The organism is Hydrogenophaga laconesensis, assembly GCF_031457235.1.
In the GTDB taxonomy this organism is placed as follows: Bacteria; Pseudomonadota; Gammaproteobacteria; order Burkholderiales; family Burkholderiaceae_C; genus Hydrogenophaga; species Hydrogenophaga laconesensis.
Genome location: NZ_JAVDWE010000002.1, coordinates 54,949 through 110,527 on the forward strand (window position 1 = coordinate 54,949; position 55,579 = coordinate 110,527).

At 64.3% G+C, this 55,579-nt stretch carries 53 protein-coding genes and 1 pseudogene (1 of these 54 cut by a window edge); 28 read left to right on the plus strand and 26 right to left on the minus strand.

Translation table 11 applies throughout. The features are described from left to right. The 6 genes from J2X09_RS04640 to J2X09_RS04665 all read right to left on the minus strand — a co-directional run. Positions 1 to 733: the 5' portion of a 3-hydroxybutyrate dehydrogenase gene (locus J2X09_RS04640; protein WP_204732915.1), read on the minus strand. The gene continues 65 nt to the left of window position 1, outside the view; only the first 733 of its 798 coding nucleotides appear in the window; its start codon is at positions 731 to 733; its stop codon lies beyond the left edge, outside the window. Further along, positions 730 to 2,928, minus strand: a complete 2,199-nt coding sequence (locus J2X09_RS04645; RefSeq protein WP_204732914.1) for an acetate--CoA ligase family protein — start codon at positions 2,926 to 2,928, stop codon at positions 730 to 732. The genes J2X09_RS04640 and J2X09_RS04645 overlap by 4 nt, the downstream gene beginning before the upstream one ends. A 10-nt stretch (positions 2,929 to 2,938) precedes the next feature. Next, on the minus strand, positions 2,939 to 3,955 hold the full coding sequence (locus tag J2X09_RS04650; RefSeq protein WP_204732913.1) for a 3-hydroxyacyl-CoA dehydrogenase family protein: 1,017 nt from the start codon (positions 3,953 to 3,955) through the stop codon (positions 2,939 to 2,941). A gap of 1 nt (position 3,956) precedes the next feature. Beyond that, positions 3,957 to 4,352 carry a RidA family protein gene (locus J2X09_RS04655; RefSeq protein WP_204732912.1) on the minus strand — a complete coding sequence of 132 codons (396 nt, stop codon included), beginning with the start codon at positions 4,350 to 4,352 and terminating at the stop codon, positions 3,957 to 3,959. Positions 4,353 to 4,363: 11 nt separating this feature from the next. Further along, entirely contained in the window at positions 4,364 to 5,326 is a 963-nt protein-coding gene (locus J2X09_RS04660; RefSeq protein ID WP_204732911.1) for a Bug family tripartite tricarboxylate transporter substrate binding protein, read from the minus strand. Between the two features lie 194 nt (positions 5,327 to 5,520). Then, positions 5,521 to 6,324 carry an IclR family transcriptional regulator gene (locus J2X09_RS04665; protein WP_204732910.1) on the minus strand — a complete coding sequence of 268 codons (804 nt, stop codon included), beginning with the start codon at positions 6,322 to 6,324 and terminating at the stop codon, positions 5,521 to 5,523. A 105-nt stretch (positions 6,325 to 6,429) separates the two neighbouring features. Between J2X09_RS04665 and J2X09_RS04670 the strand changes: the two genes are divergently transcribed. Together J2X09_RS04670 and J2X09_RS04675 are read left to right on the plus strand one after the other, a co-directional pair. Next, a complete protein-coding gene (locus J2X09_RS04670) occupies positions 6,430 to 7,404 on the plus strand; it encodes an NADPH:quinone oxidoreductase family protein (RefSeq protein WP_204732909.1) in 975 nt (324 codons plus the stop codon). A 168-nt stretch (positions 7,405 to 7,572) separates the two neighbouring features. Further along, the gene (locus tag J2X09_RS04675) at positions 7,573 to 8,487 is read left to right on the plus strand and encodes a LysR family transcriptional regulator (RefSeq protein ID WP_204732908.1); all 915 of its coding nucleotides are present in this window, start codon (positions 7,573 to 7,575) and stop codon (positions 8,485 to 8,487) included. 118 nt (positions 8,488 to 8,605) lie between these two features. On the opposite strand, the gene J2X09_RS04680 is transcribed toward J2X09_RS04675, so the two are convergent. After that, a complete protein-coding gene (locus J2X09_RS04680; RefSeq protein WP_204732907.1) occupies positions 8,606 to 9,382 on the minus strand; it encodes a ferredoxin--NADP reductase in 777 nt (258 codons plus the stop codon). A gap of 14 nt (positions 9,383 to 9,396) precedes the next feature. Further along, positions 9,397 to 9,735: a ferredoxin FdxA gene (fdxA, locus tag J2X09_RS04685; RefSeq protein WP_204732906.1), complete on the minus strand. Its 339-nt coding sequence runs from the start codon at positions 9,733 to 9,735 to the stop codon at positions 9,397 to 9,399. Positions 9,736 to 9,911: 176 nt separating this feature from the next. On the opposite strand from fdxA, the gene J2X09_RS04690 reads away from it, so the two are divergent. From J2X09_RS04690 to J2X09_RS04710, 5 genes are all read left to right on the plus strand, one after another. Then, entirely contained in the window at positions 9,912 to 10,604 is a 693-nt protein-coding gene (locus J2X09_RS04690; protein WP_204732996.1) for a response regulator transcription factor, read from the plus strand. Continuing rightward, positions 10,601 to 11,974, plus strand: coding sequence for a sensor histidine kinase (locus J2X09_RS04695; protein WP_204732905.1), 1,374 nt, complete (start codon positions 10,601 to 10,603; stop codon positions 11,972 to 11,974). Before J2X09_RS04690 ends, J2X09_RS04695 begins: the two co-directional genes overlap by 4 nt. A gap of 140 nt (positions 11,975 to 12,114) precedes the next feature. Next, positions 12,115 to 12,600, plus strand: coding sequence for a tripartite tricarboxylate transporter TctB family protein (locus J2X09_RS04700; RefSeq protein WP_204732904.1), 486 nt, complete (start codon positions 12,115 to 12,117; stop codon positions 12,598 to 12,600). 24 nt (positions 12,601 to 12,624) lie between these two features. Then, entirely contained in the window at positions 12,625 to 14,136 is a 1,512-nt protein-coding gene (locus tag J2X09_RS04705) for a tripartite tricarboxylate transporter permease (protein ID WP_204732903.1), read from the plus strand. 52 nt (positions 14,137 to 14,188) lie between these two features. Then, a complete protein-coding gene (locus tag J2X09_RS04710) occupies positions 14,189 to 14,923 on the plus strand; it encodes a glutamine amidotransferase (protein WP_204732902.1) in 735 nt (244 codons plus the stop codon). A 50-nt stretch (positions 14,924 to 14,973) separates the two neighbouring features. Here J2X09_RS04710 and J2X09_RS04715 read toward each other — a convergent pair whose 3' ends face one another. Then, entirely contained in the window at positions 14,974 to 15,906 is a 933-nt protein-coding gene (locus J2X09_RS04715) for a LysR substrate-binding domain-containing protein (RefSeq protein ID WP_204732901.1), read from the minus strand. A 99-nt stretch (positions 15,907 to 16,005) separates the two neighbouring features. Between J2X09_RS04715 and J2X09_RS04720 the strand changes: the two genes are divergently transcribed. The 4 genes from J2X09_RS04720 to J2X09_RS04735 all read left to right on the plus strand — a co-directional run bounded on the left by J2X09_RS04720 (position 16,006) and on the right by J2X09_RS04735 (position 19,650). Further along, positions 16,006 to 16,428, plus strand: coding sequence for a cupin domain-containing protein (locus tag J2X09_RS04720; protein ID WP_204732900.1), 423 nt, complete (start codon positions 16,006 to 16,008; stop codon positions 16,426 to 16,428). Further along, positions 16,425 to 18,197 (plus strand): CocE/NonD family hydrolase, encoded by a 1,773-nt coding sequence (locus J2X09_RS04725; RefSeq protein WP_310307585.1) that lies wholly within the window; start codon positions 16,425 to 16,427, stop codon positions 18,195 to 18,197. Before J2X09_RS04720 ends, J2X09_RS04725 begins: the two co-directional genes overlap by 4 nt. 46 nt (positions 18,198 to 18,243) lie before the next feature. Further along, entirely contained in the window at positions 18,244 to 18,582 is a 339-nt protein-coding gene (locus J2X09_RS04730; protein ID WP_204732899.1) for a cupin domain-containing protein, read from the plus strand. A gap of 90 nt (positions 18,583 to 18,672) precedes the next feature. Continuing rightward, entirely contained in the window at positions 18,673 to 19,650 is a 978-nt protein-coding gene (locus tag J2X09_RS04735) for a Bug family tripartite tricarboxylate transporter substrate binding protein (protein ID WP_204732898.1), read from the plus strand. Between the two features lie 66 nt (positions 19,651 to 19,716). On the opposite strand, the gene J2X09_RS04740 is transcribed toward J2X09_RS04735, so the two are convergent. Beyond that, complete coding sequence (locus J2X09_RS04740; protein ID WP_204732897.1) at positions 19,717 to 20,667, minus strand: LysR family transcriptional regulator; 951 nt, start codon at positions 20,665 to 20,667, stop codon at positions 19,717 to 19,719. 141 nt (positions 20,668 to 20,808) lie between these two features. Here J2X09_RS04740 and J2X09_RS04745 point away from each other — a divergent pair, with 141 nt between their 5' ends. Together J2X09_RS04745 and J2X09_RS04750 are read left to right on the plus strand one after the other, a co-directional pair. After that, positions 20,809 to 21,591, plus strand: a complete 783-nt coding sequence (locus J2X09_RS04745; RefSeq protein WP_204732896.1) for an alpha/beta fold hydrolase — start codon at positions 20,809 to 20,811, stop codon at positions 21,589 to 21,591. Between the two features lie 7 nt (positions 21,592 to 21,598). Then, a complete protein-coding gene (locus J2X09_RS04750) occupies positions 21,599 to 21,919 on the plus strand; it encodes an NIPSNAP family protein (RefSeq protein WP_204732895.1) in 321 nt (106 codons plus the stop codon). A 15-nt stretch (positions 21,920 to 21,934) separates the two neighbouring features. On the opposite strand, the gene J2X09_RS04755 is transcribed toward J2X09_RS04750, so the two are convergent. The 6 genes from J2X09_RS04755 to J2X09_RS04780 are packed head-to-tail and all read right to left on the minus strand — an operon-like array spanning position 21,935 to position 29,596. Next, positions 21,935 to 22,717 carry an SDR family NAD(P)-dependent oxidoreductase gene (locus tag J2X09_RS04755; RefSeq protein ID WP_310307590.1) on the minus strand — a complete coding sequence of 261 codons (783 nt, stop codon included), beginning with the start codon at positions 22,715 to 22,717 and terminating at the stop codon, positions 21,935 to 21,937. Continuing rightward, entirely contained in the window at positions 22,714 to 23,751 is a 1,038-nt protein-coding gene (locus J2X09_RS04760) for an extracellular solute-binding protein (protein ID WP_204732894.1), read from the minus strand. Before J2X09_RS04760 ends, J2X09_RS04755 begins: the two co-directional genes overlap by 4 nt. Positions 23,752 to 23,779: 28 nt before the next feature. Next, the gene (locus tag J2X09_RS04765) at positions 23,780 to 24,895 is read right to left on the minus strand and encodes an ABC transporter ATP-binding protein (RefSeq protein WP_204732893.1); all 1,116 of its coding nucleotides are present in this window, start codon (positions 24,893 to 24,895) and stop codon (positions 23,780 to 23,782) included. Further along, positions 24,895 to 26,541, minus strand: coding sequence for an ABC transporter permease (locus J2X09_RS04770; RefSeq protein ID WP_204732892.1), 1,647 nt, complete (start codon positions 26,539 to 26,541; stop codon positions 24,895 to 24,897). The genes J2X09_RS04765 and J2X09_RS04770 overlap by 1 nt, the downstream gene beginning before the upstream one ends. Before the next feature lie 2 nt (positions 26,542 to 26,543). Next, complete coding sequence (locus J2X09_RS04775; RefSeq protein ID WP_204732891.1) at positions 26,544 to 27,584, minus strand: extracellular solute-binding protein; 1,041 nt, start codon at positions 27,582 to 27,584, stop codon at positions 26,544 to 26,546. A gap of 44 nt (positions 27,585 to 27,628) precedes the next feature. Further along, positions 27,629 to 29,596 carry a flavin-containing monooxygenase gene (locus tag J2X09_RS04780; protein ID WP_204732890.1) on the minus strand — a complete coding sequence of 656 codons (1,968 nt, stop codon included), beginning with the start codon at positions 29,594 to 29,596 and terminating at the stop codon, positions 27,629 to 27,631. A gap of 151 nt (positions 29,597 to 29,747) precedes the next feature. On the opposite strand from J2X09_RS04780, the gene pcaD reads away from it, so the two are divergent. Beyond that, entirely contained in the window at positions 29,748 to 30,536 is a 789-nt protein-coding gene (gene pcaD / locus J2X09_RS04785; protein WP_204732889.1) for a 3-oxoadipate enol-lactonase, read from the plus strand. Next, complete coding sequence (locus J2X09_RS04790; protein WP_310307598.1) at positions 30,533 to 31,324, plus strand: SDR family NAD(P)-dependent oxidoreductase; 792 nt, start codon at positions 30,533 to 30,535, stop codon at positions 31,322 to 31,324. Before pcaD ends, J2X09_RS04790 begins: the two co-directional genes overlap by 4 nt. Positions 31,325 to 31,529: 205 nt before the next feature. On the opposite strand, the pseudogene J2X09_RS04795 reads toward J2X09_RS04790, so the two are convergent. Continuing rightward, a pseudogene (locus J2X09_RS04795) lies at positions 31,530 to 31,743 on the minus strand (TRAP transporter large permease subunit); the annotation flags it as partial. A 192-nt stretch (positions 31,744 to 31,935) separates the two neighbouring features. Here J2X09_RS04795 and J2X09_RS04800 point away from each other — a divergent pair. Then, on the plus strand, positions 31,936 to 32,718 hold the full coding sequence (locus J2X09_RS04800; RefSeq protein WP_204732887.1) for a GntR family transcriptional regulator: 783 nt from the start codon (positions 31,936 to 31,938) through the stop codon (positions 32,716 to 32,718). Here J2X09_RS04800 and J2X09_RS04805 read toward each other — a convergent pair. Genes J2X09_RS04805 through J2X09_RS04835 form a run of 7 tightly spaced genes read right to left on the minus strand, consistent with a single transcriptional unit; the run spans position 32,700 to position 40,886 of the window. Continuing rightward, positions 32,700 to 33,362 (minus strand): hypothetical protein, encoded by a 663-nt coding sequence (locus tag J2X09_RS04805; RefSeq protein ID WP_204732886.1) that lies wholly within the window; start codon positions 33,360 to 33,362, stop codon positions 32,700 to 32,702. The genes J2X09_RS04800 and J2X09_RS04805 overlap by 19 nt on opposite strands. Further along, positions 33,359 to 35,785 carry a xanthine dehydrogenase family protein molybdopterin-binding subunit gene (locus J2X09_RS04810; protein WP_310307601.1) on the minus strand — a complete coding sequence of 809 codons (2,427 nt, stop codon included), beginning with the start codon at positions 35,783 to 35,785 and terminating at the stop codon, positions 33,359 to 33,361. Before J2X09_RS04810 ends, J2X09_RS04805 begins: the two co-directional genes overlap by 4 nt. After that, positions 35,782 to 36,291: a (2Fe-2S)-binding protein gene (locus tag J2X09_RS04815; protein ID WP_204732885.1), complete on the minus strand. Its 510-nt coding sequence runs from the start codon at positions 36,289 to 36,291 to the stop codon at positions 35,782 to 35,784. The genes J2X09_RS04810 and J2X09_RS04815 overlap by 4 nt, the downstream gene beginning before the upstream one ends. A gap of 49 nt (positions 36,292 to 36,340) precedes the next feature. Continuing rightward, positions 36,341 to 37,045: an SRPBCC family protein gene (locus J2X09_RS04820; protein ID WP_204732884.1), complete on the minus strand. Its 705-nt coding sequence runs from the start codon at positions 37,043 to 37,045 to the stop codon at positions 36,341 to 36,343. Between the two features lie 12 nt (positions 37,046 to 37,057). Next, positions 37,058 to 37,930, minus strand: a complete 873-nt coding sequence (locus J2X09_RS04825; protein ID WP_204732883.1) for an FAD binding domain-containing protein — start codon at positions 37,928 to 37,930, stop codon at positions 37,058 to 37,060. After that, positions 37,927 to 39,030 carry a PEP/pyruvate-binding domain-containing protein gene (locus J2X09_RS04830; protein WP_204732882.1) on the minus strand — a complete coding sequence of 368 codons (1,104 nt, stop codon included), beginning with the start codon at positions 39,028 to 39,030 and terminating at the stop codon, positions 37,927 to 37,929. Before J2X09_RS04830 ends, J2X09_RS04825 begins: the two co-directional genes overlap by 4 nt. Next, the gene (locus J2X09_RS04835; protein ID WP_204732881.1) at positions 39,027 to 40,886 is read right to left on the minus strand and encodes a PEP-utilizing enzyme; all 1,860 of its coding nucleotides are present in this window, start codon (positions 40,884 to 40,886) and stop codon (positions 39,027 to 39,029) included. The genes J2X09_RS04830 and J2X09_RS04835 overlap by 4 nt, the downstream gene beginning before the upstream one ends. A gap of 500 nt (positions 40,887 to 41,386) precedes the next feature. Between J2X09_RS04835 and J2X09_RS04840 the strand changes: the two genes are divergently transcribed. The 9 genes from J2X09_RS04840 to J2X09_RS04880 all read left to right on the plus strand — a co-directional run bounded on the left by J2X09_RS04840 (position 41,387) and on the right by J2X09_RS04880 (position 49,327). Next, positions 41,387 to 42,673, plus strand: coding sequence for an amino acid ABC transporter substrate-binding protein (locus J2X09_RS04840; protein WP_510184451.1), 1,287 nt, complete (start codon positions 41,387 to 41,389; stop codon positions 42,671 to 42,673). A 66-nt stretch (positions 42,674 to 42,739) separates the two neighbouring features. After that, the gene (locus tag J2X09_RS04845) at positions 42,740 to 43,609 is read left to right on the plus strand and encodes a branched-chain amino acid ABC transporter permease (protein WP_204732880.1); all 870 of its coding nucleotides are present in this window, start codon (positions 42,740 to 42,742) and stop codon (positions 43,607 to 43,609) included. Beyond that, the gene (locus J2X09_RS04850) at positions 43,606 to 44,523 is read left to right on the plus strand and encodes a branched-chain amino acid ABC transporter permease (RefSeq protein ID WP_204732879.1); all 918 of its coding nucleotides are present in this window, start codon (positions 43,606 to 43,608) and stop codon (positions 44,521 to 44,523) included. Before J2X09_RS04845 ends, J2X09_RS04850 begins: the two co-directional genes overlap by 4 nt. After that, on the plus strand, positions 44,520 to 45,278 hold the full coding sequence (locus J2X09_RS04855; RefSeq protein WP_204732878.1) for an ABC transporter ATP-binding protein: 759 nt from the start codon (positions 44,520 to 44,522) through the stop codon (positions 45,276 to 45,278). Before J2X09_RS04850 ends, J2X09_RS04855 begins: the two co-directional genes overlap by 4 nt. After that, positions 45,271 to 45,987, plus strand: coding sequence for an ABC transporter ATP-binding protein (locus J2X09_RS04860; protein ID WP_204732877.1), 717 nt, complete (start codon positions 45,271 to 45,273; stop codon positions 45,985 to 45,987). Before J2X09_RS04855 ends, J2X09_RS04860 begins: the two co-directional genes overlap by 8 nt. 47 nt (positions 45,988 to 46,034) lie before the next feature. Continuing rightward, positions 46,035 to 46,802 (plus strand): maleate cis-trans isomerase family protein, encoded by a 768-nt coding sequence (locus J2X09_RS04865; RefSeq protein ID WP_310307610.1) that lies wholly within the window; start codon positions 46,035 to 46,037, stop codon positions 46,800 to 46,802. Next, positions 46,799 to 47,620, plus strand: coding sequence for an alpha/beta fold hydrolase (locus J2X09_RS04870; RefSeq protein WP_204732876.1), 822 nt, complete (start codon positions 46,799 to 46,801; stop codon positions 47,618 to 47,620). The genes J2X09_RS04865 and J2X09_RS04870 overlap by 4 nt, the downstream gene beginning before the upstream one ends. Position 47,621: 1 nt before the next feature. Further along, positions 47,622 to 48,686: a 2,5-dihydroxypyridine 5,6-dioxygenase NicX family protein gene (locus tag J2X09_RS04875; protein ID WP_204732875.1), complete on the plus strand. Its 1,065-nt coding sequence runs from the start codon at positions 47,622 to 47,624 to the stop codon at positions 48,684 to 48,686. Continuing rightward, on the plus strand, positions 48,683 to 49,327 hold the full coding sequence (locus tag J2X09_RS04880) for an isochorismatase family protein (RefSeq protein WP_204732874.1): 645 nt from the start codon (positions 48,683 to 48,685) through the stop codon (positions 49,325 to 49,327). The genes J2X09_RS04875 and J2X09_RS04880 overlap by 4 nt, the downstream gene beginning before the upstream one ends. 225 nt (positions 49,328 to 49,552) lie before the next feature. Here the strand turns inward: J2X09_RS04880 and glmS are convergent, their stop codons facing one another. After that, complete coding sequence (gene glmS, locus J2X09_RS04885) at positions 49,553 to 51,409, minus strand: glutamine--fructose-6-phosphate transaminase (isomerizing) (RefSeq protein ID WP_204732873.1); 1,857 nt, start codon at positions 51,407 to 51,409, stop codon at positions 49,553 to 49,555. A gap of 134 nt (positions 51,410 to 51,543) precedes the next feature. Between glmS and J2X09_RS04890 the strand changes: the two genes are divergently transcribed. Together J2X09_RS04890 and J2X09_RS04895 are read left to right on the plus strand one after the other, a co-directional pair. Then, positions 51,544 to 52,050 (plus strand): Lrp/AsnC family transcriptional regulator, encoded by a 507-nt coding sequence (locus J2X09_RS04890; RefSeq protein ID WP_204732872.1) that lies wholly within the window; start codon positions 51,544 to 51,546, stop codon positions 52,048 to 52,050. A 150-nt stretch (positions 52,051 to 52,200) separates the two neighbouring features. Continuing rightward, positions 52,201 to 52,965: a DUF2726 domain-containing protein gene (locus tag J2X09_RS04895; RefSeq protein ID WP_204732871.1), complete on the plus strand. Its 765-nt coding sequence runs from the start codon at positions 52,201 to 52,203 to the stop codon at positions 52,963 to 52,965. Between the two features lie 113 nt (positions 52,966 to 53,078). Here the strand turns inward: J2X09_RS04895 and glmU are convergent, their stop codons facing one another. Next, positions 53,079 to 54,500 (minus strand): bifunctional UDP-N-acetylglucosamine diphosphorylase/glucosamine-1-phosphate N-acetyltransferase GlmU, encoded by a 1,422-nt coding sequence (gene glmU, locus J2X09_RS04900; RefSeq protein ID WP_204732870.1) that lies wholly within the window; start codon positions 54,498 to 54,500, stop codon positions 53,079 to 53,081. Here glmU and J2X09_RS04905 point away from each other — a divergent pair. Then, a complete protein-coding gene (locus tag J2X09_RS04905) occupies positions 54,499 to 55,419 on the plus strand; it encodes a DUF6279 family lipoprotein (RefSeq protein ID WP_204732869.1) in 921 nt (306 codons plus the stop codon). The genes glmU and J2X09_RS04905 overlap by 2 nt on opposite strands. The last annotated feature ends 160 nt before the right edge of the window (positions 55,420 to 55,579 follow it).

A 55,579-nucleotide genomic window follows, 5' to 3' on the forward strand; every position in this document is an offset into this window, starting at 1 on the left:
ACACGAAGTAGGCCGCCAGCGCGGCCACCTGTTCCAGCGTCACGAACGCCTGCGAGGGCTGCTTGACCAGCAGCCGGCGCGTGGCTTCATCGCGGTCCACGCCATCGGCCGCCATGCGCGCCTGCAGCTGGCGCTCCACCAGCGGCGTGAGCACCCAGCCCGGGCAGATCGCATTGCAGGTGATGGCGGAAGTCGCGGTTTCCAGCGCAGTGACCTTGGTCAGACCGATCAGGCCATGCTTGGCCGCCGCATAGGCGGATTTCATGGGCGCGGCGACCAGACCGCTGACCGAGGCAATGTTGACGATGCGGCCCCACTGGTGTTGCCGCATCAGGGGCAGCGCCAGGCGCGTGGTGTGGAAGGCGGCGCTGAGGTTGACCGCCAGGACCGCGTCCCAGCGCTCGACCGGGAAAGACTCGATGGGCGCCACGTGCTGGATGCCCGCGTTGTTCACCAGAATGTCCAGCCGGCCATGGCGCTCGCCCACCCGGGCCACCATGCGCTCGATCTCCTCGGGCCGCAGCAGGTCGGCCGCCACGTGCCAGGCCTGCGAGGCACCGCTGTCCACCAGCTCCTTTTCCAGCGACGCGATAGGCGCCGGGTCGCCGAAGCCATGCAGCACGACGTGGCAACCGTCGCGGGCCAGGCGCCGTGCGATGGCCAGGCCGATGCCGCTGGTGGAGCCCGTGACCAGCGCGACACGGCCCGCCAGGCCCGGGACGCTGCCGCTCATGCGGGTTGCCCCTGTGCGGTCTCGTGCATGCCCGGTGCCGCGTTGCCGGCCGCCACCTCGCCCGTCAGGCGCAGCAGCGCATCCACCGCCACCACGCCATCGGCGCGCGCGATCAGCGGATTGATCTCCAGTTCGTCGACGTCATCGGCCAGCGCGCAGGCCGCGTCGGAAATGCACGCGATCGCCCGGGTCAGCGCGGCCAGGTCGACCGGGTCCGCACCCCGGAAGCCGTCCAGCAGGGGCCAGCCCTTGAGGCGCCGCAGCAGCGTCACCACCCCGTCTTCGCGAACGGGCAGCGGGGCGTGCACCACGTCGCCGAACAGCTCGGCCCACACGCCACCCAGGCCCAGGGTCATCACCAGGCCAAAGACCGAATCGCGGACCACGCCCACGAGCAGTTCCGTGCCCGGCGCCTCCTGCTTCTGCACCAGCACGCCAGCCACGCGCGCTCGTGGTTGCCGTTCGGCCACGCTGCTCAGCACGGCAGCGCAGGCGGCCTGCACCGCTGCGTCGTCGCCCAGGTTCAGGCACACGCCACCGGCTTCGGACTTGTGGGCGATGTCGGCGCTCAGCACTTTCAACGCCACCGGGTAGCCGATGGCCCGCGCCGCCTCCACCGCCGCGCCCGCCGACACCGCCACGCGCTCCTGCGCCACCGGCACACCGAAGGCGGCGAGCACGTGTTTGGCACGGTGTTCGTCGATCGCGCGTTCGCCGTCGAGGCGGGTCTCGCGCACGAGTTCGCGCGCCACCGCCGGAGCATCCGCGGGCTTGCCGGTGCGCGTGGTGCCGGCGTGGCGGCGCCGGTTCTCATGCCAGTGGGCCAGGCTGGCGAGCGCGCGCACGGCACGTGTCGTGTCGTCGAAGACCGGCACGCCGGCGGTCTCCAGCGCCTCGCGCGTGGTCACCTTGCCGGTGGAAATGGCCGCCACCAGGCGACCCGATGCGCTGGACACTGCCGCCAGGCCCTCGGCCATGCGGTCGATCAGGAAGCCGGGGGCATAGATCACCGCGAAGTCCACCTCGCCGGAGGCAAAGAGCGCCCGCAGCGCCTGCGACGCGAACTGGTGCCGGTTGACGATGTTGCCGGTGAAGTCCACCGGGTTGTGCACCATGCCAAAGCGCGGAATGCCTTCACGCAGCGCCTCGCGCACCGGTGCGCTCAACTCGGGCAGTTCAATGCCGGACTGGGTGAAGGCATCGGCCAGCAGCGCGCCGATGGCGCCGGAGATGGTGAGCACGGCCACGCGCGGGCCGCTGGCGCGTCCGCGGAAGCGCCCGAGGTAGGCCATGTCGGCGGCATGCAGGATGTCGTGCGCGGGGACCACGCACAGCCGCTCGAACATGGCGCGGTAGACGGCACCGGAACCCGCGAGCGCGGCGGTGTGCGAAGCCGCCGCGAGCGCGCCCTTGTCCGTTTCGCCCGCCTTGAGCAAGGTCAGCAGGCGGCCTTCGTCGCGCAGCCGCGTGGCCACGCGTTCGAAGCGCGCCCCATCGCGCAGGCCCTCGATGTAGCCGACCAGAGTCTCGGTACCGGGGCGATCGGCCAGGTACTCCAGGTACTCGGAGAATTCGACGCAGGCCTCGTTGCCGGTGTTGATCACCACGTTGAAACGCACGCCCAGTTGCCGCCCTGCCGCGTAGATCGCCGAGCAGATGCTGCCGCTCTGCGTGACCAGCCCCGTGTCGCGCGGCGCGGCTGGCGGTTCGACGGTGCGGAAGATGGCCGTGAACGTGCTGTAGGCGTGGCTGTCCAGGTTGCCGAAGCCCATGCAGTTGGGGCCCGCGACCGCCATGCCGAGTTCGCGCGCGACCTCCACCAGTTCGGCCTGCAGGGCCAGGCCTTCGCTGTCGCCGGCCTCGGCGAAACCGGCGGCGAACACCACGGCGGCGCGGATGCCGCGCGCGGCGGCCTGGCGCATCACGCCCACCACCTCCGGCGCCGCCACGGCGATCACGATCACGTCGGCCGGCGCGGGCAGGGAGGCGATGTCGGGGTAGCAGCGCAGCCCGGCGATCTCGGTGTACTTGGGGTTGATGGGATAGATCGCGCCCTGGAAACCACGTTCGGTGAGCAGCGCGACCGGCATGCCACCGAGCCGGGTGAGGTCGGCCGAGGCGCCGTAGATCGCGATCGAGCGCGGGTCGACCAGGGGCTGGAGGCGCGCGGCCTCCACGGATGCGGAAGAGGTCATGGCGTCGGACTCAGATGGGCTTGGGATCGGCGGCATGTTCGGCCAGGCCGCGCATGACCTGCCACAGGCGCAGGTCGCGCTCGCGCTGCAGTTCCAGCGTGGAACGGCCGGCGTAGTCGTAGAAGCCCTTGCCGCTGCCCACGCCCAGTTCGCCACGCGCCACGCGCGCCTGCAGCAGGGCCGGGCTGCGGTTGACCGGGGCGTCGACGATCTCGGGGTCGGCCAGGTTGCGCAGGCTCAGGTGCAGCCCGGTGTAGTCGTAGCGCTGCATGATGCCCAGCACCTGCATGCGAGGCGCCAGGCTGGTGCGCACCGCCACGTCGAGTTCGGCGATGGAAATGACGCCCGATTCGATCATGTCGAACGACTCGCGCCCGAGCGCGCGCAGCAGCCGGTTGATCACGAAGCCGGGCACGAACTTCTCGAGCACCACGGGGGCCTTGCCCAGGGCGCGCAACAGGGCGACCGTCTCCTCGCGCAGCGACACCGGCGCGGGCGCCTGGCAGACCACCTCCACCAGCGGCAGGATGTGCGGCGGCGCGAACCAGTGGGCGACCAGCAGCCGGGATGCCAGCGCGGGCGGTGCGAGAGCGAACACGTCCAGCGTCGAGGTGTTGCTCCAGACCACGGCGTGGGCGGGTGCCACCTCGGCGACCTGCGCGTACACGGCGCGCTTGATGTCGCGGTCCTCGGGCACGGCTTCCACGACGAGGTCGGCGCGCGCGATGGCCACGGCGACACCCAGGCGCGGCGTCACGCGCGACAGCGTGGCACGCGCGGTGGCGGCATCGCACACCTGCGCCTGCACCTTGAGGTCCAGCGCATCGGCCAGCGAGGCCATGCCGGCATCGAGCGCGGGTTGCCGCACCTCGCACAGCTCGACCTCGAACCCATGTTCGGCGAAGACCAGGGCGATACCCGGCCCCATCACGCCTGCGCCCAGCACCGCCACGCGCGATGCGCCCGGGGTGAACGCGCGCCCGCCCAGCGTCAGGCTGGCGGCGCCTGTCGATTCGAATGCGGCCATGTCAGTACACGACCGCGATCGCTTCGACCTCGAGCAGCAGCTCGGGCCGGGCGAGGGACGACACGCCCACCATGGTGCTGGCGGGCGGGCCGTCCGACCGCAGGAAGGGCGCGCGCGCCTCGCGGATGACGCGCGCCTTCGCCGGATCGAGGTCGCGCACGAAGAGCACGGTCTTGACCAGATCGGCCATGGACGCGCCCTCGGTCTGCAGTGCTTGCTCGATGTTGAGGTAGACCTGGCGCGTCTGTGCCGCCAGATCGCCCTCGCCCACCACGGCACCCGCGCTGTCGTAGGCGACCTGCCCCGACACATAAATGGTGGTGCCCCCCGTGACGCGGGCGGTGTGCGAGAACCCATTGGGCTTCGCGAGCGAAGCCGGTTGCTGGAAGCGGTTCATGCGAACGCCTCCTACAGCGAGTTCTTCATGCCCAGGCGCTCGATGGTGCGCGCCTCCTCGGCATAGGTCTTCTTCGCCCACACCGCGTAATCGGCGGAGTTCATGTAGATGGTGGGCTGGTCGTAGCGGTCGATCATCTCGACCACCTTCGGATCGGCGAGCGCGGTGCGGAAGCCGTCGTGCAGGGTCTTGACCACCGCCGGGTCCATGCCGGCCGGGCCGACGATGCCGAAGGGCGAATCCGACGCCATGTCGTAACCCAGTTCGCGCAGCGTGGCCACCTGGGGCCAGCGCTTGGTGCGCTGGCTGCCGTAGGTGACGAGCAGTCGCATCTTGCCGCTCTCCACATGCGGCGCCCAGCCGGTGGTGTCGGTGCCCACCATCACATGCCCGCCCAGCAGCGCGGGCAGCATGTCGGCGCTGCCCTTGAACGGCACGTGGACGATGTCGATGCCGGCACGGGTGGCGAACTCGTCCATCGCCAGGTGCGGGCCGGCACCCATGCCGGTGGAACCGTAGGTGAGCTTGCCCGGGTTGGCCTTGGCGTAGGCCACCACGTCCTGCAGGCTCTTGAAGGGCGAGTCGGCCCGCACCACCATGCCGAAGGTGTAGCCGGTGAGGTTGATGATGTAGGTGAAGTCCTTGAGCGGATCGAAGGTCTGCACGCGCTGCATGTGTGGCACGCGGAACATGCCCATGGGACATTGCGTGAGCGTGTAGCCGTCGGGCCGGGCCGTGCGCATGGTCGGTGCCGTCATGGTGCCGGCCGCACCGGGCCGGTTCTCCACCACCACCGACTGGCCGAGCGCACGGCCGGCCGCCTCGGCCAGCGCGCGGAACATCACATCGGTGGGCCCTGCCGCAGGGAACGGACAGTACAGGGTGATGGGCCGGGACGGGAAGGTCTGGGCTGCGGCACCGAGGGGCAATGCGCCCAGGGCACCGGTGGCGAGAAGCAGTTCACGACGTCGCATGGGAAGACTCCGGTAAGTGGGGCCGGACATCAGTGAAAGCCTGATGCCCAGAATGCTTTTCCAAGTTCCGCTCAGCGGAATTTGTTGCACCCTGAAATTCAGTTTACAGACGCTCCCCGGCCCGGTAAACCGGGTACGGCCTCGAACCGGGCCTTTCTGCCCTGCCAAATGCTTTCGTTCGCCGACCCTTGTTTTCAGTTTTCGGAACGGATGGCCCGCTCCATGCGCGCGGCGGTGTCCAGCAGGCGCGGCGCGATCTGCGCCAGGCGTTGCGGCGTCATCAGGCTGGCGGGGCCGCCGCAGTTGAGGCCGAAGCGCTCGCGGCCGTCGCCCGGGTCCAGCGTCACCGCGGCCGCGCCGATGTCCGCCCCGGGCAGAGAGAGCACCACACCCTGGCGCCGGTAGCTGGCCTCGGCCTGCTCCAGGCCGGCCTGCCCCTGCTCCCATTCCAGCGGCGCCTCGGCCTTCAGCGTGGCCAGCGCCGTGGATCGCGTCGCCTCGTTCAGCGAGAACAGCACGGCGCGCCCGATGGCCGAACGCGTGAGGGAGAGGCGCGCACCCACGTCCAGCCCCAGCGTGAGTGGAGCGGCGGAACGGCAGTGCGCCACGTACACCACCCAGCCACCGCTGCGCACCGCGAGCGACACGGCCGCCTGCGCCTCGTCCGCCAGCGCCTGCATGAAAGGCCGCACGATGCGACCCAGTTCGAAGTGCGACAGCACCTTGAACCCCAGGCCGAGCACCGGCAGGCCCAGCGCATACATCTCGCGCTCGGGCGAATGCTCGAGGTAACCGAGCGTGGTGAGCGTGTAGGCCAGGCGCGAGACCGTGGCCTTGGGCAGGCCGGTGCGGCGTGCGATCTCCTGGTTGGGGAGCCACTGTTCGGAGCGCTGGAAGCAGCGCAGCACGTCCAGGCCACGGGCCAGTGCGGTGACGAAACGGCGGTCTTCCTCGGCCTGGCTGCGGGGGGTTTTGATCGGTCTGGCGGTTCGTCCCAAGGGCTTCCTCAATAGTTTCGCTGTGCAGAATATAAATTCTGACAGGATGGCGCGCAATGGGGCTCGTGGCTATACTGACCCGCCAACTTCCAAGGAAAGGCGGCGATGAAAGCAGTGGTGTGCAGGCAGTGGGGAGAGCCCGAATCCCTCGTCGTCGACGAGGTGGCCTCCCCTGTCCCGGGGCCCGGGCAGGTGCTGATCGAGGTGCACGCGGCGGGGGTCAACTTCCCCGACACCCTGATCATCCAGCGCAAGTACCAAGTGCAGCCCGAACTGCCGTTCTCGCCCGGCGGCGAGGTGGCGGGGCGCGTCAAGGCGGTGGGGCCGGGCGTGAGCGGCTGGAACGTGGGCGACCGCGTGGTCGGCAGCGCCACCTTCGGCGGCTTTGCCCAGGAAGCGGTGATCGCCGCCGAGCGTGTGGTGCCCATGCCCGAGGGCATGGACTACCCCGAGGCCGCCGCCTTCGTGCTGGCCTACGGCACCAGTCTGCATGCCCTGAAAGACCGGGGCCGGCTCGCCGCTGGTGAAACGCTGCTGGTGCTGGGCGCGGGCGGTGGCGTCGGCATCGCGGCGGTGGAGATCGGCAAGGCCCTGGGCGCGCGCGTCATCGCCGCCGCTTCGGACGACGACAAGCTCGGCCTGTGCACCGCCCACGGCGCGGACGCCACCCTCAACTACGCCACCGAGGACCTGCGCAAGCGCCTCAAGACCCTGGCGCCCGACGGCGTGGACGTCATCTTCGACCCGATCGGCGGCGAACGGTCGGAAACGGCCTTCCGCTGCATCGCCTGGGAAGGGCGCCATCTGGTCGTGGGATTCGCCGCCGGCGAGGTGCCCCGGCTGGCGCTCAACCTGCCGCTGCTCAAGGGCGCGTCCGTCGTCGGCGTGTACTGGGGCAACTTCCTGCGGCGCGATGCCGACACCACGCGCGCGCACATGCGCGAGTTGTTCGCGCTGCACGCCTCGGGCGCGGTGCGCCCACCCGTCACACGCCGCTACCCCCTGGAAGAGGCCGGCCAGGCCCTGCGCGACGTGATGGAGCGCCGCGTCAAGGGCAAGGTCGTCATCCTGACGAGATGAACACCCCCCTGCGCCGCTGTGCGGCTTCCCCCCTCCGTGGCGCGCCTTCGGCGCTTCAAGGGGGGCGGCATCTCGGGCCGGCGCAGCCGGACCCTGGATGCTTCTGATGATGGTGGCCTCTCTCGCCATGGCGTGGCGAACAACTGAATACGAACCGGGAGCCGCACCGTGCACCGTCTGAGTGAAGACATTTCGTCGCGCAAGCTGGAGGCCCTGGTGGCCTACCTGGAGTTCAAGACGCTCAACGCCGCCGCCGATGCGCTCGACACCAGCGCGGTCAGCGTGCACCGTGCCCTGCATTCGCTGGAGGACAGCGTGCGCTGCTCGCTGTTCCGCCACGAGGGCCGCGGCCTGGTGCCCACGGAGGCCGCGCACACGCTGGCCGGCGTGGCGCGCGATGTGCTCGGCCGGCTGGACCGAGGCATCGAGGCCACGCGCATCGCCGCCGGCTACGCCTCGGACCGGCTGAAGATCGGCTCGCTCTACTCGCTCACGAGCCACGTGCTGCCCGAGCTCATCAAGTCGATGAACCAGCGCCGGCCCAACCTGCAGTGCGAACTGATCCTGGGCAAGTCGCGCCACGAGCTGCTGCCCCGCCTCAAGCAGGGGCAGATCGACGCGGTGTTCGCCGAGATCCTGCCCAGTGACCCCGACCTGGTGTGCCTGCCGATGTTCGAGGACGAGTCCTACTTCGCCGCGCCGCTGGGCTCGCCCCTGGCCGCGCGCGAGACCATCGTGCTGGCCGAACACGTCGGAGAGAAGGTGGTGACCCTGGCGGAAGGGCCGTTCTCCGCCGCGCAACTGGCCGAACGCTTCCGGGACTTCCAGCCCTGCGTGGTGATGGAGGTGCAGGACATCTTCACGCAGATGAACCTGGTGGCCAGCGGCGTGGCCTGCGCGGTGGTGCCCGGCCGCATCCGCCCGATGTACCAGCACCTGGTGCGGTTCATCCCCTTCGCCGAAAGCGAGGGCGCGCGCCAGACGATCGGTCTGAGCGTCATGAAGGCGCGCGAACGCGACCCGAACCTGCTGGCCCTCTCATCGGTGGCCCGCGTCTTCGTGCGCGAACGCGAACGGCGCTAACCCATCCAGAGGCATCCAGGGTCCGGCCGCGCCGGTCCGAGATGCCGTCCCCCCTCGAAGCGCCGAAGGCGCGCCACAGAGGGGGGAAGCCGCAAAGCGGCGCAGTGGGGTGTCTCACTCACCGCTGCGCGAACGCCTTCTCGATGACGAATTGCCCCGCATGGCCGATCTGCGGCGAGCCTTGCAAGCCGCGCGCCTCGAGCCGCTCGGTCAGGTCCGCGAGCATGGCGGAACTCCCGCACAGCATGACGCGGTCGGTCGCGGCGTTGAGCTCGGGCAGGCCGGTGAGGCGGGCCAGCCCGCCGTCGTCCATCAGGTTGGTGATGCGTCCGGTCGTGTGGAAAGGCTCGCGCGTCACGGTGGGCACGTAGAGCAGTTGCTCGCTCACCATCGGCCCGAGGAATTCGTCTCGTGGCAGTTCTTCCGTGAGGAAGCGGGCGTAGGCCAGGTCGGATACCCGGCGCACCGAATGCACCAGCACGATCTTGCGAAAGCGCTCGTAGACCGTGGGGTCCTGGACGATGCTCATGAACGGCGCGAGCCCTGTGCCACTGCTGAGCAGGTACAGGTTCTCGCCGGGCAGCAGGTCGTCGACCACCAGCGTGCCCACGGGCTTGCTGCTCACCAGCACCTCGTCGCCGGGGCGGATGTTCTTCAGCCGCGAGGTCAGCGGACCATCGGGCACTTTGATGCTCAGGAATTCCAGGTGCTCGGCGTAATGCGGGCTGGCGATGCTGTAGGCGCGCATCAGTGGCCGCCCGTCGACTTCGAGCCCCAGCATCACGAAGTGGCCACTGTGAAAACGCAGTGCCGTGGACCGGGTGGTCCGGAAAGTGAACAGGTCCCCGTTCCAGTGGTGGATGGAGGACACCGTCTCGCGCAGCAGGTTGCTCATGTCTGGTCTCCCGATCAGGCCAGCGATGGATCGGCGACGCCGAAGGCAGACTGGAGCTTGCCCACGACACCGTCCCAGGCCGGCGCGTCGGGCGGTGGCGTACCCTTTCTGGCAATCGGGCGCCAGGCGGGGGCATAGCGGGCGTTGAACGCGGCCCAGCCGCGCAGGCCGTCCTCGACGTCGGGGCGGATCGCATCGGCCGGGCATTCGGGCGTGCACACGCCACAGTCGATACAGACATCGGGGTCAATGACGAGCATCGTGTCGCCCTCTCGAAAGCAGTCGACGGGACAGACGGTGACACAGTCCATGTATTTGCAGCGGATGCAGTTCTCGGTGACGACGTAAGCCATGGTGGGGCGCGTGGATGGGAATGCCCTGAAGGTACCGGGCAGCGCCTGGCCAAACAAACACAGCGGCGTGTCTTCATTTCGCCTGCGGCAACGATTCGAGCAGAATGGCGGGCTCGCGCCCTGAGAAAGCAACGGATGAACGCAATGGAAGACAAGGCCTGATGGACGCCACGGTGATGTGGCGCTGCCTGGTGGTGGAAGACGACGCGGACAACGCGCGCTACATCGCCAACGGCTTCCGGGAACTCGGCCATGTGGTCGTGATCTGCCGCGACGGCATGGAAGCGCTCGGCCGCGCCACCAGCGAGAAGTGGGACCTGATCATCCTGGATCGCATGCTGCCCAACGATGTGGACGGCCTCTTCATCCTGTCCACACTGCGGGGCCTGGGCAAGAAGACGCCCGTGCTGGTGCTCAGCGCCCTGAGCGCGCTCGACGAACGCGTGCGCGGCCTGAAGGCAGGCGGCGACGATTACCTCACCAAGCCTTTCGCGTTCTCCGAACTCGCCGCGCGGGCGGAGGCGCTGGTGCGGCGCTCGCGCCCCGGGCCGCCGATCCGCACGCTGCAGGTGGCCGACCTCACGCTCGATCTGGCCACGCGCCACGTGGAGCGCGGCGGGCGGCCGGTGGCCTTGCAGCCGCGCGAGTTCCGCCTGCTCGCCTACCTGATGAGCCACCCCGGGCAGGTGCTGACCCGCATCATGTTGCTCGAAGCCGTGTGGGACTACCAGTTCGATCCGCAGACCAATGTGATCGACGTGCAGGTGAGCCGGCTGCGCGCCAAGCTGGACGCGGGCGGCGCGGCGCCACTGATTCACACCGTGCGCGGCATCGGCTACCGCATCGCGGCCAGTGACACCGAAGCATGATCGACAGGCTGGTCGGGCTGTGGCGCTCGGTCGGATTCCGGCTCGCGTTCTATTACGGTTTCCTGGTCGCGATCACCATGCTGGCCGCGCTGGCCATCGTGTACCTTCAGACGGTCGGTGTGCTGCACCAACGCATGGCGCGACAGGTGGGCCTGACCGCGCAGCAGTTGCTGACGGACGTCAACGAGGGCGGTGTGGACGTCGCGGGCGCGGCCATCGCCAGGGCGTTGACGGATGGCCGGGACTCCGACAGCGAAATCTACCTGCTGGTCGACCGCGAGGGCCGCAAGCTGGCCGGCAACCTGGACCGCGCGCCCGGTGCGGTGGCGCACGCGGTGCCCACCCAGCGGCGCGTGGAGCGCGACGGGCGCAGTGTCAACGCCTACCTGGTGATGTACGCGCTGTCCGACGGCGGCATGCTGATGGTCGGCCAGGACCTGCGCGACCAGGAACTGATCGAATCGCTCGTGGCGAGCGCGAGCGCGGCGGCGGGCATCGTGGCGGTGCTCCTGCTGATCGGTGGCACCTTCGTGTTCCGGCAGGAGCTCGAACGCAGTGTGAGCGCAATCCGCCTCACGGCCCGGCGAATCACCACGGCGGGCGAGCTCCGGGAACGGGTGGCGGAGTCGGGCGAGGACGATGAATTCGCGCTGCTCAACCGCGATATCAACGCGATGCTCGACCGCATCGAATCCCTCATGGACGGCGTTCGCCACGTCTCCAACACCATCGCCCACAACCTGCGCACGCCACTCACCCGCATCCTCGTTCGACTGCGCAGCGCGGAGCGGGCGGACAACGATCCCGCGCAGCGGCGCGACGCGATCCAGGGCGCCATTCGCGAGATCGAGGAACTGACCCTGGTGTTCGAGAAGCTGCTGCAGATTGCCGAAGCCGAAGCCGGCGCGCGGCGCAGGCGCTTCACGGAAGTGGCGATCGACGTGATCGCGACCGACGTGGTGGACCTGTACGAAGCCGTTGCCGAAGCGCAGGGTGCGACGCTGCTGCGCGAGCCGGCCGACGCCATCCTGCTGCCCGGAGACCGCGACCTGCTGGCAGGCGCCATCGCGAATCTGCTCGACAACGCGCTCAAGTACGCCGGCCAGGGCGCCGTGATCCGCGTGGGCACGCAGGAAACCGCCGAAGGCGCGCGGATCACCGTGCAGGACGATGGCCCGGGTGTCCCTGACCAGGAACTGACACGCCTGGGCACACGTTTCCATCGCCTGAGCCACGACGGCACGCCAGGACATGGCCTGGGACTGGCCAGCGTGCAGGCGGTGGCCGCGCTGCACGGCGGCCAGCTGCGCTTCGAGAGCGCCCACCCCGGCCTTCGGGCCATCCTCGAACTGCCGCGCGCCACCCGCTAGGGAGCCCCGAACATTGCCAAACGGCAATGTTTTGGTCACCCACGGCAACCCGCTGTCTTCTTACGATCGCGCGGCCTACATGCCGCACCAATGGTGGCGCGGCAGCGGGGCCTGCGATCAACGCCGCTTCAGGAGACAACGTGAATATCAAGAGTCAGAGAGACTTCGTGTCGGGTGTGCTGTTCAGCGCCTTCGGCATCGCCTTCGCATGGGGGGCGACCACCTACAACGTGGGCACCGGTGCCCGCATGGGTCCGGGGTATTTCCCGCTGATGGTGGGTGTGCTCATCGCCATCCTGGGCGTGGCGATCACCATCCAGTCCCTCACGGTCAAGACCGAGGACGGTGAGCCGATCGGCCGCATCGCCTGGCGCCCGCTGATCTTCATCATCGGCGCCAACCTGATCTTCGGCGTGCTGCTGGTGGGCGTGCGGCCCTGGGGCCTGCCGGGCATGGGGCTGATCGTCTCGATCTACGCCCTCACCTTCATTGCCAGCCTGGCTGGCGACCAGTTCAGGTTCAAGGAAGTGTTCGTGCTCGCCACGATCCTGGCGATCGGCAGCTACGTCGCCTTCGAACTCGCGCTCAAGCTGAACTTCCCGATCTGGCCGTCCTTCATCGGCTGACGCTTCCACCACAAGAAGAACCACATGGATCTGATCACCAACCTCTCGATCGGTTTCGGCGTCGCGTTCACCGCGCAGAACCTGATTTACGCCTTCGTCGGCTGTCTGCTGGGCACGCTGATCGGTGTGCTGCCGGGCATCGGCCCCGTCGCCACCATCGCCATGCTGCTCCCGGCCACCTACGGCCTGCCGCCCGAGGCCGCGCTCATCATGCTGGCCGGCATCTACTACGGCGCGCAGTACGGCGGCTCCACCACCGCCATTCTGGTCAACCTCCCCGGTGAAGCCTCGTCCGTCGTCACCGTGATCGACGGCTACCAGATGGCGCGCAAGGGCCGGGCCGGCCCGGCGCTCGCCGCTGCCGGCCTGGGTTCCTTCTTCGCCGGCTGCGCGGGCACGCTGATCCTCGCGGCCTTCGCACCGCCCTTGACCGAAATCGCCCTCAAGTTCGGCCCGGCCGAATACTTCTCGCTCATGGTGCTTGGCCTGATCGGTGCCGTGGTGCTCGCCTCCGGCTCGCTGCTCAAGGCGGTGGCCATGATCCTGCTGGGCCTGGCGTTCGGCATGGTGGGCACGGACGTGAACTCCGGCGTGGCCCGCTACAGCTTCGACATTCCCGAACTCACCGACGGCATCAGCTTCATCGCCATCGCGATGGGCGTGTTCGGCTACGGCGAAATCATCGCCAACCTGGCCACACCGTCGGACCAGCGCGAGGTCTTCACCTCGAAGGTCAAGGGCCTGATGCCGACCAAGGAAGACTTCAAGCGCATGACGCCGGCCGTGCTGCGCGGCACCGCGCTGGGCTCCGTGCTGGGCATCCTGCCCGGTGGCGGCGCGCTGATGTCGGCCTTCGCCTCGTACACGATCGAGAAGAAGGTCAAGCTCAAGGCCGGCGAAGTGCCGTTCGGCAAGGGCAACATCCGCGGTGTGGCGGGTCCTGAATCGGCCAACAACGCCGGTGCACAGACCTCGTTCATCCCGCTGCTCACGCTGGGCATTCCGCCCAACGCCGTGATGGCGCTGATGGTCGGTGCCATGACCATCCACAACATCCAGCCCGGCCCGCAGGTCATGACCAGCAACCCGGAACTGTTCTGGGGCCTGATCGCCTCGATGTGGATCGGCAACCTGATGCTGATCGTGCTGAACCTGCCGCTGATCGGCATCTGGATCAAGCTGCTGACCATTCCCTACAAGTGGCTCTTCCCTGCCATCGTGCTGTTCTGCGCGGTGGGCGTCTACTCGGAGAACAACAACACCTTCGAGATCTGGATGGTCGCCATCTTCGGTGTCATCGGCTACCTGTTCCACAAGCTCAAGTGCGAGCCGGCACCGCTGCTGCTGGGCCTGATCCTCGGGCCGATGATGGAGGAGTACCTGCGCCGCGCGCTGCTGATCTCGCGCGGCGACTGGAGCGTGCTGGTGACGCGCCCGATGTCGGCCACGCTGCTGGCGCTCGCGGTGCTGCTGCTGGTGGTTGTGCTGCTGCCGTCGGTCAAGAAGAAGCGCGAAGAGGCCTTCGTGGAAGACTGAGTTGGCGTGCCGGGTCGGGCCGCGAGGTCCGGCCCCCGGGCACAATCGCGGAATGTCCCAGAGCAACAGCGCGCAAGCCTTCCGCGCCGGCAAACCCATCCTCATCGTTGCAGCCGGCAAGACCTTTCCCGACCTGTGCCAGCAGGAGGGTGATTTCTCCGACTGGATCGAACGGGGACTTGGGGAGGGCGTGGCGGTCCGGCACGTCGACGCCCACGAGACCGGCACCTACCCGGAACCCCACGAACTCGCGGGCGTTGTCGTCAGCGGTTCGCACGACATGGTCAGCGACCGCCAGCCCTGGAGCGAACGCCTGGGGCAATGGATGAAACGTTGCGTGGACGCGGATGTGCCCGTGCTGGGCATCTGCTACGGCCACCAGCTGCTGGCCCACGCCATGGGGGGCCAGGTCGGCAACCTGCCCAACGGACCCGAGGTGGGCACGCAAGACATCCGGCTGAACCACGCTGCGCAGGAAGACGAGCTGCTCGGCCATCTGCCCAAGAGTTTTCCGGCCCAGCTCGTCCATTACCAGTCGGCGCTGAGCCTGCCACCCGGCGCGGTGTTGCTGGCCAGCAGCACCGCCGAGCCGCATCAGGCGTTCAGGGTGGGCAGGCGGGGATGGGGCGTGCAGTTCCATCCGGAGTTCTCGCCCACGGCGATGCGCGGCTACATCGGGCGCATGACGGGCAGCCTGGGGGACGTCTCTCGCTTGCTGTCGGATGTGCGCCCTTCACCGGCCGCTGCCGGAATCCTGCGCCGGTTCTCCGAAGTCGCGACCGGTTGAGTGCCGGCCCTTGCGCGTGCGACGAATAGGCATCACCGATGGATGGGCTTTCACACGTCGTAGCCCAGTTCCCTCGCCACGCTGACCACCTGGTCGCGCAGCCAGCAGGTCGCGCCATCGCTCTGGCGCGACTTGTGCCACTGGACCACGATGCGCAGCGGTGGAATGTCGATCGGCGGGCGAAACAGCTTCAGGGGCAACACCTGGACCTGCTGCTGCGCCAACCGCGTGGGGACCGTGGCGATGCGCTGCGTGCCGACCACCAGCGGCCCGAGCAGCGCCGGCGTGGTGCAACTGATCTCGACCCGCCGCTGGACACCCAGGCGATCCATGGAGTACTGCTCGAAGCCCGGCCGCCTGTCGAACCCGTATCGCGTCACCGCGTGGCCGAGTGACAGGTACTGCTCCAGGCTGAGTCGCCGCTTCACGCTCCGGTGGCCTGTCCACACGATGCAGTGGAAGGTGTCGTTGATGACGAGCGCCTGCGGATGCGTGGCGTTGAGCATGTGCTCGACGACGAATGCCAGGTCCAGCTCCCGCCGGTCGAGCCGCTCTTCGATCTGGCCGGGATCGGAGGGCAACAGCTCGATGGTGACGCCGGGCGCGAGCACCTCGACACGCCGGATCACTTCGGCCAGCAAGGTCAGCACGGTGGATTCCGAGGCGCAGATCTGGAAGTGCCTTCTCGCCGTCGCCGGATCGAATTCGGGGCGCAGGGAAATCGTGCGCTCGACGATTTCCAGCGTCTCCTTCACCGGCTCCAGCAGCATCTCCGCCAGCGGCGTGAGTTCCAGCCTGCGCCCGGCGGGCGTGAGGAGCGGATCGCCAAAGTAGTCCCTCAACCGGGCCAGCGATCCGCTCATGGATGGCTGGGTCACATGCAGCCGGTGGGCCGCCGCCGTGACGTTGCGCAGCGTCAGCAAGGCCTCGAGCGCGACCAGCAGGTTGAGGTCGAGTCGTCGCAGTCGATGGGATGCAGGCATAGGCAATGACTATAGCTCGCATTCGGCGAAACGATTTTTCTTCGCGACGGGTTCTTTCTATCGTTGCGCCCACTGCACAACAGAACAGGAGCCCACACCATGAATGGCATCGCCGAACACAAGGAACCACCGCAAGCCCGCACGCCGGGCGCGTACCGTGCGCAGCCCGGTGAATACGTCTTCAATTTCTCGAAGGTCAACCAGATCCTGGGGGGGCCCGACTATTCGCCGGTGTTCGGTGGCTGCGTGGAAGGCGACCGCATGATCGTCGCGCTGATGACAGCCCCGGCTGGCAAACAGTCGGAGCCGCATTCGCACCCGAACGAGCAGTGGATCTTCGTGCTCGAAGGGGTGATGGAAATCCTGGTGGAAGGCCAGCGCCACACCGCGCATCCCGGCGAGCTGATCTACATTCCGGCCAACACCGTCCACTGCGGTTGCACCCCATCCGGGAAAGACGCGAAGTTCTTCACCGTGAAGGACGCCTCGCACAGCCTGCACGGCATCAAGGTCCGACCATGAGCGCGGACAGCCAAGGTGACATCCACACGCGGACCGAGGTGCGCGACGGGATGCGGATCACCTGGAATGCACCCATCCGGATGCCCGACGGCGTGGTGCTCCGTGCGGACGTCTACCGTCCCGTCGACGAGTCGCAGCGTTCGCCCGTCATCATCTCCCACGGGGTCTACGCAAAAGGGCTGTCCTACCAGGAGGGCTACCCCATGCAATGGGAGAAGATGGTCCGGGACTACCCCGAGATTCTCCAGGGCTCGTCGAACAAGTACCAGGCCTGGGAGGTGACCGACCCGGAGCGCTGGGTGCCCCACGGTTACGCGGTCGTGCGTGTCGACTCGCGTGGCGCCGGCTGGAGCGAAGGCGTGCTCGACCCCATGTCGCCCCAGGAGACCGAGGACTTCTGCTCGAGCATCGAGTGGGCGGCCGAACAACCCTGGAGCAATGGCTCCGTGGGGGTTCTCGGCATCTCCTACTACGCCAACATGGCGTGGCGCGTGGCCGAGCGGCGTCCCAGGGGGCTGAAGGCCGTCATTCCATGGGAAGGCTTCATCGACCTCTACCGCGATCCCACCTACCACGGCGGCATCCTCAACGAGTTCTCCCGCAAGTGGGCGGCGATCCAGGCGGTGACCGTGCAGTACGGCCTGGGCAGCCGCGCGCGGCGCAATCCCAACACCGGCGAATCCATCGCTGGCCCCGTGGACATGTCGGACAACGAACTGGCCCGGCGGCGCCGCGACCTGTATGCGCAGTCGCTTGACGAGCCACTCGACGGTCCGTTCTGGCGGCGGCGCACGCCAGATCCTTCGCGCATCGACATGCCGTTCCTGTCGTGCGCGAACTGGGGCGGCATGGGCATCCACCCCCGGGGCAACTTCAGCGGATTCACCGAGTCGCCCTCCGGGCACAAGTGGCTGGAGGTGCATGGCGACTCGCATTGGTCCCTGTTCTCATCGAACTACGGTATCGATCTGCAAAGGCGCTTCCTGGACCACTTCCTCAAGGGCGTGGACAACAGTTGGGACGCCACGCCGCGCGTGCAGCTCAACATCCGCCACGCGGACGGCCGCTTTGAACGGCGCGACGAGCATGAGTGGCCCCTTGCCCGAACAGAGTGGACCCGGCTCTACCTCGATGCAGGCCAATCCACGATGACCCCCGACGCACCCGCTGTGCCGTCAAAGGCCAGCTACGCGGCCACCGGCCGAGGCCTGAGTTTTCGCCTGCCCCCTGTGTCCAGGGACACAGAGATCACCGGGCCGATCGCGGCCAGGCTCTATATCGAAAGCTCGACCTCGGATGCGGACTTCTTTCTGGTGGTCCAGGTGTTCGACCCCGATGGGAAGGAGCTCACCTTCCAGGGCGCCCTGGACCCCAACACGCCCATCGCCATGGGATGGCTGCGGGCCTCCCACCGCCGCGTGGACGCGTCGCGCAGCAAGCCATGGCAGCCCTACCACCCGCACGACGAGGTCCAGCCACTCACGGCCGGCCAGGTGTACGAACTCGACATCGAGATACTGCCGACCAGCATCGTGTTGCCGACAGGCTGGTCGCTCGGCCTGGCCGTCCGGGGCAGGGACTACGAGTACGAAGGCGAGGTCGACAGCTTCGGCACGCAGTTCTACTACGCCACGCGCGGAACGGGTGGCATGACCCACAACGACCCCCGCAACCGCCCACCGGGCCTCTTCGACAACCTGGTCACCCTGCACACCGGTGGCGACAAGGCCTCGTACCTGCTCGTCCCCATCGTGCCCCCGAAGGCATGAGGACCGGCACGCTTCCCCCCACACCAACCACGAAAGGAGACATGACATGGCACTCATCGAACTGAAGGACGTCCAGGACGAGTTCGTCACCCCCAGGCATTCGAGCGCGTTCGGCAAACTCATCACCGGCGAGCACATCGAAATCGGGGTGCTCAAGTACAAGGCCGGCGAGGGGGCGCAGATGCATTCACACCCGCATGAACAGATTTCCATCACCCTCTCGGGGCGCGCCCGCGTCACTCTCGACGGCGAGGTCTTCGAGGTCGGCCCCGGGCAGGCGGTGCACATTCCACCCAACGTGCCCCATCGGGTGGAGATCATCGAAGACTCGGAAGTGATTTCGGCCAAAAGCATCGTCGACGGCGTGGGCCACCGGATTGGCTGACCCGCGCTGAAAAGGTGCGACGCCACCACGCCACCCGCAGAGGTGCATGGCGTCCGCTTCGATCTTGCCCATCCTTACCAGGAGACAGACATGAACCGATTTTTCCAGGCCACCGTCACCGCGACGCTGGCCTTCGCGTCAGCGCTCGCCGGCGCGCAGGAGAACTTTCCGAACAAGCCGCTGAAGATCATCGTGCCGTTCGCGCCCGGCGGTGCCAGCGACGCCATCGCACGGCCGGTCGCGCTGGCCATGAGCCAGGTGCTGGGCCAGCCGGTCGTGGTGGAGAACAAACCCGGTGCCGCCGGCAACATCGCCCTGGTCCAGGTGGCCCGCTCTCCTGCCGACGGATACACCCTTCTTCTGGGCAACGTGTCGACCAATGCGATGAACCAGACCAGCTACGCCGACCGTCTGCCAATCGTGCCCAGCAAGGAGCTCACCGCGTTCGGCGTGATCGGGGTGACACCCTCCGTGCTCGTCGCCAGCATGAACTTCGCGCCCAGGACGGGCCAGGAGTTTCTGGCTTATTCCCGTGCCCATCCCGAGAAGGTGACGTACTGGTTGCCCGGTGTGGCCAGCGGCCCGCACTTCGACATGGTGGAGCTCGAGCGCTTCGCGGGCATCAGGATGCTCGCGGTGCCCTTCAGCGGCGGGGCGGGTCCGGGCATCGCCGCCCTGGTGGGCGGTCAGGTCGACCTCGGCCTGATCAATCTCGGCGGCGCCCTGCCGCTCGTGACCGGAGGCAAACTGCGGGCCTATGCGGTCTCGACACCACAACGGCTGCCGGAGTTGCCCGACATCCCGACAGCCGCTGAAGCGGGCCTGGGCAACCTGACAAGCTCGTGGCAGGCGCTGCTGGTGCCCAGCGGCACACCCACTCCGGTCGTCAGGAAGCTGCACAAGGCGCTGAACGAGGCCCTCAAGCGGGACGATGTCAAGGACGCCCTGGTCAAGGCACACACACTGGTCACCCCCAGCAAGACACCGGAAGATGCGCAAGCCTGGGTGGTGGGCGAAACGGAACGCTGGGGGAAGATCATCACGGCCTCGGGGGTGAAGCCCCAGTAGCCTTCGTCGCGACTCTCGCGGCGAGATGCGCACAAGTGCGGCGAGCGGTCGGAACCCGCAGGGCGATCAACTGGCGGAAGCGGTCGATCCGGCCAGCCGAAATGCCATTTCACGGCTCTGTTCGGCCCGCTTGAGAGAGAGATCGAGCATGTCAAAAAAAGCCCGGATGGCCATGTTCAAAGGGCGTCGAGGGTCGTGCACCCGGTAGAGATCGAACCTCAACGCGGGCCGCGAAATGGGGTAGATGAACAGCTTGCGGGTGGCAATCTCCCGGGTCAGCGCAACGGCGGGAAAGATGCACACCCAGTCGGATTGGCGGGCAAAGGCCAGCGAGGAGACCACACCGTCGACGCGCATCACGCGGTCAGGCACCATCTGGCCGCTCTTGATGAGCTCCTGGATTGTCGATCCGATCAGGTGCTGTTCGGACGGCATGATCAGCTTCAACGGGCGCAAGCCATGCAGATCGCATGGCGTGAGGTTGTCACCGAATACGGGGGCGCCGCTCACCAGCACGAAGTGGTCGATGAACGCGGGCTCATAGATGAGGCTGCTGCGGTCGGCTGGCATGGCACCGAGCGCTGCATCCAGCAAGCCCTGCTGCACCTGTTCGGTCAGGTGGCGGCTGTAGGCCTCGACGATGGACAGCTCGACATTGGGGTAGCGCGTTGCGTAGTCACAGAGCAGCTCACCGACGATGCCGTGGCACACCGAGGGCGGCAAACCGATCTTGATGCTGCCCGCCACCTTGTTGCCCTGCGCCAGGTCGACGACTTCCTGTTTGGCAGCTGCCATGCTCCGGGCAATGGGCACGGCGAGCTCATAGAACCGATTGCCCGTCACGGTGGGCTCAAGCCCCCGGGGATTGCGATCGAACAGCTGCGACCCCAGTTCGTCCTCAAGATTGCGGATCTGCATGGACAGCGCGGACTGCACGACATGGGCCCGCTCGGAAGCTTTGGTGAAGCTGCGCTCTTCATAGACCGCAATGAAGTAGTTGAGAACGCGCATGTCCATGCGGGTCATTATGACGGACCATCCGAGTGCACACCCATCAGCGAAACTGATTCACGCCATCAGCAGAAAACGCTTTTTTGCTTTCACCGCACTGCCTACCATCCCTGGGCCATTTCAATGACCGCCAAGGACAGGAGACCGATGGAACACACAGAGCAATTCACAACCACCAACGGCGTGCGCCAGCGGATGTTCAAGGGCGGCGCAGGCGATGCGGCGCTTTTCATGCACGGAGGTGCAGGCCTGTCGGTATGGACACCTTTCTTTGATGCGATGGCGCAGCATGTCGAGCTCTCGGTGCCGGAACATCCCGGCTTTGGCCAGTCGGACGACCCAGCCTCGCTGGCCAGCATTTCCGACCTCGCATACCACTACCTCGACTGGTTCGAAGCCCACATGCCTCCCCGCTTTCACCTGATCGCCAATTCGATCGGTGGCTGGATGGCGGCAGAGGCGGCCATCCGGGACAGCTCGCGCCTGGTCAGTCTGACACTCATCGGCCCTGCGGGCATTCTGCCGCCGGGTGCGCCCTACGAGGATTCGTTCGCCTGGGACGCGGAGACATCCGTGCGCAAGCTGTTCCACAACCAGGCGATCGCCGATCGCGCACTGTCCGCCACGCCCACCGAAGCACAGAAAGCCATCAACGCCAAAAACAAGGCCACTGTGGCGAAGCTCGGGCAGGCCACGCGCCTGCACAACCCCGACCTGCCCAAATGGCTGCACCGGATCAAGTGCCCGACGCTGGTGGTCTGGGGCGAGAACGACGCGCTGATGCCGGCGAGCTTCGCGCGAAGCTGGGTCGACGCGTTGCCTCGTGCAGAGGTCTCCCTCATTGCCCATGCAGGGCATCTGCCCCATGCCGAAGAAGCGGGTGCCACGGCCGCGGTGGTCCGCGAATTCATCTCACGCAGCAGGGCATGACGAACACATGATCTACGAACTGAAACAATACACCCCGCATGCGGGCAAGTCGGTCGCCCTGCGCGAGCGATTTGTCAAAAGCACAATGCCGATCTTTTCCCGCGTCGGCGTGAAAGTCGTCGCGGTATTCACGCCCGACGAATCCGCCGGGGAACTCTGGTACATCACCGCTTTCGAAAGTGCTGCCGCGCGCGATGCCGCGTGGGAAGCCTTCTCGTCCGATACCGAGTGGAAGGCGGTGAAGGCGGCTTCTGAAACCGATGGTCCCCTGCTGGCCAGCCAGAAGTCCACTTCATTGGGCCGCGTGGCCGGCACTCCCGCTCTCTGAAGGGAGACGCGGGCCTCAGACCATCGCAGACCCACCGTCCACGACGAGGGTCTGCCCGGTGATGAAGTCACTGGCGGAGGAACACAGAAACACCATCGAACCGAGCAAGTCTTGCGGCTGACCATCACGCTGCAGGGCACGGCTGACCAGGCTTGCGGATCTGGCGGCCTCTCCGGACCAATCCGGATGGGCCACGACGCCTTCGCTGCGGGTCAGTCCGGGCGCCAGGCAATTCACGCGAATGCCCTGCGCGCCCAGTTCGCGCGCGGCGGCGCGCGTCATCGAGATCACAGCCCCCTTGGACGCCACGTAATGCAGAAGGCCCGGCGTGCCCTTGATGGCGGTTCCGGAAGCGATGTTCACGATCTTTCCATACGATCGCTCCGCCATCAGAGGCACCGCTGCCTTCATGCATTCAAAGGTGCCTCGCACGTTGACGGCCATCACCTGGTCCCACTGCTCACTGGTGATATCGCTCATGCGGCACAGGCGCAACGCGGCAGACAGCGCTGCGTTGTTGACCAGAATATCCAGACCTCCAAAAGCCTGCACCGTCGCGTTCACCGCGGCCTGAACCTCATCGCGCCTGGTCACGTCGGCACGCAATGCGATCGCGCGTCCCCCCGACAGCCTGATGCGTTCGCACGCGCCCTGGGTATCGGACAGATCCACCAGCGCCACGCAGGCGCCTTGCGCCGACAGCGCACTGGCGAATGAAGCGCCCAGGCCCTGGGCCGCTCCCGTGATCAGCGCCACACGTCCGTCCAGCACACCGCGGCCAGAAGCCTCGGCGGTCACTGGCCGGATTCCTGTGTCCACTGTTTCCGGATGCGGTCCATGTTGTCACCCGCCCAACCCACGTCATAGCGCACGGTCTTGATGGACGACAGGGCCGGCGCGCCTTCCGGTGGCTTGACCTTGTTGTTCACCGGATTGCGGAACCCCACTCGGGCGTTCACTTCCTGCGGAAATTCGCTCAACAGGAAGTCAACGTACTGTCTGGCCGCTTCGGGATTCGGTCCGCCCTTGACGATGGAAGCGGCCCAGACGTTGACTGCGTTGTCTTCAGGCACGACGAATTCCAGCGGCTGCTTCCGCACGCTGCGCGAGTACAGGACATTCGACAACCAGAAGGCACCGATCGGTGCTTCACCTTGCTCCACCAGCGTGACCACCATGGGCGCCGACGGGGTGTACTGCTTGACGTTCGGGTTGAGTCCGCGCTGCCAGCCCCAGGCTTTCTCTTCGCCCAGCCGGAAGATCTGCGTCGCGAGCACGACGTAGCCGATCGCCGAGGTCTGCGGATTGGCCAGCGCGATCTGCCCCTTGAGCTCGGGGCGGAGCATCTCGTCCCATGTGTGTGGCGGCTTCACCCCCTTGGGCAACCGGTCGGCGTTCCAGAAGATGCAGGTGGTCAGCGCGTACCAGCCGTGCCAGTACCCTTTGGGATCGGAGAAGCCTGCCTTGATGGTGGCATCGTCCACCGACGCTGGCCGGTAAGACTGCAGCAGTCCTTCCTTGGCGAGGGCTTCGTGGAAATCCACCGGCGCGTCCACGAACACGTCGGCGCGCGGATTGGCCCTCTCGCTGCGTATGCGCGCAGCCAGCGTGCCCGCGGCCGGCACCGTCAGGACCTCCACGGCGATACCGGTGCGTCGCGTGAACTCTTCCGTGATGCGCCGCGTGATCTCCTGCTCCGGGATGACGGTATAGATCACCACCTTCTTCGGTGCCTGGGCCAGGGCGGCGAAGGGTGAGGTGGCCGCCACGGCGGCAAGGGTTCCAAGAAGCGCACGACGGTCGCTGTCCACGCTGTGGTCCTGATGATCCATGTCTTTCTCCGGTGTCGTGGTTTGCGTTTCAAGCGCGAGGCAGCAGGTGCAGGCGCTCGGTGGTCAGTTGCAGGTAAACGTCACCCTGGTGTACGCGACCCGCTGGCGAGGGGTCATCGACCATCCATTCCACGCCAGCCACCTCTACCCAATAGCGCGCCATGCTTCCAAGGAAACTGCGTCGACGCACGGTTCCTTTGATCACACCAGCCGAACCCAGCGTGTCGACCGACGTGATGCGCACCGCCTCGGGCCGCACCATCAACGTGGCGGCTCCGGTCATGCCACGTGTCTTGACGGGCACGGAAGTCCCACCGAGATTGACACTGTCGGCTCCGTTGACGGTCACGTCCATGAAATTCGCCAGCCCGATGAAGTCGGCGACGTAGCGGCTCGTCGGCGCGTAGTAGATGTCGTCGGGCGTGCCCATCTGTGCAACGTGCCCACGTTCCATCACCGCAATGCGGTCAGAGATCGACAGCGCCTCTTCCTGGTCATGGGTCACGAAGACCATGGTCTTTCCCAGCACCTTCTGCAACTTCACGATCTCTTCGCGCAAGCGCACGCGCAGCTTGGCGTCCAGGTTGGACAGCGGTTCATCGAGCAGCAACACCTCAGGGTCCACCGCCAGCGCACGGGCCAGCGCCACACGCTGCTGCTGGCCACCAGAGAGTTGATGGGGATGTTTCGATGCTTCCGATGACAGGCCCACGAGCTCCAGCATCTCGCCCACGCGTGCCTTCTTGCGATCGTCGGCGACGCCACGCATCTTCAATCCGTAGGCCACGTTGCCCGCCACACTGAGGTGCGGGAACAGCGCGTATTCCTGAAACACCATGGTCATTCGACGCTTGTTCGGCGCGAGCTCGTTCACCCGCTCTCCGCCCAGCAGAATGTCTCCCGAGTCCGGCGTATACAGCCCCGCGAGCAGTCGCAAAGTCGTGCTCTTTCCGCAGCCCGATGGGCCCAGCAAGGTGACGATGCTGCCCCGGGGAATGTCGATCGACACGTTGTCAACAGCCTGCAGCGCGCCCAGCCGCTTGCACAGGTTCTTGATCTGCACGTGGGGTTCGCCAGCCGCATCGGTGGCGAGCCGGATGTCGGTTTCATCGCATGAGGCCAATTCAAGATCTCGCATGTTCATCAGGAAACTCCTCTCATGGCCGGGGTCAGCCGACCTGCCAACAGCGCGGCGACGCCAACGCAGGCAAACGTCACCAGCAGCAGCAGGGTCGTAAGGGCGGCCGCACCGCTCCAGTTCGCTCCGCCGATCATCTGCAGAATGACGAAGGTCACCACCACATTGCCGGGTGCCACCAGGAACACCACGACGCTCACGTTGCTTACCGAACGCACAAAAGACTGCAGGAACGATGCCGCGAGGCTGCGCGTGAGCATGGGCGCGTAAACGTCGCTCACCAGACGCACCTCGCTGGCGCCCAGGTTGCGGGCGGCGTCCTCGATGCTCTTGTGGATCTGGGACAGTGCCGCGCTCGTGGCCTGATACGCCGTCGGCAGGTGCCAGAGTCCCAGAGCAAACACGATGATCCACATCGTCCCCGCGAGTTCGATGGGTGGGGCATTGAAGGCCAGCACGAAACCCACGCCAATGAACACCCCCGGCAGCGCGCCGGGCAACACCGCGAGGAAATCCACGAGGCGGCTACCCGGCAGGTTGCGGGAATGGATGAATGCAGCCACCTGCGCGAGCACGGCGGTGACAAGGCCTGCGAAGAAGCTCATCTTCAAGCTCGCCCAGATGGCATCGCCGTGATTCAGCGCCTCGCGCCAATGGCTCAGCGTGGGCGTCCAGTCATTGCCCCAGACCGCCACCAGACCCGCCAGGGCGATGCCGATGTACACTACGACGACGAGCAGGCATGCCACGCTGCAAATGGCGACAACAGCCCATTTCACCAGCGCGGGTGTGGCGATCTGATCGACATCGGAACCACGACCCGCCACGGTCACGAACGAATGGCGGGCATTCCACCAGCGACTGGCCACGAAAAGCGCCACAGTCGGCACCAGCAGCGCCGCCACCACCACCGCGGCAGCCTTCAGCTCCGCCAGCCCTTCCAGCAAAAACCAGGCCTCGGTCGCCAGCAAGGGGTAGTTGCCAGCGATGACCACCGCATTGCCGAAGTCAGCGAGCACGGTGATCGCGACGACGAGCATGGCGCCGACAAGCCCGGGCGCAGCCAACGGGATCGTGACAGTGGCCAGTGCGCGGCCCTCGGTCGCACCCAGCGTGAGCGCGGCCTGCTCAAGCCCGGGATGGATGCCTTCGAGCACGCCTTTGATGATCATCGTCGCCAAAGGGAAAAAGGCGATGGTCTGCGACAGCAGCAAGCCTTTCCAGCCAAAGATGTCCGGCGAAAAACCCAGCAGCTGATGACTGATCAGCCCCTGCCGCCCAAACATCAGGATGTACGCAAATGCCACCATGAACGGCGGCGCGAACAGCGGCAACATGCTGGTGAAGCGGAAAACCCGGCGCAGCGGGATGTCGCGTCGCGTCAGCGCGAAGGCGAACACCGCGCCCAGCAGGGTGGCACACGCCGTGGACAGCAGCGTGATGACCAGACTGTTGCGGGCTGCCGTCAACCAGCGTGGCCGACTCAGCACATCGCGATAGTCCTCAAGTCCGGGGTAGGCAAGAACCTTCCAGGTCGGGTAAATGACGAATGCCAGCAGGACAGCGAGCAGGATGGCCATCAGGAAGACCATGCCCGGCTCAACGCGCATTCGCCGCCCGCGCGTCGCGGGCCGGGCCAGTGCGGTCGACATGGTCACTGGCCCGATTCCGTGCGCCACTGTTTGCGAACGCGGTCCATGTTGTCCGTCGCCCAGGTGTTGTCATAGGCCACCTGCTTGATCTCGGCCAGCGAGGGGGCTCCCGCAGGCGCCGCCACCTTCGGGTTCAAGGGGTGCCGGAAACCGAGTGTCGAATTGATCTCCTGGGGATACTCGCTCAGCAGGAAGTCGATGTACTTCCGGGCGCCCTCGGTGTTGGGCCCCCCCTTGATGATGGACGCCGCCCAGATGTTGACCACATTCGGTGATGGCACGGCGAAGTCCAGCGGCTGCTTTCCGTTCACCTTGGCATTGAGCACGTCCGCCAGCCAGAAGGCGCCGGCCGTGCCTTCACCTTGGGCCACCAGCGACACGGTGAGCGGTGCGGAGGGTGTGTACTGCTTGACGTTCTTGTTCAGTTCGCGCGTGTACGCCCAGGCCTTCTCTTCTCCGGAACGGAAGATCTGGGTCGCCAGCAACACATAGCCAATGGCCGATGTCTGCGGGTTGGCCAGAATGACATGGTCCTTGTAGGCCGGCTTGAGCAGATCGTCCCAGCTCGACGGCTTGCCCACGCCCTTGGTTGCCATCTCCTTGTTGAAACGGTCGGTGTTCCAGAAGATGCACGTGGTCATGGCGTACCAGCCTGTCCAGGCACCTTGCGGGTCGGCATACCCGGCCTTGAGTGCGTCCGCCGTCACCAGAGGCGACTTGTACAACTCGATCAGGCCATCCTTGGCCAGCGCCGCGTGGAAGTCGACCGGCGCGGCGGCAAATACGTCGCCCCGTGGCCGGTCTTTTTCGCCACGGATGCGGGACGCCACGGTGCCCACCGCGGGCACATTCAGCACCTCGACCTGAATCCCGGTCCGTTTCGTGAACTCCTCGTTGATTCGTCGGTTGACTTCTGCGTCCGGAATGACCGTGTAGACCACGATCTTCTGTGGCTGTGCCACTGCCGGGGGAACTCCCCCTCCGAGAAGAGAGATCGCGGCCAGGGAAAACAGTGCCAGGCGGCGTGCTGTGTGAGTCTTCATTCTTGTCTCCATGTTTGCTTGATGTGGTTTCCGATGACCTGTTGTTACTTGGCCAGCACCCCGTGGTCATGGGTTCGGGGTATCCCGGTGGCACGTCTTCGCACGGTGAAATCCGAGAGTCGGAACTCCCGGGTGAGCGCCCAGTAGTCGAGCAGGCGCCACGGCGATGTCAACGTGACACGGTTGCGCGCGTTCTTGTACCAGTTCTTCACACCAGGATGTGCCCACACCATGTCGCGGTGCAGGTCATCCAGTTGCTCGTTGTACTGATCGTGAATGTCGCGCCTGACTTCCATCGACGAAATGCCTGTCTCGATCATCTCCCGCAAGGCCTGCTGGATGTAGCGCACCTGGCACTCGAAGTGAAAGATCGCGCTGCCGCCGTGCGCCAGATTCGTGCCCGGCCCGAAGCTGACGAACAGGTTGGGGAAACCGGGAACGTTCATGCCGAGGTGGGCACGCGGATCGTCATCGCCCCATATGTCACGGATCGACACGTCGTCTTTGCCACGGATGTCCATCGGCCACAACACCTTGCTCGCCTGAAAACCTGTGGCAAGCACCATGACGTCGATCTCGTGACGCGTCCCATCGCGCATCACGATGGCATTGGCCTCCACATGGTCGATGGCGCCCGTCTCGAGCCGCACATTCTCGCGCCGGAGCATGCGATACCAATGGTTGTCGCGCAGCATGCGCTTGCCGTACGGAGGGAACGTTGGCGTGCACTTGGCGATGAGATCGGGGCGCCCTTCGAGCTCGGTATGGATGTGCTGGACCAGTCGCTCACGCATCTGGTCATTCTGTGCATTCAGCGATCGTTCAGGGTGTGGCCAGGACGGGTCCACCTTGAGCTGCGAATGGAAGCCGTCCGAAGAGGCCCAGTACAACTGGAAGCGCAGCCACTGGGACAGAAACGGAACGTTGTTCAATGCCCAGCGCATGCCATCGGTGACCTTGCGGTGGTAATTGGGGTTGTTCATCGCCCAGTGCGGCGATCTCTGAAACACGGTGAGACTGGCCGCGGCCGGTGCGATCGCGGGGCCTGCCTGCATGCCACTGGCACCCGTGCCGATCATGGCCACGCGCTTGCCATCGAGTTCGACATCGTGACGCCATTCGGCGGTGTGGAACCTGGGCCCGGCGAAGGCATCGATACCGGGAACCGGCGGCACGGCAGGACGGTTGAGCAAGCCGACAGCCGTCACAAGCACATTGCAATCCATATGCCCTTGTTCGTCCTTGAACTGCAACCGCCAGCGCGAGGAGGATTCATCGTAGGCAGCCCGCTCGACCTCGACACCGAAACGGATGTGCCGGCGCAGGTCGTATCGCGCCACGGTGTCCCGGATGTACGCGAGGATCTCGGGTTGCTTCGAAAAATGGTGTGTCCAGTCGTTGTTCGGATGGAACGAGTACGAATAGAAGTGGTTGGGTGTATCGACCGCGCAGTCGGGATAGGTGTTCTCCAGCCAAGTGCCGCCCACATCGGCGTTCTTTTCCAGAATCACGAAGGGAATGCCCTGTTCGATCAGGCGGATTCCCATGCAGATGCCGGAAAACCCCGCACCGATGACCACCACGCGGAAGTCCTCGAGCTGTGTCAAGGGGGGCCGCTCGCGCCAAGGTACGCTGCGTTCATCCCGGCCACCGAACTGCATTTCCTCCATCAACAGTGGCAGGTATTCGTCGGACACCGGCTGGCCCACACCCGCGCTCATGAGCCGCTTGAGCAGCGCGGGTTCCGTGACCGACGGAGCCTTGCGACCCTCATGGGCATACGCCTTGAGCGTCGCCACCAGACGGCTGCGGATCTCCTCCTTCAATTCGACGGGAACCCGCTCCATGAAGCTCCATGGCCCATCGATGTAAGGCGCCACCCTGTCCAGCAGCGCAAGATCCCCTGTTAGCTGCACCAGCACCATCAGCAGCGGGGCGATATCGGCCTCTTCCAGCGAGGCACGCAGCAACGCCTCGTCCTTGACTGCCTTCTTGAAGTCCGCACCTTGCATTCAATGTCTCCTTTGGCGCCGGATGATGCAGCGCGAGCGCCGGCCGGAAAAGCAACTTTGCGTGATGGCCCCCTTCAACAAATCTGATGCACACGCGAAAGACCCCAGACCACAATAAGGCGCATCACATCAACACCGGATCCATACACACATGGCAACCATCGAGACAAGGGGCGAGCTGTTCAACGTGGCACTGGACGGCCCTGCAGGCGCGCCAGCGATCATGTTGTCCAACTCAGTCGGCACCACTCTGAACATGTGGGACGGCCAGCTGCAGAACCTGGTCGAGCGGTTTCGTGTCGTGCGCTACGACGTCCGTGGACAACACAAGGCCAGCCGTGCCACGGGTGAATTCACGCTCGAGCAACTCGGCAGGGACGCCATCGCATTGCTGGATGAACTGGACATCCGCAGCGCCCACTGGTGCGGCGTGTCCATGGGCGGTGTCATCGGCCAATGGATCGCGATCCACGAGCCGTCGCGCCTCAGGAGCCTCGTGCTGGCCAACACCGCGCCCTATCTGGGCCCACCTCAGAAGTGGCAGGACCGCATCGAAAGCGTCCGGAAAGGCGGCACGGCATCCATTGCCGAGGCCTCCGTGCTGCGCTGGTTCACCGAGCCGTTTCGCCAGTCGCACCCTGCCACGGTGCAGGCCGCCAAGGAGCAGTTGATCGGAACGCGCGACAGTTGCTACATCGGTTGCGCGGCTGCGTTGCGCGATCTGGATCTGCGAGCGCAGGTTGAACGCATCGCCGCACCCACGCTGATCATCGGCGGGACCCATGATCTGGCCACCCCCATCGCCGATTCCCATTTTCTCCACGCGAGCATCAAGGGCTCCAGGCTGATTGAGCTCAATGCGGCGCATTTGTCCAACATCGAGCAGTGCGAAGCCTTCAACCTCGCACTCCACGAATTTCTTCCAGAGGAATGCACTTGAAAGTCCAGCAACTTTTTGACCTCACGGGCCAGGTGGCCTGGGTGACAGGCGCCGCCAGCGGCCTGGGTTTCGCCATGGCGGAAGGGCTTGCAGAGGCTGGCGCACACGTGGTGCTGGCCGACCTGAATGCCGACGGAATTCAGGCTGCAGCAGACACCTTGCGCGATGCCGGGCACTCGGCCGAAGCGATGGCGCTGGACGTCAGCGACCTGCAGGCGGTCGAGGCCGCGAGCGCAAGGATCCTGGCCACGCATGGCCGGCTGGATGCGGCATTCGCGAATGCGGGAGTCTCGGCCGGCCCCGGACCGCTGACAGGCAAAGGACACATCGACGACCTGGACGCAGCGGACTGGGAACGCGTGCTGCGTATCAACCTCACGGGCGCGACCTTCACAGTGAAGGCTGCGGCCAGGGTCATGCGCCCCCGTGGGCAAGGCCGCATCGTCGTCACCGCATCCACCGCTGGATTTCGCGGTGATGGCATGGTGGGATACGCCTATGTGGCGGCCAAGTCGGCGGTGGTCAACATCGTTCGCCAGGCTTCGATCGACCTGGCGCCAGACAACGTGCTGGTCAACGGGATTGCGCCAGGTCCTTTCCGAACAGCCATCGGTGGTGGCCGCATGCACCAGAAAGAAACCCAGGATCTTTTCGCCAGCCGCCTGCCACTGAAGCGGGTCGGCCATCCGCATGAGATCAAGGGGGCCGCCGTGCTGCTCGCCTCCGAGGCATCCAGCTTCATGACGGGAAGCGTAATCCACGTCGACGGCGGCGCGCTGGCTTGGTGAAGGAGCATCTTGCTGTGAGCGGGGAATAGAGTCGTTTACTCAGGGTGTGCGAAACCCGCGCCCCTGCTGGGCCTGTTACGCGACGCTTCCGTTGTTTCGCTTACTGGCGCTACGGGCGTCCTGTGCTGCTTAGCAAAACACTCTCGATGCAGCAAAACATGGTCGCTTACTGCATTGTGGCTGCATCACAGTGGAGGCCAGCCGCTCCGGTGCTGGCAGCCACCAGCACGCCCACCATCACGACGGCAGCCGCCAAGCCCCCCCCGAACGGGGCCAAAGACCTGACCGATGGTGGACAGAAGGTCCTCGGCCATTCGACTGCGCTCGAGCGCAATGCCCATGAGCGTGAAGAACGGGATGGCAAGTAGCCTGTCGTTAGTCGTGATGCCGAACACACGCAACGGGAGCGCCTGCAAGATTGGCCGACAACCACGCGCACATGGTCGCGTCAGCACGAAACGCTAAGGGTTTTCACGATTTGGCCCCAATGTGAGGGGTGTCTACGTAGAATCATGATTTTGGTGCTCGCCATGCGTTTCGCAGCCTAGATGGGCACGGCATTTGCCGCGCTGCTAGGGTACACAGTGGCTGACTTTTGTTCGAGTCGCTCAATGCCTTTCCAGTACTTCCAACAGCTCTACTCAGAATTCGAATCCGTCAAGGGCTCTCAGCGGGACCTTCCAACCGGTCGCCTCAGCGACCCTGTTGCCTACGTGATTCGCAAGGCGATTCTGTCAGGAGTATTGAAGCCTGGCAGCAGCATCCCGGAGCGGGTCCTTGCTCAGGAACTCAACGTCAGCAGGACGCCGGTCCGCGAGGCCCTGTTCGTTCTGCAAGGTGAAGGCCTGGTCCATCTGCGGCACAACCGTACAGCTCAGGTGGCGCACTTTTCTCAGGACGATTTGCGTCGGGTGTACTCTCTCCGCGGGCTTCTGGAGGGGTTTTCTGCAGAATGTGCCGCCAGCAATCCGGACCGCTCAAACGTGCCCAAGGTGGAACATTCGTTGCGGCGCTATCTGAAGCTGAATGAACAGTCCACGCCCATCGAGCAGGCGCAGGCTGACTTGGAGTTTCACGAATCGATCTTGGATGCGGCCGGTAGTCAGTTGCTCTACACGATTACTCGTCAGGTGCTGGCCGTTACCATCACGCACCGCTCACGGTACGCATACACCCCGGAGCAACTGCAAGAGGCGCAGACTCAACACGAGTCCATCTACTCTGCCATCAACAAGGGCGACTACGCGCTAGCGAAGTGGCTCATGGCTCAGCACGTCGACAAATCGAGCTCGCTGGCGTCGATGCATCTCTCGGACGCAGACCCGCTGGCCTCTGAAGTCAACATTCCAAAAACCAGGGCCCGAAAGCCCCGCGTTCAGTTGGAACCTAGTTGATAGCTGCGGTCGCTGGCCACTTTGCGACGCCACTCAAGGTCGATGTCCACCGTTTCCCACGAAGCGAGGGTGGCAATCGCGCGCTCGTACAGAGGCAGCGCGAGCTGAACAGCTCGCGGCGGGCGAATTCGCTCGATGCTCCAACGCAACTTTTCCTTCGCGCCGTCAGGCGTAAAGATGCCTTTGCGGACCCAGTCCACCGCCAACCAGTCGAAGATGTCCAGGAACGAGAGGCCATCCGCTGCTGAAAGGATGTCAGCTTCGTCGCCACCGCCAATTTCATGGCGCAGCACCAATCGCCGTACCTGACGAATGAACGGCTCGCCGCCCTCGGGTCGCTGCTCTCTCAACCACTTCTCAATGAAATCCGCAGAACGGATGGAGTGTGCAAACAGATAGTCAGGGTCGTCAAATCCCGCATCCGGTGTACCTGAGGGCCCGCCTGGGAAGAATCGCTCCGCATCGTGAGTAATAGCCGCCAACTTCAGCGCTTCCGAGGCAGCACCATTGGTGAGCTCAATCACCCAGTAGCGCGTATTGAACAAGTGCTCGAGTTGATAAAAGCCGTCAAGCCATTTGGTGGCTTCCAACTCGAGCTGCGTGAAGCTGGGGTCCGCGTAACGTCCGCGCACAGACGGATTCATGCATTCACTCCTGGCTGTTGGGCTTTGGCCCGTTCCATCGCGCGCCACACCGCTTCTGGAGTGATGGGCAACGAAGAGATTTCGACACCTTGGTCGCTGAGCGCGTCGCAAATGGCATTGACGATAGCGGCGCCAGGCGGAATGGTGCCCACCTCACCCACACCCCGAACGCCGTACGGTGTGACCGGCGAAGGGACTTCAGTGTGAAGCATGTCGATGGGTGGTACGTCCGCCGCGATGGGGACAAAGTAGTCCAGCATCGAGCCGCTGACCAACTGGCCAGTCTCCTCGTCATACCGAAGCTCTTCGCCCAATGCCGCCCCCAGACCTTGAACCAGCGCGCCTCGCACTTGCCCGTCGACCACCTTGGGGTTCACGACCACGCCGCAGTCATGAACGATGATGAACCGTTCAATCTGGAACTCCCCAGTGATGGGGTCGACGGCAACCACTGCCGCGGCCGCGCCGAAGGCGAAGGCTGCGTCTGGCGGTTCGTAGTGCGACGTAGCCTCGAGGCCCGGCGATTCATCAGCAGGAATTCCCTGACCAACGATGGCACGCGTGAAAACCTGCGATAGAGGCACACTTTGGGTGGACCCTGATTTGAAGCGCACAATGTCGCCATCAACGCACAGTTCGTCGGCCGAGGTCTCCAAAGTCCAGGCCGCCAGTCGCAGCATCTTGGCCTGGAAGACCTGTGCCGCCTCTCGCACAGCTCCCGCCACCGCAATCAGAGTGCGCGATGCGAATGCACCGGTGTTCAGGGGAGAGGTCGCAGTGTCACCGGAGTGAACGCAGATGTGCTCGTAGTCGATGCCAAGGGCCTCAGCGCAAAGCTGTGCGATTGCGGTCTCACCACTCTGACCTATGGAAGACACGCCGGTGTAAACATCAACGCCGCCAGAACGGTTGGCGCGTAAGGTCACGCTTTCATGCGCGCCGAACTGCGACCCACGTTTGGCAAGAAAGCGGGCACTGGCGTAGCCAGTTCGTTCCACGAATGACGAGAATCCAATGCCTACGATGCGGCCATCTGCTCGGGGCACCCGCGGAGCCATTCGATGTGCTTCGTAGGAAACAGCTTCAGCCGCCATGCGCAGGGACCGAGGATAGTCCCCACTGTCGTAGACAGCACCACTGGGGGTAGTCCAGGGAAGGTCCTGCGGCTGCAGCAGATTCTGCATCCGCAGGTCGAACGGGTCTCTGCCCATCTTGCGTGCCATCCGGTCAACCAGCACCTCAAGAGCGAAGTTGACCTCGGGCTGGCCGTAGCCGCGGTAAGCACCGACAGGGGTTTTGTTGGTCAGAACCACCTCTCGTGTGACAGACGCATCGGGCACTTTGTAGGGGCCCGTAAACACCACACTGGCAAGCTGCGCCGAGCCGAAAGGCGAGTTCCAGCCACCGATGTCCGTCACGTAGTCGTTGATGATTCCGGTGAAGTTGCCGTCTTCGTCGGCGGCCAGGCGGAACCGATGCACCGACTCACGGCCATGCGTGCTGGCACGGAAATGCTCCATGCGGTCTTCAATCCACTTGACTGGCCGACGCAGAATCATTGCATGCAAGCAGGCGAGCACGTCCTCAGGAAATGCGCCGAGCTTCTGACCAAATCCACCACCTACATCTCTGGCAATCACCTGAATGCAAGACTCCGATAGACGCAAGGACTCAGCAAGCTGCTTGCGCACCAGATGCGGCGTTTGAGTGGACAAGTACACCAGCAGCTCACGCGCACCCGGGCGCCAGGAGGCCACGATGCCACGCGTTTCCATCGGAAGGGGGGTCACCCGGTTGATGCGCATCGTGTCTTCGATGATGTGAACGGCCTCTTGCATGCGGGCGGTTGCATCGCCAGCAGCGTCCGTTTGCCGCGCCATCAGATTCGATTTCATGGAACCTGGGTGGAGTACCGGCGCGCCCTTCTCCAACGAGTCAAGTGCGTCACTCACGTGGGGCAAAGGTTCGTAATCGACGTCGATTAGCTCCAGCGCGTCTTCCGCCACAGCTCGGCTTGTCGCGACGACGCTGACAACAGGTTGCCCCTCATACAAGGCTACGTCTTGTGCAAGAGCATAGTAAGGAAGACTAGGCGCATTGGGCACCGGCCGCAGAACGGTGAGTGGGTCGCTGAGGTCGCGTACTGATTTGGCTGTGAGGATGTGGCGCACGCCTGGCAGCGCGAGAGCCGCCTCCGTATCCACAGAGCGGATTCTCGCGTGCGGGAATGGGCAACGAAGCACCGCCATCTCGAGTTGATGCGCGTACTGAACATCGTCGACGAACTTGCCATCTCCTCGCAGCAACCGTTCGTCTTCCTTGCGCGGCATGCTCTTGCCGAAGGCGCGAGCAGCGGGAGAACCGTGGTCGTGTCCTTGAACCCCAAGCTCCTTGCGAAGCTCAGGGTGCATACGTGCATTCATACCAGCTCCTTCGCGACCGACTGGGGGTTGGCCGCCACGGTTTCCTGAAGGTACTCGTGTATTGCACTGATGATGTTTTCGTAGCCGGTGCACCGGCAAAGGACGCCGCTGATTTCTTCTCTGATTTCATCCCGCGACAGCATCTCTCCGCGCTCAACGATGCTGGTTGCCAACATCAGAAATCCGGGTGTACAAAAACCGCATTGCAGAGCATGGTGCCGGTGGAAACTGGCTTGCAAGCCATTCAGCTTGTTGTCAACCGCGAGCGACTCTACAGTTCTCACGCATGCTCCCTCAAGTTGAGGAGCAAGCATCAAACACGACTTCAGCGCTATGCCGTCCACTTGCACGGTGCACATTCCGCATTTGCCTTGCTCACACCCAACATGGGTTCCTGTGTTCCCTAGACGATGTCGCAGAAAGTCTGCAGCGTGCATTCGCGCAGGCGCTGTTGCCGTCACGGCTTCTCCGTTGACAGTCAAGCTGATGGGTATCTCTTCGTTCATGGCAGGGTAAAGGTTGGTCAGGGTCGCCTGGCGTACTCAGATGTTGAAATCAGGTCAATCGCCACAGCAGCACCAAGCCGACTGCGAAGGTGCCCAAACTCCCCAATGCGGTAAGACGTGACCAGAAGAGCAGCGCTCCCTCCATAGAAGGAGATTGACGCGGCGCCACACGATGAGGGGCTACGATTTGTGCAGGAACAGCAGCTTGGCTGCCGGATTGCGATGAGGAAGCGGATGGCGTCGAGTCCACGCTTCCAGTCGTAGGCGCAGCATCTACGGCAGCAGCAGCCTTCTTCTCATCGCCTTCGCTCAGCACGCGTTCAAGCTGCCTGGCAAACTCCGCAGTCATCTTCTCGGCCTGCTTCGCGACCACTTTCTGACCAAGGCTTCCAAGCGCTCCGCCGAGCGCAACTTCACCCGTCACTGTGACCGCAGTTGCCCGTCCCTCGTCGACCGAAGCCAGCGTCACACTGTTGGTGCTCCGGAAGTTGCCGATGGCCCCGCGTACAGCCTTACCGATGGAAGTAAATCCCATCGACTGCTGCTCCACACGCTCAGTGATTTGAACCCGCGCTTGGAACGTGGCCGTCATCGGACCCACGCGTTGGGCGAGCACCACGTCAAGGCTATCTGCATCAATGACGTCCGCCTTCTGCAGGCCGGGCATGCACCACGCGACACGGTCGAATTGAGAAAAGAAGTTCCAGACGGTCGCGATGTTCTGTGCCACCTGGAAGGATTGTTCGTACTTCAAAACTGAATCTCCCTAGTGCACCACAGGCGCGCATGTGCGCAACGCCTTTAGGGCACGTTCAACATAGACAGGCGCCAAGTGGGCCCTGTACTCCGCGCTGGCCCGGAAGTCGCTCGCGGGGTCAATGACGTTGCCGACAGCAGCGGCGGTGCGTGCAATCACCTCGTCGCTCAGGGTGGTTCCCTCTGCGATTTCCATCAACGCGTGGGCAAGCACCGGCGTCTCGGAGAGGCCGCCGAGACCGATGCGCACGTTCTGCCATGTGCCGTCATCCTTTTGGTCACCAACCACCGCGACTGAAAGAACGCAGAAATCGCCGTGACGGCGCACGACCTCCATGAACGCATGATGACGCGGTGCGGGCGGAATCTCTATCCGCGTGAGCATCTCGTCGGGTTCAATGGCTGCAGCGTAGGGACCGTCATAAAAGTCCTCCATGGCAATCTCTCGAGAACCGTTGGGCCCATGAACGTGTAGACGCGCGTTCAGCACAAGGCATCCCAAAGGCATCTCGGCGCTGGGGTCCCCATGCACCAGGCTACCGCCCAAGGTTCCACGGTTGCGCACCTGACGGTCTGCAACGTGCCGAATCATCGTGGACAGCAGAGGTAGGCGCTTGGCGACCAATTCCGAATGCTCGACCATGGCATGGCGCGTAAGAGCACCAAACACAATGTCGTTTCCACGGGGCTCAATGACTGACAGTCCGGGAATCGCGTTGACATCAATCAACGCGGTGAGTCGCCATAGGCGCATGTTCAACATGGCCACAAGGTTCTGACCACCCGCGAGGACGCGAGCCTCGCCTGGCTCGTACTCCGAAAGTAGCTGCACCGCCTCTTCGACTGAAGTCGCGCGGTGATATTTAATCGGCGCGGATTTCACGCTGCTCCCTTGGCTCCAGTTGCGGCTGGCTTTGCAATTTGATTACCTGCCATACGTGCAAGGACGTGACCAATCGGCGAGCGCGACTTTCCGACGATGCTCTGGGCCGCCTTACGACTCCAGACGGTTTCCGGCCGAACTTGAAGCACCCGGACATTGCCGTTCACGTCGACGGCCCACTCGATGTCTTGAGGCGCACCGCGACGGCGCTCGATGTGCTTGGCCAGCTCTGCCAGCGCAAGCACGTGAGATTCCTCCAGGCAAGACACGCCAATCCTGGCCTCTTCGATAGGCAGGACGGCGACACCCTGACTGGGGTCGAATCGGTACTCCTCGCGCTGGTCGCTGCGCTTGCGCTCCACGATTTCGAGCGTGACTTTGTCCACCATGAAGCGCGACGGCGTGATGTCGCCTTTCACCACGCCTTCACCAAGACCCCACACGGCCTCCATGGCGACCTTGGAACGGTCGCCGTTGAGCGGGTTGAGGGTGAACATCACCCCAGCAGCGCGGGCTTGGACCATTTGTTGAATGCCGACGCACATGCCGAAGTCGCCACGGGAGATGACAGCCTGTCCATCCACGCGATACGACAGCACTGCCTCGCCGAACATTCCCACCCAGCACTGACGGACGTGGTGCAAGACGGACTCGATGCCACACACCCACAGGAACGTGTCGTACTGTCCGGCGAAGCTCGCACCCGCCAGGTCCTCCGACTCTCCGCTCGAGCGCACTGCGACCGGAACGTCCTTCACACCCGTGCGACGTTCAAGCTCAGCGTACGCCTCGCGGATGTCTGCTTCCAGTTGAGCAGGCAGGGGAGCGTTCAGCACCCCGGCAATCAAGGTTTTCGTTTCGGACTTGATGTCTTCCAGCGCCATCTTGTCAGCCGCGGCACTGACGCGCCGCGCTTCTTCGCTCAGCCCGGCGTCATCCATGAAGCTGCGATAGGCGGTGGTGGTGATGCCAAAGCCTGGTGGGACGGAGAAGCCGCTGGCGGTCATCTCACCGAGGCTCGAGAACTTGCCACCCAGAGCCGGATGCCCGTTTGCAATGGGGTCATCCAGCCAGAGCACGAAGGGAGCTGCTGCACTCATGCTTGCACCGCCTTTTCCAGCACGCGAACCGTGCCTTCGGTTCCGTCAACCTCGATGAGGTCGCCGGTAGAAACGTTCACCGTGGCGAAGCCGGTACCCACGACTGCCGGCAGCCCGTACTCACGAGAGATGATTGCCGTGTGAGCCATCATTCCGCCAACGTCGGAGACGGCGGCCGAGATGCGTTGGAAGACCGGGGCCCAACTAGGCGCCGTGATGCGGCACACGAGGATTTCTCCGTCTTGCACATCGTAGAGCTGCTCGGACTCGGTGATAAGACGTGCGCGCCCTGTCACCTTACCCGCAGATGCTGCGATGCCTCGCAGCACGCCGTCTTCTGCCGTGTCGCCGCCGAGCCATTGTTGAATGGTCTCTTGGGTGATGCCCCAGAGCATGATGGTGAGTGGCTCCGTGATGGACTCCGGTGGCACACCCAAGGCCGGCGGAGGCGACCATTTGGCCAGCGCATCCCGAATCTTGCGGCGCTTCTGGATGATGGGGCGCCAGTAGACCTCGCCACGGGGAGGCGTTCCGACCGCCCAACCAATAATCATGTCGTAGAGCGCGTCGTACACCTCGTGGCGGTGCAGATAGAAGATGTCCTCCTTGTCGTCGAAGAACTTGTGCGCGACGAACACTTCGCCGAGCTCACGGACTTTCTCCCAGAAGAGGGAGTGGTGCCAGTGTTCGACGAAGAAGTTGTGGTCTTCGACGTAAGGGTAGACGGTGCGTGCGAGCTTGACCAGACCGTCGAAGGCCTCGCGGTCATCTTCCGTGGGAAGAAGCTCGCGGTATTCCTGGGTCACGCGGGTTCGCGTCTCGATGATTTTGTCGAGAGGGCGACGGATGTCCTCGCCACGGCGCAGTGCCTCGATGTAGCTGCGCAAGGCGGTGAAAGGCAAGCGGGGGTCCGTCATCCAGACGGCGTCAGAGTGCGTGTAGCCCACGCCCGTCGAGAACCAGAACCAGGGATTGCGCGATTCTTCATACGCAGCCAGCCAGGCGGCGCCGCTAGGAAGCGCGCCAACAGCCTTCAACGCCGCAGCCGGGTCTAAGTTGTCCAGCAACGCCCCGTCCACCGACAGCTCGATTGCGCGCGCTGCCAGCTTGCGCAGCTCGTCGTCGGGGCGGAAGAGCAGGATGTCGATGCCAGAGACCATGTCAGTGATGGTCTGGTCACTGATGCCCGGGAACGCTTGCTGGCAGAACTCGCGGAACGTCAGGTAGGCGCCATAGCCGAGGTTCAGCATTTCGAAGTGGTACGAACCCATCTCGAAGAGGTTTTCAATGAGCCGGTTGTACGAGCTCAGCAGGTCGTGCGATGAGTAGATGCCGCGGTGACCGTAAACGTTTTCCTCAGGCTCGAACTCCGGCAGCGGCTTGAACTGAATCTGCTTCAGGCGTTCGATGCAGCCGTTGGCCTTCTTCTTCCATTCAGCATAGATGGTGTCCCAGTTCTCGTAGTAGTGACCAGCACGCTCGTTGAAGAGCTCTGCGCGGCGCGCCACTTCGGCGGGGTCGTCGATGGAGTTCGGGCTGACGTAGAGGTACCCATTGATGATGCGCTGGTCGATGCCCATTGCCACCGGAATGGGCCATACCTTCGTGGTCATCTGGCTAGCTGCCACCCACCAGTTCTCCGTCATGATGGTGTCGAAGGGGTACAGCGGCTCCGGGTTGTGCATGCCATCGAAGTACCAAAGCTTCTGCTCCTCTACCGAGCGGCGCTCTTCGCTGATGTGAGCGTAGTAGGGGTAGAGCTCCTGCCAGCCCTCGGCGCCAGGGGGGGTCGCCACGTCAAATGGGCTTTGGAATCGGCGCTTGGCGCTGGGGGTCGTGTTGTTCTGCACTGCCATTTTGTGTCCTGTAAATACCGTTGCATGAGCAAAAGTGTGACCACATTCGCCGACACCTGAGTCGGCGGCCGTGGCCGGTGGTCGTATCGCATGTTGCGACGCTGTCTCCATGCAAATGGTATACCAACTAACAAGTTGCGCAGTAGGGAAAGTCCTAGGAGGTATTATCCCTTACAACCTTCCATTGCTTTTAAAAGTTGACGAAAAAATTTGACGCGAGCATAACTTATTGTTTTTAAAGGATTTTATCTTTCGATCTTGTGCGATGTATTGCTGAAGCCACGAACGACAGGCACGCAGATTGCGTAGCGTCGGCAGGCAGGCCCGGTTTCAACCCTACTTGGTGCATTCATTTTGGCATACCATTTGGCGCGAATCGTTTTGGTGCCGATGAGGCGGAGATAGGCCTCCAAGGCATTGAATGCACCTGAAAGGTGCGCTGCCCAACGGTCGTCAACCTAGGTTGCCGGCTTCATCAACCGCAAAAAAAGGACCTCGTCATGTCTTCTAAGATTCAAGTGCCCACTACCCAGACGGTGATGCCAGGCGCGAGCGCCGCTGGCACACATCGAAGGGCTGTGCTCAAGGCCGCGGCCGCGGCCGCGATGCTTTCTGCCGGAGCACCACTCGCTTTCGCACAGGGGGCCCCCAACTCCGTGCGAATTGGCTGGGCCATCTCAAAGACGGGCGCCAATGCCGGCGGCGTCTCTGCCTCCATCTCGGGCAACTACCGGCTGTGGGTTAAAGAAGTGAATGACGCGGGCGGCATCATGCTCAAGGCGTTCAACAAGCGCGTTCCAATCGAGGTGGTTGAGTACGACGACCGCTCAAGCACCGAAGAAGCTGTGCGCTACACCGAGCGCCTTATGTCCCAAGACAAGGTGGACTTCGTGCTGGCTCCATGGGGCACGGGCAACAACCTCGCCGCTGCGCCGACCTACGAAAAGCACGGGTACCCCCTGCTGGCAGTGGCCGCTCTGCCGGCCGATGCGACCGCGCTGGTGAAACGCTGGAAGCACGCCTTCTTCTACGAAGGCGATGCCATCCCTTATGCCGAGGCGCTGCTGGACGTTCTGGCCGCCAAGCGCAAGGAAGGCCTGATTGGTGACACGGTCGCCATGGTCAACATCGCCGACAGCTTCGGTGTGGAAGCCGCCAAAGCCGCGCGCGCCGCCATCAAGAGCCATGGCTTCAAGCTGGTATACGACAACACCTATCCCATTGGTGTTCAAGACGTGACGCCCATCATCAACGAAATCAAGAGCAAGAACGCCGACTCTTTCATCGCGTTCTCCTATCCGCCCGACACCTTCCTACTCACGGAACAGGCCAAGGTTCAGGGACTGAACCCGAAGGCGATGTACCTTGGCATCGGCACCGCGCTGCCCGCGTATGGCCAGAAGTTTGGCGCCGACCTGGAGGGTGTGATGGGGCTCGGGGGTGTGGACTACGGCAGCCCCGTCATTCAGAGCTACTTCAAACGTCACAAGGACCTGACGGGCTACGAACCGGACCGCTTCACCGCACCCCTGGTGTGGGTCTCGCTGCAGATGCTCCAGCAGTCCATCGAGCGGGTTGGCAAGGTCGACCGTGCTGCCGTCACGCAAGAGCTGCGCAATGGCAGCTTCGAGACCATCTTCGGCACGGTGAAGCTGCAGAACCAGATTCTTCGTGACCTGTTCTACGTCGGCCAGTGGCAGAACGGCGAGTACTACGGTGTCGCGCCCATCTCGAAGAAGGGCGCCAAGCCCATCGTGATGCCCAAGCCCGCCTGGAAGAAGTCCTAAGCGTCCCTCACTTCGTCGCCTGCCCAAGCCGCTTGTTCGCAGGCTTGGGCAGGCAGAAAGACTTCGATGAACTTTGTTGACGTGCTGCTGACGGGTGCGACCCTTGGAGGTCTATACGCGCTCGTGGCGATGGGGCTGACTCTGCAATATGGGGTCGCTCGCATCATGAACCTGTCGTACGGTGAATTCCTCATCGGGGCAGCCTTTATCGCCTGGCTTGTGTCAAAGCTTGGCCTATCGCCTCTTTGGGGACTGCTGCTCGCAGTGCCTCTGGGATTCGGCGTTCAATGGTTGGTTTACCGCGTTCTGATGGTGCCGCTGGTCAAGCGCACCGGAGCTGGGCCTCAGTTGGAAGTGGACTCAATCCTTGCCACATTTGGTTTGCTTTTCATTGTGCAAGGGCTGATGCTTTTGCAGTTCACGGGCAACTACCACAGCTACAGCTATCTGGCTGAACCCGTGCAGATTCTCGGTGGAACCGTCGCTGCAAACCGCTTGCTCGTCCTGTGCGTCGCGGCAGCCGCGGCTGCTGGCCTGTTTCTGTTGCTCAACCGTACGCGCGTAGGAACCTCTGTCCGGGCGGTTGCGGTATCTCCTCAGTTCGCTCCTCTGGTGGGAATCAACGTTCGCCAGCGCGCTGCGCAGGCCTACGGGTTGGGCGGCGCACTGGTGGCAGTCTGCGGGGTGCTCGTGAGCATGTTCCTGCCCTTCTCGGCCACCATGGGCATCATGTTCACCATGAAGGCGCTCATCGTCGTCATCATGGGCGGGGTGGGCAACCTGATGGGGGCGCTGGTCGCCGGACTCCTCCTCGGCTTTGCCGAGACCATCGTCGCCAGCATCGAGCCTGCGCTCATCCTCGCCGTCAACTACGGACTCTTTTTGCTGGTTCTGCTTGTGCGCCCCACGGGCCTGTTTGGGAGCGTCGGGCGATGAGCACGAAAGAACAATTTGCATGGGCGGCAGCTATCGCCGCCGTCGTGGCCCTGGCCATGCTTCCGTTCGGCATCGAGAGTGACTACTCCCTCGGGTTGTACCTCAACATGTTGATGTACTCAGTCCTGGCAACCGCTTGGGCCTTGTTCTCTGGACCGACCCGATACGTCTCGCTGGCCACCGTCGCATTCTTTGGCATGGGTGCCTACGCGGCCGCGGTCCTAGGCGAGGTCGTTTCCTGGCCCGTGGTGCTCCTCGCCGCAACTGGCATCGGCATTGTCATGTCGCTGTTGGTGGGTCTTGCGACGCTTCGACTCTCTGGGGTGTACTTCGTCATTTTTAGCTTCGGCCTGGCCGAGCTGGTGAAGCAGCTTGTGAGCTGGTACGAAGTCAAGTTCAGCAAGGTGTTGGGCCGCTACGTGACCGCCGACGTAACGACTCAGGACATCTACTGGCAACTCCTGGCGCTGCTGGCCTTCATCCTCCTCATCCGCGTGTTGATTTCCAGGTCTCGACTCGGCCTGGCCCTACGCGTCATCGGCGAAGACGAGACAGTTGCCCGTCACGTAGGCATCAACACCACGACGGCGAAGGTACTGCTGTTCATGTTGTCGGCGTCTTTCATGACCCTGGCCGGAGCCATCATGGCGCCGCGTTGGACCTACCTCGACCCGAGCATCGCTTTCTCGGCGACGGTGTCCTTCCAGACGCTAATCATGGCGCTGCTGGGCGGAGCAAGTGCCCTGTTCGGCCCAATCCTCGGTGCCGTTCCCCTCGTGCTTCTGTTCGAGTACCTCTCGGGCAACTTCCCGAACCACTACCCCATCTTGCTGGGGCTCATCTTCATTCTCATCGTCTACCTGTTGCCCAACGGCTTGGTGGGCGCCGTTGCGCAGCTCAGGAGACGAGCATGACTTCACCTATTCTGAAACTGCAGCAGGTGACGCGTCGGTTTGGCGGTCTGGTAGCCGTCGACCACGTGGATATGGAAATCTTCGCGGGCGAGGTGATTGGCCTGGTGGGACCCAACGGATCGGGCAAGACGACGGCGCTGAATCTCATTTCAGGCGCACTGTCCCCGACGTCAGGGACCATTCAGTTCCTGGACCAAACCATCAGCGGACTGGCCAGCCATCGCATCGCTCGCATGGGCGTTGCGCGCACATTCCAGTTGGTTCGTGTGCTTGGCAGCTTGTCTTGCGCAGAGAACGTGGAGGTCGGCCTGGCCTTCCACCCCAACGGCGTGCACGGTAAAGCCGCTCGAAAGCAGGCGATAGCACTCCTGACCAAAGTGGGATTGCAGAGTCAGGCTGACGCTCCTGCAAGCAAGCTCACTTACATCGACCAGAAGCGGCTTGAACTGGCGCGCGCGCTGGCCCTGCATCCTCGTCTGCTGCTGCTTGACGAATGGCTTGCAGGTCTGAATCCCACCGAGCTCCAGGAAGGCATCGAGCTCATCCGCTCCATGCGCGCTGATGGCATCACCATCGTGATGGTTGAGCACGTCATGGACGCGGTGAATGCGCTTTGCACTCGATGCATTGTTCTCAGCAGCGGCCAAAAAATTGCGGATGGGCCGACGCGCGAGGTTCTCAGCAATCCCGCTGTCATCGCTGCGTACCTGGGCGAGGACGAGTCTGACGCCGAAGAGGAGGTGGCCCATGCTTGAAGTCAAGGACATCTCCGTTCGTTACGGCCAACACAGCGCGCTTGACCGAATGAGCCTCCAGGTCGCACCTGGTGAGATTGTCGTGATGCTGGGCGCCAATGGGGCGGGCAAGACGTCTTTGCTGAAGGCGCTTGGCGGCATGGTCCCTGCGCAGCCGGGCGCTCGAGCAACGCTCAACGGCGTGGACCTGATGAAGCTGCCCCAGCACGACATCGTCAATGCTGGATTGGCACTGGTTCCGGAAGGCCGCGGTGTTTTCGGCCAACTCTCCGTGAAGGACAACCTACGACTGGGTGCGCTTCCAAAGCGTGCTCGCGCGGGCGAGGCCCAGATGCTGGAGCGAATTGTCTCGCTGTTTCCAAAGCTCAACCTTCGAATGAGCCAGACAGTCCGGACGATGAGCGGAGGTGAGCAGCAGATGGTTGCCATCGGTCGCGCGTTGATGTCCCACCCGGACATCCTTCTTTTGGACGAACCATCGCTCGGGCTGTCACCACTCGTGTGTCGCGAGCTGTTCAGTGCCCTCCGTCGAATTCGAGAACTCGGCATCGGCGTGCTGCTTGTGGAGCAGAACGCCCGCCAGAGCCTGGCCATCGCAGACCGCGGCTACGTGGTCGAGACCGGCCGCGTGGTTGGTGAAGGCAAAGCGCAAGCGCTCTTGCACGACCCCGCCGTCCGCAAAGCCTATCTGGGCGCCGCGGCGCACTGACCGTGAACCCCTGCCCCTCTAACCCTTAACAACGAGAGACTCCAGACATGAAGCCTTACCGAATTGGCCAGATTGTGCCCAGTTCAAACACCACAATGGAAACGGAGATTCCGGCGATGCTGCGGTTGCGCGAGCAGGTGTTGCCCGAGCGTTTCACCTTCCACTCAGCGCGCATGCGCATGAAGCATGTGAAGAAGGAAGAGCTGGCAGCGATGGACGCCGAATCCGACCGCTGCGCGCTGGAGCTGAGCGACGCACGAGTGGATGTTCTGGGCTACGCCTGCCTGGTCGCCATCATGGCCATGGGTCGCGGCTATCACCGCCAGTCCCAAGCACGCCTTGGTGAAGCAACTGTTAGCAACCAGGGTGCCGCACCAGTTGTTACCAGCGCTGGCGCCTTGGTGGACGCGCTCAAAGTCATGGGCGTCAAACGCATCGCATTGGTGGCGCCGTACATGGTGCCGCTGACCGAATTGGTCATCGACTACATCCAGAACGAGGGCTTCGAAGTCTCTGACTGGAGGGCGCTTGAGATTCCGGACAACCTCGAAGTCGGCCGACATGACCCGTCGAAACTGCCTGGCATCGTCGCAGGCATGAAGACGGACGATGTGGATGCCATCGTGCTGTCAGCCTGCGTCCAGATGCCTTCTCTTCCCGCTATCGCTCAAGTGGAGGCCCTGACGGGCAAACCCGTCGTGACCGCTGCAGTCGCCACCACCTACGCCATGCTTGGCGCTCTCGGCATTGAGCAAGTTGTGCCTGGTGCTGGTGCGCTGTTGTCTGGTCGTTACTCCAAGAAGGCGTTGGGATGAGCAGCACCTTTCTCTACGGCTTCCACGTTCCCGCCAACGGAATTCGCCACCACCTCTTGCGCTATGGCGGAAAGGGTCCGAAGCTCCTCGTCGTGCCAGGCATCACCAGCCCTGCTGTGACTTGGGGCTTCGTGGCAGAGACCCTCGCACAACACTTTGACGTTCATGTTCTCGATGTGCGTGGCCGCGGCTTGAGCTCGTCGGGTCCTGAGCTCGACTACGGCTTGGATGCTCTGGCGACCGATGTCACCGCTGTTCTCAGTGCGCTCGACTGGCAAGAAGTGACCGTGTTGGGTCATTCCATGGGCGCCCGAATTGCTGTTCGGGCGGCCGCCCATATGCCATCTCGGTTTGGCCGGCTCCTCCTCATTGACCCTCCAGTGGGCGGGCCGGGGCGTCGCCCCTACCCCGCGCCGCTGGCGTGGTACATCGACTCCATCCGCCTAATGGCTGCGGGACAGCCGTGGGAAGAACTCAAGCGTTTCTCTCCCACTTGGACCGAAGCGCAACTGCGGCTGCGTGCACAGTGGCTGCACACGTGCGACGAGAAGGCCATCGAGGAAGCCTGGAGCGGCTTTCACAACGACGATGTTCACGCCAACTTTGCCTCGCTCACGGTTCCTGGTCTCCTGATGATTGCCGGGCGCGGCGGCGTCATTCTGGACGAGGACGCCGCTGAAATCGCTCGCCTTGCACCTGGCCTTAAGCAGGTCGTCGCCACGGACGCAGGGCACATGATTCCCTGGGACGATGAGGCGGGCTTCTTCCGGTTGCTCGGACAGTACCTGAATCTCTCATTCCACCCTGAAGGAGCATGACATGCCAGTCAGCGACGTAGAACTCATCCGCGCCTGGGACCAGGTGCTCAGCCTCTCCGGCGTGCGCTCAGGCGACATGGTGACTATCCTCACCAGCGACAACACTCACCCTCAGACGCTGCGCTGCGCCACCATCTCTGCGGCGTCTTGCGGTGCAGTGGTCAATCGACTCGACCTGCCGCCCATCAACGGGGAGAAGGCACTGAGCCGAGATTCGCTGGCGTACCTCGGGACGACACCCCTGACTGGTAACCGCGCCGCAATGGCGGCACTGAAGGCAAGTGACTACGTTCTCGACCTCATGACCCTGTTGTTCTCCCCTGAACAGCAGGAGCTCCTTGAGTCGGGTACGCGGATTCTTCTTGCGGTTGAGCCGCCTGAAGTTCTCGTTCGTCTTGTGCCCACGCCGGAAGACCGAGAGCGCGTGGCCACCGCTGCTCGCATCTTTGAGGGCAAGAAGGCGATGTACGTCACCTCGAAGGCAGGCACGAATGTCCGCATGCCCTTGGGACAGTACCCGGTGGTGCAGGAGTACGGTCTCGTCGACCAGCCGGGACGTTGGGACCACTGGCCAAGTGGCTTCATTCTCACCTGGCCGAATGAAGGCGAAGTTGAAGGGACCATCGTTCTCGACAAGGGTGACATCCTGCTGCCCATGAAGAGCTACGTTCAGTCGCCCATCACCATCACCATCAAGAAGGGCTTCGCCACGAGCATCGAGGGTGGTTTGGACGCCGAACTGCTCAGTGAGTACATGGCATCTTTCAACGACCCTGAGGCATACGCTATCTCGCACATCGGCTATGGGCTACAGAAACGAGCGTTCTGGAGCACGCTGTCGCTCTATGACCGAGAGGCAACCATTGCCATGGATGCTCGCGCGTTCAACGGAAACTTCCTGTTCTCGATGGGACCCAACAACGAGGTGGGAGGAACTCGCTCCACGCCTTGCCACATCGACATCCCCATGCGCAACTGCAGTGTGGCTCTCGACGATGTTCATGTCGTCCGCGAAGGCAAAGTGGTTGAAGAGCTGCACTCAACATTGAGAAGGGTTGCCGCATGAGCTCCTCGTCCAACGTGCAACCTCACGACGCGGATGACGTCGCCGTGTATGCCAGGCAGGGGCTGGGCGCGAGCCTGGGCCTGCAGGCTCCCTTCGGGTTGCTCATCGTCGACTTTGTGAACGGCTTCGCCGACCCTGCGCAGCTCGGCGGCGGCAACATTGCACACGCCGTCGAGGCTACCGCTCCTGTGCTCGCTCATGCTCGCGCCAGTGGCTGGCCGGTTGCCCACAGCCGCATCGTCTACCCCGCCGACGGCAGTGAAAACAACGTGTTCGTGGAGAAAATTCCCGGCATGCGGACGCTGCACGAGGACGCGCAGGCTAGCGCCATCGTTCCCTCCCTTGCGCCTCGTGCAGGTGAGTTGGTCGTGCGCAAGACGGCTCCGTCCGCATTCTTTGGAACCGCGCTGTCTTCTTGGCTGACCGCTCGGCGGATTTCGACGTTGTTTATCGCTGGTGCCACTACCAGTGGTTGTGTGCGCGCCAGCGTCGTGGATGCAATGAGTTGGGGCTTTCGCCCGGTCGTGCTCGAAGACTGTGTTGGAGACAGGGCAATTGGTCCGCACAACGCAGCACTCTTCGACCTTCAGGCGAAGTACGCCGATGTCCGCCCGTGGAGCGACGTGGCCACTCAGCTTTGACTGGCGTGTCGAAACACGAAGCGCGGCTCGCGCCAGACTCAGCGACTCGTCACGTCACCCGAGTCGCTGCGAGCAACCTGTTTTTTCAAGTGGCTGGGTAACCACCCGCAGCGAGAGTCCTTGCCGAAGGACCAAAGGAGAATCTGGACCTCATAGTTCTGCGGACGTTGCTGGAATGGCGGGGTGCCCCGCTGCGCACATACCACAGAAAACAACGTTCCCCACTCACTCCACCGTGACACTCTTCGCCAGGTTGCGTGGTTTGTCCACGTCGGTGCCCTTGGCCAGCGCGGTGTGGTACGCCAGCATCTGCAGCGGCGCCACGTGCAGCAGGGGGCTGAGCGCGCCGTAGTTCTCCGGCATGCGGATGACGTGAATGCCTTCGCTGCTGGTGATGCGCGTGTCGGCGTCGGCCAGCACATACAGCACGCCACCGCGCGCGCGCACCTCCTGCATGTTGCTCTTGAGCTTTTCCAGCAACGCGTCGTTGGGCGCGACAGTGACCACCGGCATCGCGGCGGTCACCAGCGCGAGCGGGCCGTGCTTGAGTTCGCCAGCCGGGTAGGCCTCGGCGTGGATGTAGCTGATTTCCTTGAGCTTGAGCGCACCCTCGAGCGCGATCGGGTAGTGCAGACCCCGGCCCAGGAAGAGCGCGTTGTCCATGCGCGCGAAGTCTTCGGCCCAGCTGATCACCTGCGGCTCCAGCGCCAGCACGGCCTGCAGCGCCACGGGCAGGTGGCGCATGGCTTTCAGGTGCCGGGCTTCGGCCTCTTCGTCCAGCAGGCCGCGCGTCTGCGCGAGGGCCAGCGTCAGCAGGAACAGGCCCGCCAGTTGGGTGGTGAAAGCCTTGGTCGATGCCACGCCGATCTCGACACCCGCGCGTGTGATGTAGGCCAGTTCGCATTCGCGCACCATGGCCGAGGTGGCCACGTTGCAGACCGTCAGCGTGTGCTTCATGCCCAGGCTCTGCGCATGCCGCAGCGCGGCCAGCGTGTCGGCGGTCTCGCCGCTTTGCGTGATCGTCACCACCAGCGTGCGGGGGTTGGGCACGCTGGTGCGGTAGCGGTATTCGCTGGCCACCTCCACCTGCGTCGGAATCCTGGCGATGTCTTCCAGCCAGTACTTGGCGGTGCAGCCGCTGTAGTAACTGGTGCCGCATGCGAGGATGAGGATGTTGTCGATCTCCTGGAACACGCGGTAGGCCCCGTCGCCGAACAGCTCGGGCGTGATGCCCTCCACACCCTCGAGCGTGTCGCCAATGGCGCGCGGCTGCTCGAAGATCTCCTTCTGCATGTAGTGGCGGTACGGCCCCAGCTCGGCTGCGCCGCTGTGTGCCTGCACGGTCTTCACCGGGCGCTGTTCCACGCTCAATGCGCGGCCTTTGCCGTCGAGCACCCAGTAGCGGCCGAGCTGCAGGTCCACCAGATCACCTTCTTCCAGGTACACGATCTGGTCGGTTACGCCGGCCAGGGCCATGGCATCGCTGGCCAGGAAATGTTCGCTGGCGCCTTGCCCCACGCCGAGCACCAGAGGTGAGCCGGCGCGCGCGCCCACCACGCGGTGCGGCTCGTCCTTGTGGAAAACGGCCAGCGCGAACGCGCCATGCAACTGGGCCACGGCGGCCTGCAGTGCCGCGAACACGTCGCCCTCGTACAGCGAGTCGATCAAGTGGGCGATGACCTCGGTGTCCGTCTGGCTCTCGAACACATAGCCCTTGGCTTGCAGCGCAGCGCGCAGCTCATCGTGGTTCTCGATGATGCCGTTGTGCACCAGGGCCACGCGCCCCGCGGCACCCGCGGCGGCGACAGGACCGTGGCTGAAATGGGGATGGGCGTTGTGCACCAGCGGCGCGCCATGCGTGGCCCAGCGGGTGTGGGCGATGCCGGTGCCGCTGGCGATGGCTTCCTGCTGAACCTGCTGCGCCAGTTCGGCCACACGCGCGGTGCTGCGGGCCCGCCTCAGACCGGCGCTGTGCACGGCGACACCGCAGGAGTCGTATCCCCGGTACTCCAGCCGCTGAAGCCCCTGCACCAGCACAGGCACGATGTCGCGCCCGGAAACCCCTGCCACGATGCCGCACATACTTTGCTCCTGAAATTCGAGATGGGTGATGCTAAACAGGCCAACAAGAAATTAATGGTCAATTGATGGTTGAAAATCGATAATAATTTCTCTAATGTTCATAGAAGAAGAAAAATTTCAATATATAAACATTTATGGAACAAATCACCATCGATGAAGCCGACTTGAGGCTGCTTGATTTGCTGCAGTCCGATGCTTCGCGCAGCAACCAGGCGCTGGCGGAACTGGCCCACCTTTCACCGCCCACCAGCCTGCGGCGCGTCAAGCGCTTGCGGCAGGCCGGCCTGATCGAGCGTGAAGTGGCCTTGTTGAGCGCGGACCGGCTTGCCCCGGTGCTCGGCCACGGCCTCACGGCGCTGGTGGAAATCACGCTGGAACGCCAGGGCATCGAACACCTCGATGCCTTCGAGGCCCGCGTGCTGCCCACACCCGAGGTGCAGCAGTGCTACCGCGTGAGTCCGGGCCCCGACTTCGTGCTGGTGGTGCACTGCACCGACATGCCCGCCTACCTCGCCCTGGCGCAGCAGCTGTTCACCAGCGACGCCAACGTGCGCAACATCAAGGCCTTTTTCAGCCTCAAGCGCGCCAAGTTCGACCCCCGGCTGCCCCTGAACCGTTCACGCGACAACGCCCCGGACTGAATACCTTCGCCCGCAGGTTCAAGCCCCATATTGATGCAAACCACACACAAGCCGCCCTTGCGTCGGCCGTGAACGGTTGACGACAGGGAGCACAAGTAACACGCTCCTAGAATTCCCTGAACCGCCTGTTCCGCAGGCCAAGGAGTTGGCATGGATGTTGTGACGATAGCCCTGTTCGCGGCCGCCGCCCTCGTGGTGCTGGCGGTCTGCGTCTGGGCGGTTCGCCGCCTGCGGCGCCGGGATTCCTCCGGCCGGGACGATCGTTACGCGCCGGAACGCCTGCTCACGCCCGAGCAGGCGCACATGCTGGACTACCTTCAGGACACGTTTCCGGGCCAGATCGTGCTACCCAACATGGCGCTGAGCGACATGCTCTCGGTGCGCCGCGCCAAGGACCGCGATCGGGCGCGCGACCGTCTCCTGCACCAGAAAGTGGATTTCGTGGTGTGCGGCATGGACGGACGGCCCAGCTTCGCCTTCGACGTGGAACAGCACCACCTGAGCGACGCGAAGGCCAAGGCCCACAAGGTCAAGATCAAGAACCGCATTCTGAAGACGGCGGGCGTGCGCTTCGTGTTCCTCAAGAATGGCATCCACCGCATGCCCTCGCCGGCGGAATTCCGCACCCAGCTCAATCTGGCCGAACTGCCCAAGCCCAAGGCCCGCAAAGAGCAGCGCGAGAACGCATTGCAGCAACTGGAAAGCCAGTTCTCGGGCTTCGACCAGCAACACAGCACCAACACCGGCTTCCGCGAGTCGGAAATCATGGGCATGAGCGGCCTGATGGACCTCAACCGCAACGGCCGCCGTGGGTTCGACGACAGCCGCCTGAATGGCAACAGCGGCTTCGGCAGCAGCCGCCAGCCGGGGGAAAGCGGCTTCGACGGCAGCTCGCAGGACGTGCGCGGAAGATAAGACACACCCCGCCGCGCTGCGCGCGCCCCTCGAGGGGGCGTGTCCTGCGGCCCGGCGAAGCCGGTTCCGTGGACAGCCTGGAGTAGGCGTTTCCGCGCCGGATACAACCCTTCTCAGGGTTTCCTCTTTGTCGGGCGCTGCCAGTTGTCCAGCGCCACCTGCTTGCCGCGCGCCACCGCCAGCGCGCCCGGGGCCGTGTTCTTGGTGATGGTCGACCCCGCGCCCACCGTGCCACCTGCGCCGATGGTGACCGGCGCCACCAGCACGCAGTTGCTGCCCACGTGCACGTCGGCCTCGATCACCGTGCGGTGCTTGTTGGCGCCGTCGTAGTTGGCGGTGATGCTGCCCGCGCCGTAGTTCACCCGCTCGCCCACGGTGGCGTCACCCAGGTAGGCCAGGTGGTTGGCCTTGGCGCCAGCGGCCAGGGTGCTGTTCTTCACTTCCACGAAGTTGCCGATGTGCACCTCGGCGCCCAGCTGGGCCCCCGGACGCAACCGCGCAAAAGGCCCGATCAGCGCACCGCTGCCCACCGAGACACCAAGCTTCTCGCCATCGATGTGGGTGAAGGGATGGATCACGGCGCCCGAGTCGATGGCGGCATTCGCGATCACGCAGTTCGCACCGATGCGCACACCGTCGCCCAGCTTCACGCGGCCTTCGAACACGCAGTTGACGTCGATCTCCACATCCTGGCCACAGAGCAGCTCGCCGCGCACGTCCAGCCGCGCTGGATCGGCCAGGCGCACCCCCTGCTCCAACAAGGCCGCGGCCAGCCGCCGCTGGTAGGCGCGCTCGAGTCCGGCCAGCTGGGCCGGGCTGTTCACGCCCGCCACCTCGACCTCGTCGCGCGTGGTGACGGCGCGCACCACCAGACCCCGCGCCACGGCGTGCTTGACCACGTCGGTGAGGTAGTACTCGCCCTGGCTGTTGTCGTTCGTCAATCCTTCCAGCAACGGCTTGAGCAGCGCAGCGGGCGCGGCCATCACGCCGCTGTACCACTCCGTGATGCGCCGCTGCGCCTCATTGGCGTCCTTGTGCTCCACGATGGCGTGCACGGACCGGTCCGCGTCCAGGGCGCGCACGATGCGGCCGTAGCCTGTGGCGTCGCCGCCAGTGTCCACGCTGAGCAGCGCGAGGTGCTGGCCATCGCAGGCCTGCAGCAAGGTCTCCAGCGTGGCCTGCCCGATGAGAGGCACGTCGCCATTGAGGATCAGCACCACCCCATCGTCTCCCAGCGCCGGTACGGCCTGCTGCACCGCATGGCCTGTGCCCAGCTGGGGCTCCTGGCGGACGAAGCGCAATGCCGGTGCAGGTGTGTCGCCCGGCGGGACCGGCGTGCGCAGGCCGGCTTCGACCTGTTCTGCACCATGGCCGGTGATCACGATCACCGAGCGCGCCGATAACCGCGCGGCGCAGTCAATGACGTGCTGGGCCAGTGCACGGCCACCCAAACGGTGCAACACTTTGGGCCGGAGGGATTTCATGCGCGTGCCTTTGCCGGCCGCCATCACCACCACATCCACAGGGAACGACATGAACACCTCTTTCGGGGATTGTTTTCGCGGCGTTCTTGCCGACGATCTCGTGCCGCGGATTATCGCCCGCCGTGCCCTGCGGCTCTGTGCGGCCCTGGCCATCGTGGCCACCCTGGCTGCCTGCGCCGCGACCCGCCTGGCCTACAACCAGGCCCCCACGCTGAGCTACTGGTGGATCGACCGGCACGTGGACCTGAACGACACCCAGACCGGCCAGACGCGGGAAGACCTGCAGGCCTTCTTCCAATGGCACCGCCGCGAGGAGCTGCCCGTCTATGCCGGCCTGCTGCGGCAATGGCAGTCCATGGCGGTGAGCGAGGTCTCGGCTGCGCAGGCCTGCGCACAGTTCGAGGACATCCGCCAGCGGCTGGACCGCGCGGCGGCGGAAACCGTGGAACCGTTCGCACGGCTGGCGCTGGGGCTGAGCCCTGAACAGCTGGACAACCTCAAGCGGCAGCAGGCCAGGAGCAACGAAGAGTTCGAGAAGGACTTCCTGCGCGGCAGCCCGGAGCAAAGGCTCAACCGCCGAATGGACAAGGCGCTGGAACGCAGCGAGTCGTTCTACGGCACGCTGGACAAGGGCCAGCGCGAGCTGCTGCGCAGCCTGCTGCAGAAGTCACCCTTCGACCCACAGCGCACGCAGTCCGAACGGCTGCGCCGCCAGGCCGACCTGCTGCAGACCGTGCGCGACGCGCAGGCCGAGCCCGCCAAGGCGGAGCAGTTCGTGCGCGAGCACATCGCGCGCATCCGCCGCTCGCCCGCACCGGGTTACGACGCCTATAACGAGGAACTGGTGCGCCAGGGCTGCGCCCAGTTCGCGGCGCTGCACAACAGCACCAGCGCCGGGCAGCGGGCCAACGCCGTGCGCAAGCTCAAGGGCTACGAGGACGATCTGCGCGTCCTCAGCGCGCAGCGCTGAACCCCGCCAACCGGCGAGCACCAAAACCGCCCAGCCAGCACCTGGCGAACGGCATGCCTTGGTGCGCGGGCGCCGCCACACCCGCCATTTGCGCACGAGGCCGGTGCATCTGTCTTGCATACAAGGCTTGTATGGACGTGGCACGGAATTCGCATCAAGA

What these genes read in the sequence shown, in the direction of transcription:
- J2X09_RS04800 (WP_204732887.1), top strand. Translation starts at nt 31,936, where the DNA reads ATGCCTTTCCAGTACTTCCAACAGCTCTACTCAGAATTCGAATCCGTC.
- fdxA (WP_204732906.1), bottom strand. Translation starts at nt 9,735, where the DNA reads ATGGCTTACGTCGTCACCGAGAACTGCATCCGCTGCAAATACATGGAC.
- glmU (WP_204732870.1), bottom strand. Translation starts at nt 54,500, where the DNA reads ATGTCGTTCCCTGTGGATGTGGTGGTGATGGCGGCCGGCAAAGGCACG.
- J2X09_RS04760 (WP_204732894.1), bottom strand. Translation starts at nt 23,751, where the DNA reads ATGGATCATCAGGACCACAGCGTGGACAGCGACCGTCGTGCGCTTCTT.
- J2X09_RS04895 (WP_204732871.1), top strand. Translation starts at nt 52,201, where the DNA reads ATGGATGTTGTGACGATAGCCCTGTTCGCGGCCGCCGCCCTCGTGGTG.
- J2X09_RS04805 (WP_204732886.1), bottom strand. Translation starts at nt 33,362, where the DNA reads ATGAATCCGTCTGTGCGCGGACGTTACGCGGACCCCAGCTTCACGCAG.
- J2X09_RS04850 (WP_204732879.1), top strand. Translation starts at nt 43,606, where the DNA reads ATGAGCACGAAAGAACAATTTGCATGGGCGGCAGCTATCGCCGCCGTC.
- J2X09_RS04655 (WP_204732912.1), bottom strand. Translation starts at nt 4,352, where the DNA reads ATGAACCGCTTCCAGCAACCGGCTTCGCTCGCGAAGCCCAATGGGTTC.
- J2X09_RS04715 (WP_204732901.1), bottom strand. Translation starts at nt 15,906, where the DNA reads ATGCCTGCATCCCATCGACTGCGACGACTCGACCTCAACCTGCTGGTC.
- J2X09_RS04780 (WP_204732890.1), bottom strand. Translation starts at nt 29,596, where the DNA reads ATGCAAGGTGCGGACTTCAAGAAGGCAGTCAAGGACGAGGCGTTGCTG.
- J2X09_RS04860 (WP_204732877.1), top strand. Translation starts at nt 45,271, where the DNA reads ATGCTTGAAGTCAAGGACATCTCCGTTCGTTACGGCCAACACAGCGCG.
- J2X09_RS04735 (WP_204732898.1), top strand. Translation starts at nt 18,673, where the DNA reads ATGAACCGATTTTTCCAGGCCACCGTCACCGCGACGCTGGCCTTCGCG.
- glmS (WP_204732873.1), bottom strand. Translation starts at nt 51,409, where the DNA reads ATGTGCGGCATCGTGGCAGGGGTTTCCGGGCGCGACATCGTGCCTGTG.
- J2X09_RS04870 (WP_204732876.1), top strand. Translation starts at nt 46,799, where the DNA reads ATGAGCAGCACCTTTCTCTACGGCTTCCACGTTCCCGCCAACGGAATT.
- J2X09_RS04865 (WP_310307610.1), top strand. Translation starts at nt 46,035, where the DNA reads ATGAAGCCTTACCGAATTGGCCAGATTGTGCCCAGTTCAAACACCACA.
- J2X09_RS04890 (WP_204732872.1), top strand. Translation starts at nt 51,544, where the DNA reads ATGGAACAAATCACCATCGATGAAGCCGACTTGAGGCTGCTTGATTTG.
- J2X09_RS04835 (WP_204732881.1), bottom strand. Translation starts at nt 40,886, where the DNA reads ATGGCAGTGCAGAACAACACGACCCCCAGCGCCAAGCGCCGATTCCAA.
- J2X09_RS04645 (WP_204732914.1), bottom strand. Translation starts at nt 2,928, where the DNA reads ATGACCTCTTCCGCATCCGTGGAGGCCGCGCGCCTCCAGCCCCTGGTC.
- J2X09_RS04710 (WP_204732902.1), top strand. Translation starts at nt 14,189, where the DNA reads ATGTCCCAGAGCAACAGCGCGCAAGCCTTCCGCGCCGGCAAACCCATC.
- J2X09_RS04680 (WP_204732907.1), bottom strand. Translation starts at nt 9,382, where the DNA reads ATGAGCAACCTGCTGCGCGAGACGGTGTCCTCCATCCACCACTGGAAC.
- J2X09_RS04830 (WP_204732882.1), bottom strand. Translation starts at nt 39,030, where the DNA reads ATGAGTGCAGCAGCTCCCTTCGTGCTCTGGCTGGATGACCCCATTGCA.
- J2X09_RS04875 (WP_204732875.1), top strand. Translation starts at nt 47,622, where the DNA reads ATGCCAGTCAGCGACGTAGAACTCATCCGCGCCTGGGACCAGGTGCTC.
- J2X09_RS04695 (WP_204732905.1), top strand. Translation starts at nt 10,601, where the DNA reads ATGATCGACAGGCTGGTCGGGCTGTGGCGCTCGGTCGGATTCCGGCTC.
- J2X09_RS04730 (WP_204732899.1), top strand. Translation starts at nt 18,244, where the DNA reads ATGGCACTCATCGAACTGAAGGACGTCCAGGACGAGTTCGTCACCCCC.
- J2X09_RS04670 (WP_204732909.1), top strand. Translation starts at nt 6,430, where the DNA reads ATGAAAGCAGTGGTGTGCAGGCAGTGGGGAGAGCCCGAATCCCTCGTC.
- J2X09_RS04840 (WP_510184451.1), top strand. Translation starts at nt 41,387, where the DNA reads ATGTCTTCTAAGATTCAAGTGCCCACTACCCAGACGGTGATGCCAGGC.
- J2X09_RS04775 (WP_204732891.1), bottom strand. Translation starts at nt 27,584, where the DNA reads ATGAAGACTCACACAGCACGCCGCCTGGCACTGTTTTCCCTGGCCGCG.
- J2X09_RS04705 (WP_204732903.1), top strand. Translation starts at nt 12,625, where the DNA reads ATGGATCTGATCACCAACCTCTCGATCGGTTTCGGCGTCGCGTTCACC.
- J2X09_RS04810 (WP_310307601.1), bottom strand. Translation starts at nt 35,785, where the DNA reads ATGAATGCACGTATGCACCCTGAGCTTCGCAAGGAGCTTGGGGTTCAA.
- J2X09_RS04905 (WP_204732869.1), top strand. Translation starts at nt 54,499, where the DNA reads ATGAACACCTCTTTCGGGGATTGTTTTCGCGGCGTTCTTGCCGACGAT.
- J2X09_RS04650 (WP_204732913.1), bottom strand. Translation starts at nt 3,955, where the DNA reads ATGGCCGCATTCGAATCGACAGGCGCCGCCAGCCTGACGCTGGGCGGG.
- J2X09_RS04660 (WP_204732911.1), bottom strand. Translation starts at nt 5,326, where the DNA reads ATGCGACGTCGTGAACTGCTTCTCGCCACCGGTGCCCTGGGCGCATTG.
- J2X09_RS04815 (WP_204732885.1), bottom strand. Translation starts at nt 36,291, where the DNA reads ATGAACGAAGAGATACCCATCAGCTTGACTGTCAACGGAGAAGCCGTG.
- J2X09_RS04720 (WP_204732900.1), top strand. Translation starts at nt 16,006, where the DNA reads ATGAATGGCATCGCCGAACACAAGGAACCACCGCAAGCCCGCACGCCG.
- J2X09_RS04690 (WP_204732996.1), top strand. Translation starts at nt 9,912, where the DNA reads ATGTGGCGCTGCCTGGTGGTGGAAGACGACGCGGACAACGCGCGCTAC.
- J2X09_RS04845 (WP_204732880.1), top strand. Translation starts at nt 42,740, where the DNA reads ATGAACTTTGTTGACGTGCTGCTGACGGGTGCGACCCTTGGAGGTCTA.
- J2X09_RS04880 (WP_204732874.1), top strand. Translation starts at nt 48,683, where the DNA reads ATGAGCTCCTCGTCCAACGTGCAACCTCACGACGCGGATGACGTCGCC.
- J2X09_RS04765 (WP_204732893.1), bottom strand. Translation starts at nt 24,895, where the DNA reads ATGAACATGCGAGATCTTGAATTGGCCTCATGCGATGAAACCGACATC.
- J2X09_RS04855 (WP_204732878.1), top strand. Translation starts at nt 44,520, where the DNA reads ATGACTTCACCTATTCTGAAACTGCAGCAGGTGACGCGTCGGTTTGGC.
- J2X09_RS04740 (WP_204732897.1), bottom strand. Translation starts at nt 20,667, where the DNA reads ATGGACATGCGCGTTCTCAACTACTTCATTGCGGTCTATGAAGAGCGC.
- pcaD (WP_204732889.1), top strand. Translation starts at nt 29,748, where the DNA reads ATGGCAACCATCGAGACAAGGGGCGAGCTGTTCAACGTGGCACTGGAC.
- J2X09_RS04770 (WP_204732892.1), bottom strand. Translation starts at nt 26,541, where the DNA reads ATGTCGACCGCACTGGCCCGGCCCGCGACGCGCGGGCGGCGAATGCGC.
- J2X09_RS04750 (WP_204732895.1), top strand. Translation starts at nt 21,599, where the DNA reads ATGATCTACGAACTGAAACAATACACCCCGCATGCGGGCAAGTCGGTC.
- J2X09_RS04725 (WP_310307585.1), top strand. Translation starts at nt 16,425, where the DNA reads ATGAGCGCGGACAGCCAAGGTGACATCCACACGCGGACCGAGGTGCGC.
- J2X09_RS04745 (WP_204732896.1), top strand. Translation starts at nt 20,809, where the DNA reads ATGGAACACACAGAGCAATTCACAACCACCAACGGCGTGCGCCAGCGG.